We start from the raw sequence: 56,032 nt of genomic DNA on the forward strand, positions 1-56,032 counted from the left end.
TCGCGGGCGAGGAAGGATTTCCAGATCGCTGGCAACTCCGTTTCCAGAACCGAGGCGGGCCCTGCGACAGGCAGCCCGGCGAGCTTCATTTCAGGTAGTGTAACGGTTGAGATGTGCATGATAGTGGCTTGCTGATGGACGAAAAGATTATAGCCTTATCTCTTCGACAAGATTAGCATCCACGCAATCGTGCGGATCGATTTCTCGTGTCAAAAGGAGAACAATGTTGCCTACCTCACTCAAAGCCCTGCTGAAAGAGCTCGAAACCCTCGGCGTCAATCATGACGCGGCCCCCGCCAACCGTGCGCGCCGCCTGCTCAACATCACCCACGACACCGGCGAATTCCTGGCCGTGCTGGTGCGCGCCATGGGCGCCCGCCGCGTCCTCGAGATCGGCACCTCGAACGGTTATTCCACCTTGTGGCTGGCCGACGCCGCGCAAGGCATCAACGGCAGCGTCACGACGGTCGAGCTGTCGGCCGACAAGGTCGCGATGGCGCGCGAGAATTTTGCGCGCGCGTGTTTACAGGATCGCATCGTGCAGGTCGAAGGCCAGGCCGCCGACTTCCTGGCCAGCAGCGCCGACGAGTCGTTCGACTTGATTTTCCTGGATTCCGAACGCAGCGCCTACCTCGGCTGGCTGCCGCAGATCGAACGCATCCTGCGTCCGGGCGGGCTGATAGTGGTCGACAACGCCACGTCGCACGCCCAGGAATTGGCGCCCTTCATGCAGGCGCTGCGCTGCGCGTCCGGCTGGAGCACCAGCTTGGTCCCGGTCGGCAAGGGCGAGTTCCTGGCGACGAAGCATTGATTCCGCTTAGTTCCGACCCTCGTGCAGTTCAGGCACGGTTTTGTGCAGTCCATCGCACGGGGCGCGCCAGGTAAAGACGCGCTCCCTAGAATGGCCTCATCAACTTACCGGAGACCACCATGAAACGCGCAGCCATCGCCGCCCTTCTCGCCCTTGCTTCCCTGTCGACCCAGGCCGCCGAGCAGGTGCGCAACGTCACGCCGTTCAAGACCATCGATGCGCGTGGCCCGGTCAGCCTGGTGGTCGAGGTGGGCAAGGCCCATTCGGTACGGGTCGAAGGCAACCAGAAATTCATCGAGCGCGTCACGACCGAAGTCGTGAACGGCGAGCTGCGCCTGGGCTTCGAGGACAAGAACAGGAACAACGTCAATATCAAGGACGGCGAGCGGGTCGTCGTCACCATGCCCGAGCTCGCTAGCTTCCGCGGCGAAGGCGCCGGCCTGATGGTCTTGAATAACGTTCGCGGCGAACACTTCGACGTCAACTACCGCGGCGCCGGCAGCCTGCAGATGAACGGCCGCGTAGGCCACCTGCGCCTGAATGCCGAGGGCGTGGGCGAAGTGGTGGCCAAGGACCTGGTGGCCCAGGATGCCGACGTGACGTTCCGCGGCATCGGCGAAGTGTCGGTGCACGCCAAGAACCGGCTCAACGCCAGCGTGCAGGGCCTGGGCAACCTCACTTACTACGGCAAACCGCAATCGGTCAGCCGTTCGGTGTCGGGCATCGGCAACGTGACCGCCGCGAAATAACGCCGCACAATCAGTCCAGTAGGGTTGGCAGCTACGCTGCCGACGCGGCTAGTCGTTGACCAATTCAAGTAACACCTGCGCATGGCATGGCCCGTCGAGCCGGCACCAGCAAGCCAGGTTGTGTCCGCGCAGGATGCTCTGCGCCTCTTGCGCCAGCTGGCGGCCGTCAGGATCGTCGCTCAGCCAGCGGCGGTAGGCCGCCACCGCCTCTTCCACCGTGGGCATCGCCACGTAGCGCCCGACCGGCGTGCCCGGCGCCACATCGGGCAGCACCGAAAATGGATTGCCCCAGCGGCCCGGACGCGCCACCGAAATCGTGTTCGGCGGCATGCGCCAGCCTTTCTTGCGACTGAGTTGCACGCGGTGTGGCGTCATTGGCTTTCCTCATGATTGGCTCGAAGCCATCATACCGGGGCCAGGCGCTCCTGCATCGACTGCGCGCCAGCGCTGCCGCAAGTGGACGCGAGGAACTCCATCAAGCGCTGCAGGGTCTCCAGGCGCGCCGCATAGATGATGTAGCGGCCCTGCTGGCGCGGCGACACCAGGCCGGCATGGGTCAGCTCCTTCAAATGGAAAGACAATGACGAGGCCGGCATTTCGAGGGCGGCGGCGATATTGCTGGCGGACTGGCCCTGGGGACCGGCCTGCACCAGCAGGCGGAAGGCGGCGAAGCGCGATTCCTGGGCGAGCGCGGCAAGCGCCGCGATGGCGAGATTGGTTTGCATGCGAACAGTATTCTTTCGATTCAAGGGCCAGCGCATCGATGCTGGAGCCACGGTTCGAATACTGTCGAAAGACTTTGACAAGGTGATGACAATCGGTGGCGAAAAGCGCGCGCCTGGGCCTTCACAGGCCCCGGCGCGCGCCGTCCGTCAGGCGCGCTTGCGCAATGCCTCCTGCACCGGCTCGGCTACCGGCAGCACCGACGGATTCTTCTGCCTGGCGGCATCGTCCATCAGTTCATACCACATCGCATTCAGCACGCCGAACGCCGCTGCCAGCGGCAGTCCCAACAACCAGGCGAAATACCACATGATGGTTTCCTTTCTTTCTTCGATTAGTAGGCGTGGCCCTTGCCATCGCGGATCTCGGTCGGGTTCACCTTGCCCCACAGGACCTTGTAGACCCAGCTGGTGTAGGCGATGATCAGCGGCAGGAAGATGCAGGTAGAGACCAGCATGATGAACAGGGTCAGGTGGCTCGACGACGAATCCCACACCGTCAGGCTGGCCTGCGGCTGGATCGACGACGGCAGGATGAAGGGGAACATCGAGGCGCCCACGCTCAGCACGATGCCGGCGATCGACAGGCTCGAGGTCAGCATCGCCACGCCTTCCTTGCGCTTGAGCAGCGCCAGGTAGGTCAGCAGCGCGCCGACGATGCCGGCGCCTGGGGCCAGCTGGGTCCACGGATGGTCCGCATAGTTGGCGAACCAGGCGCCGGCGACATTCGCCTGCACGGTCTTGAACAGCGGGTTCGATGGACCGGTCGTCACCAGCTCGCCCGTGACGCGGTAGCCGTCGACCACGTTCCACAGCAGCACGCCGGCCACGGCGTACAGCACCACGGTGGCGAGCGCCGCGCGGATGCCCCAGGCGCGCGAACGGCTGGCCACCAGGCCATCGGTCTTGAGCACCAGCCAGGCCGCGCCATGCATCACCAGCATCGCCACCGACACCAGGCCGCACAGCAGCGCGAACGGGTTGAGCAGGCCGAAGAAGCCGCCTTCATAGAAAATCTGCATGTCGGGTTCGATACGGAACGGCACGCCCTGCAGCACATTGCCCATGGCGACGCCGAAGATCAGCGCCGGCACGAAGCCGCCGACGAACAGGGCCCAGTCCCAGGCCGCGCGCCATTGGGTGCTGTCACGCTTGCTGCGGTACTTGAAGCCGACCGGACGCAGGATCAGCGCCAGCAGCACGGCCGCCATGGCGAGATAGAAGCCCGAGAACGAGACCGCGTACAGCTGCGGCCAGGCAGCGAAGATGGCGCCCCCGCCCAGCACCAGCCAGACCTGGTTGCCTTCCCACACGGGGCCGACGGTGTTGATGACGACGCGCCGTTCGAGGTCGGTCTTGGCCACGAAAGGCAGCAGGGCGCCGGTGCCGAGGTCGAAGCCGTCGGTCACGGCGAAGGCGAGCAGCAGGACGCCCAGCAGCACCCACCAGATGACACGCAGGGTGTCGTAGTCCAGAAGCATGTGAAGAATCATGTTTTTACTCCGCAGTGATCATTGGCGCAGTGCGCATCGCCGGCGTGGCGCCGACCAGGGGGCTGTGGCTGCCCGGGGCGTGTTCGGTCTCGAGCTCGGGGCCTTTCCTGATCGCCTTGAGCATCAGCTTCATCTCGACCACGATCAGGATCGAATACAGCACCACGAAGCCGAGCAAGGTGGCCAGCACGGTCTGGATGCCGATGTTCGACACCGCGACCGCGGTCGGCAGCACGCCTTCGACGGCCCACGGCTGGCGGCCCAGTTCGGCAACGATCCAGCCGGCTTCGGCGGCGATCCACGGCAGCGGGATCGACCACACGGCCACCTTCAGCAGCCATGGATACGCGTCCAGGCGGCGCCGCGCCGACAGCCAGAAGAACACGGCAGTGAGCACGATGAAATAGATGCCGAGGCCGACCATCACGCGGAACGACCAGAACAGCGGCGCCACTTGCGGCACGGTGTCGTTGGCGGCCTGCCTGATCTGCGCCTCGGTGGCCTGGCGCGGATCGTCGACGTAGCGCTTGAGCAGCAGCGCATAGCCCAGCACCTTGCTGTTCTCTTCGAACTTCGCCTGCAGCTCGGCCGGCACCGGGCCCTTGCCGCCGAGCGCGCGGATCTGCTCCAGCGCGTCATAGGCCAGGATGCCCTGGCGCACGCGCACCTCGGCCAGCTTGACCAGGTCGTTGATGCCCGGGATCTCGCTGGAGATCGAACGGGTGCCGATCAGGCCCATGACCCAGGGGATGTGGATCGCGTAATGGGTTTCGCGCGCCGCCTGATCCGGGAAGCCCACCGCGGTGAAGGCGGCCGGCGCCGGCTGGGTGTCCCACATGGCTTCGATCGCGGCCAGCTTCATGTGCTGGTGCTCGGTGGCCAGGTAGCCGCTTTCGTCGCCCAGCACCACCACCGACAGCGAGGCGGCCAGGCCGAACGAGGCGGCCACCGTCATCGAGCGCTTGGCCAGCTCGGCATGACGGCCCTTGAGCAGGTACCAGCTCGATACGCCGAGCACGAACAGCGCGGCGACCACGTAGCCGGCCGACACCGTGTGCACGAACTTGGCCTGCGCCACCGGATTGGCCAGCACCGCGCCGAAATCCGTCACCTCCATGCGCATGGTCTGCGGATTGAGCGACGCGCCGACCGGGTTCTGCATCCAGCCGTTGGCGATCAGGATCCACAGCGCCGAGAAGTTGGTGCCGATGGCGGTCAGCCAGGTCACGACCAGGTGCTGCACCTTCGACAGGCGGTCCCACCCGAAGAAGAACAGGCCGACGAAGGTCGCTTCGAGGAAGAACGCCATCAGGCCTTCGATGGCCAGCGGCGCGCCGAACACGTCGCCGACGTAGTGGCTGTAGTAGCTCCAGTTCATCCCGAACTGGAACTCCATCACCAGGCCGGTGGACACGCCGATGGCGAAGTTAATCCCGAACAGCACGCCCCAGAACTTGGTCATCTGGCGCCAGATCGGGCGGCCGGTCATCACGTATACGGTTTCCATGATGGCGATGACCATCGACAGCCCCAGTGTCAGGGGTACGAACAAAAAGTGGTACAGCGCCGTGAGGGCGAACTGTAGTCGGGAGAGCCCGACGACGTCGAGATCCATGGTGAATCCTTTCTTATTAGTGAATCAATGGTGTTTAGTCGTGGCGCAGCGCCAGCAGCGCTGCGTCGAATCCTCGTGTCCCGCGCCGGTGGTCGGCGACCAGGCGCCCTTCCCGCATCACCAGCAGCCGATCGGCAAGCGCGGCCTCGCGCCGCAGATGGGTGGCCAGCAGCACGGTGCGGCCGTGCGCATGACGCGCCAGGCGCGCCAGCACGTCGGCGGCGGTGGCGGCGTCGAGCGCCTCGGTCGGCTCGTCCAGCAGCCAGAAATCGGCCCGGCGCAGCAGCAGCCGCGCCAGCGCCAGGCGCCGCGACTGCCCGCCCGACAGGCCCAGGCCGCCCTCGCCCAGCGGCGTGTCCAGGCCGCGCGCCAGCATGCGCACGTCGACCTCGAGCCCGGCGGCGCGCAGCGCGTCCCACAATTGCTCGTCGCCCGCCTGCGGATCGGCCAGGCGCAGGTTGTCGCGCAGGCTGTCCTGGAACAGTTCGGTGCGCTGGGTCAGCCAGGTGGCGGGGAGCGCCCTCACCTGCCCGGCGCACGGCGCCAGTTCGCCGGCGACGAGGCCCAGCAAGGTCGACTTGCCGGCGCCGCTGGCGCCGACCACGGCAACCCGCTCGCCGCGTGCGATGCGCAGGCTGACCTCGTGCAGCGCTGCGCCCTCGCGGCCCGGATGCACGACGCTGGCGTCGCACAGCAGCAGCGCTTCGTCGTCGCCCGGCGCGCCGACGGCGCTGGCGTCATCCGCTTCCTGTTGCAGCCGGGGACCGACGCGGCGCGCCGCCAGCCAGCTGCGGCCGGCCTCGATCGCGCCGCGGCGCATCGCGGCGAACGGTTCCAGCGCGGCCAGCGCGATCAGCAAGGCCAGCGCCGCCGCCGGCGCGCTCGCTCCCAACGCAGCCACTGCCAGCAAGGTCGCCGCCACGGCTAGGTGGCCGCCGACCGCATAGGTCCAGCCGGCGCCGGTCTCGAGCCGGTGCAGCGCAGCGTCGGCGCGCGCCAGCTTGTCGTCGACCTGCGCCAGGCGCGCGCACTGGGCCGGCAGGCGGCCGGCCATGGCCAGATCGGTCTGGCCGGCGACCAGGTCGATGGCCTGGGCCCGCAGCCGTTCCAGCGCGCGCGCCCGGCGCAGCGCCAGCGGACGGGCAAGACGCGCGACAAGGACAGCCACTCCCCAGCCGAAGGCCAGCAGCCAGGCGAACATCGCCAGGCCGAGGCGCCAGTCGAGGTTGGCCAGCACCACGCCGGCCAGCAGCGCCGCGCCGAGGGCGGCGAGGGCCGGCACGACCAGGCGCAGATAGATCGATTCGAGCGCGTCGATGTCGCCGGTCAGCCGGAACAGCAGGCGCGCAGGACGGCGCAGCAAGGCGCGCGCCGCCTGCGGGCCGGCCCAGCCGCGAAACAGCCGTTCGCGCAGCGCGGCCAGCACGCCGAGCGTCGCGTCGTGGGTCACCATGCGCTCGGCGTAGCGGCCGAAGGTGCGGCCCAGCGCCAGCAGGCGGATCGCGGCGCTCGGCACGAAGACATTGAACATGACCATGCCGCCCGCCAGGCCGGCCAGCGCGGTGGCGGTGATGAACCAGCCCGAGGTGCCCAGCAGCGCCATCCCGGCCAGCACCACCAGGGTGGACAGGAAGGCGCCCAGCGCCAGGCGGCGCCCGCCCGTTTCCAGGAACAGGGCGAGGACCGGTTGCAGGTCGTGACGAGGTTTCATGCCGCGCTCCGTTTGGTGAAGGGTTCGCCGATGCGCACCACGCGCTTCATGCGCGCGGCCAGGGCCAGGTCGTGGGTGGCGACGATCAGGGTGCGGCCCTGGGCCAGCGTTACCAGCGCGTCGATCACGCCGGCGGCGGTGTCGCGGTCGAGGTGGGCGGTGGGTTCGTCGGCCAGCAGCAGGCCGGCATGCGGCGCGCACACCGCGCGCGCCAGCGCCAGGCGCACCAGCTCGCCGCCCGACAGGCCGAGACCGCCCTCGCCCAGGCTGGCGCCCGGTGTGGCATGGCCCACATGGCCCAGGCCGGCGCGGCGCACGGCGGCGCCGACGGCCCCGCTGTCGATGCCGTCGCGCTCGAGCGAGACATTGGCGCGCACCGAGCCCGAAAACACGTGCGGCTTCTGGCCGATCCAGGCCATGCGGGCGCGCAGGTCGGCCGCCGACTGCGCATCGAGTTGCACGCCGCCGATGCGCACCGCGCCGCCATTGACGGGCGCGAGGCCGGCGATGACCGACAGCAGCGTGGTCTTGCCGCTGCCGCTGGGGCCGACCAGGGCCACGTGCTCGCCGGCGCGGACGTACAAGTCCTCGCCATCGAACAGCGGCGCTTCGCCGGGATGCTGGAACACCAAAGCTTCAATATCGACCGACGGCACCACCGAAGGCGCGACCGATGCGCGGCCGGCGCGCAGCTTGCACTGCGGCGCCAGCGCACCCGGCAGCGCCAGGCCGGCGTGCTGCAGCTGCTCGAGTTCCTTCAGCGCCGCCTCGCCCGAGGCCTTGTCGTGCCACACGGCGGCCAGTTCGCGCAGCGGCTCGAAGAAGGCGGGCGCCAGCAGCAGGATGAACAGGCCTTCCGCCAGCGTCAGGCGCACGCCCCAGCTGCCGGGACCGATCTCGCCCAGCAAGTGGAAGCCGACATAGACGGCGACCAGCGCCACGCCCAGCGCCGAAAACAGTTCCAGCGCGGTGGAAGACAGGAAGGCGATGCGCAGCACGCGCATGGTGCTGGCGCGCACGCTTTCGGCGCTATCACGCACGCGCTGCGCGGTGGCGTCCACTGCTCGAAGCGCGCGCAGCGTCGACAGGCCGCGCAGGCGGTCGAGCAGGAAGCCGCTCATGCCGCCGATGACTTGCAGCTGCGCTTCGCTGGCGGCCTTGGCGCGCCAGCCGATGACGGCCATGAAGATCGGGATCAAGGGCGCGGCCACTACCAGGATCAGGGCCGCGGTCCACGAGAAATAGAGGACGACGAGCGCGATCGCGGGCGGCGCCAGCATCGTGCGCATGCGCGCCGGCTGGTAGCGCACCAGCCAGGGCAGCACGGCCTCGGCCTGCTCGGCCAATGCGCTGGCGGCGCGGCCGCTGGCCAGGCGTTCGCGGTCGAGCGGCGAGCGCGACGCCAGGGCCTGCGCCGCCTTGCTGCGCAATGTGGCCAGGTGCAGGCGCGAAGCCGCGAACAGGCGGCGCGCGCCCCAGGCTTCGCTGCTGGCGCGCAGCACGCCCAGCGCCAGGAAGCCGCAGGCCGGCGCCAGCATGTCCGCCAGGCCGGCGCCGCGGGCCAGCTGCTGCACGGCATGGGCCAGCAGGGCCGCCTGTGGAATCCACAGCAGCGCCGCCGCGCTCATCACGAAGGTGGCGCTGCGGATGGATGGGACGAGCGTGGCCGGGCTACGGCCTTGACGGCGAAGCATGGTGGTTCTCCAGACGATTGAGGGGTGCGGCGCTGGCCGCGCGGTGAAACCGGGTCAGGCGGCCAGTGGCGGCGCCCTGCTGCGGTGGTCGCTGAGGAAGGTCGAAGCAGGCCGCAGCGCCGGCCCGTGGGGACGCAGGATGCGTCCGAGCGGGGCGTCCCGCAGCACCGGGCTGCCCGGAGGATGGGCAATGATGGCCGGGTCGTCCTGCGACAGGCAGGCCGGGCAATGCATGCCGGGGTGGACGGCCTCGTCGCCGGCGGCACCGGCGGTATCGAGGTCGAGCGCCACCAGCCTGGCGCCGACCGACAGGCAGACATCGATCCAGGTCTTGCCCTGACGGGCCGGCAGGTTCGATGCAAGGGACGGTGCAAGCATGCCCCACAGCATCGCCAGGGCAGCGAGCCAGAGGATGATGGAGCGGTTGCGTTGCGCGTTCATGGTGTTCAGTCCTGCGGTGAAGCAGATGCCTTGATCTACATTATTTCTGACTTACGCCAAACTTTCTAAACATTCTGAATTTTCAGAAGTTAGTGAAATTATGCACTGAAACTTCAAGTTTGTCTGGAAAGGAGAGTGACTTTGTCGGGAATTACTCATGGATTAACAACCTCCTGCACCACGATGGTGAGGCAGTCCGTGTGCGTGTCGTGGGACCGTGGGATAATCCACCTTTCAAAAGCATCGAAAAGTTCTCAACCATGACGCCACTCGTCCAAACATTCGTGAGTCACTTCGGTGAGATGGGCAGCCGCTGGGGCATCAACCGCACGGTGGGGCAGATCTATGCCCTGCTCTTCGTCACCGAAGAACAATTGCACGCCGACGACATCGGCGAGAAGCTCGGCATCTCGCGCTCCAACGTCAGTATCGGCTTGAAGGAATTGCAGTCCTGGGGCCTGGTGCGCCTGTCGCGCATCCCCGGCGACCGGCGCGAGTATTTCACCTCGCTCGGCGACGTCTGGGAAATCTTCCGCGTGGTCGCGGCCGAACGGCGCCGGCGCGAAGTGGCCCCGACCCTGTCGGTGCTGCGCGAATCGCTGATGGCCAACGCCAATACACCCGAAGACCAGTTCGCCCAGGAGCGCATGCGCGAGATGCACGAACTGGTCGACCTGGCCAATAACTGGTTCGACGACCTGCAGCGCCTGTCGCCCGAGTCGATGTCGCAGCTCATGAAAATGGGCTCCAAGGTGCAGAAGCTGCTGTCGGCCAAGGACCGCCTGTTCGGCGCGGCGGCGGCCAAGGAAGCAAGGGAAGAGTGAGCCTGTCCTTACGGCCTGTATAGCCGTGCTCGCCGCTTTCGCATGAGGGGCTAGACTGGGGTTTTGATTGCCAGGCTATCCCGTCATGAACATCGTCTGTATCGCCTGGGGCTCGCTGCTGTGGAAGCCCCAGGGTCTCAAGCTGGCATCAAGCTGGCATCCCGGCGGCCCGCCGCTTCCCCTCGAATTCGTGCGCCAGAGCGACGACAGCCCCGAGCTGGCGCTGGTGCTGTGCGAGAGCGCGCGCCTGGCGCCGACCTACTGGGCCTATCTGGCCACCGGCGATCTCGACGAAGCCCGCGCCATGGTGCGCGCGCGCGAGAAGATCACGCCTGAACGGCCCGAATGGATCGGCAGCATCCCGGCGGTCGACGGCGCGCAGGAGGATCCCCGTGTCGCGGCCTGGCTGCGCGCCAGGCGCATCGACGCGGCGGTGTGGACCGCCGTGCCGCCGAAATTCGATGGCCAGAATGGGCGGGTGCCGACGGCCGACGAGGTCGTTCAATGGCTGGGCAGCCGGACCGGCAAAGAGCGCGCGGCCGCCGAAGACTATGTCCGCCGCACGCCGGCCCATATCGACACCCGCTACCGGCGCGCGATTGAGGCGCGGCTCGGATGGCGGCCGCTGCGCGAGGCGCACGTCACGCAGGCGCGCTGACTGGATTCGACAGCAAGGAACGAGGCGCAAAGCTGGCGGGATTGCGCGAAGATCGCGGCATCTTCACTTTCATAGCGACACCGCCATGACCACGCCCTCGCCTTCCCATCTCCCGATCCGTATCGTTCCGCTCTCCGATACCTTTCTGGCCCGCGTCCGCGCCGGCACCGACGACCAGGGCCAGCCGGTCGAGCGCCACGCCGCGCAAGGCGGGGAGCCGCTGAGCGATTGCCTTCGCCGCGCCGTTCCCGGTGAAGCGATCCTGCTGGCCAGTTACTGCCCGTTCACCGTCGCGGGGCCGTACAAGGAAAATGGGCCGGTCTTCGTGTCGGCCGCCCCCCAGGCCACGCCGCGGCTCGACGCCCTGCCGGTCGGCGGCGAGCAGCCGTACCTGGGCGCCAGCTTCGTGCTGAGGGCCTACTCGGCCGATGAACGGATCGTGGACGCCGCACTGAGCACCCCATCCTCCGCGGTCCGCGACCTGGACGCTTTCCTCGGACGGAACGACGTGGCGTTCGTGCTGGCGCGCTTTGCCGCCTACGGCTGCTATGCACTGCGCATCAAGCGCCATCGATCGTGATGAGACAGTGTCGACAGCCAGCTTCCATATGCCTGTAGTCAGAAGCAGGCGGCTGCCGACAGCCAGGCGCCCCAGCAAAAGAAGCCGGATTGGTCGGGAAAGAAGAACTGGGGTTATGATCATGCAGTCATGCCGATAACGCCACTCATCTACGAACGCCCCCATGCAAGCACCGCTCCAAGCAGGAAACGACTCTGATGCAGCGCAAACGGACACCACCAGGGCAGTTGCACAGAAGCGGGGGCTTGCGGACAACCGATCCGACGCGGTAGCGCAAGCTGAACTGGCCGAGATGATGAATGACAGCCCGCGTGTGTTGCAGCAGCGGGTGCTAAGCAACGCCATTCACCACAGTCCCCGGATGGTGGCGCAGCGTCACGAAATAAATGCGCTCTTCGATGGGACGGTTAAACCGCAAGGAGACTGCGCAATGCCAGCCGATGCATCGCCGGCGCAGCGCGAAGAAAAAACAAACGATACCGGCCTGCCCGATCGATTGAAATCAGGGATAGAGTCGCTCTCTGGCATGAGCATGGATCATGTAAAGGTGCACTATAACTCGGATAAGCCGGCGCAGTTGCAGGCGCACGCTTATGCCCAAGGGAATGAGATTCATCTGGGGGCGGGCCAGGAAAGGCATCTGCCGCATGAGGCTTGGCATGTAGTACAGCAGGCTCAGGGGCGGGTTCGACCGACTTTGCAGATGAAGGGAGGCGCGGTCAACGACGATCCTTCACTGGAAAAAGAGGCCGACATGATGGGCGAGAAAGCCGCGCAGTTCGAGGGCGATCATGTTTCAGGGAACCTGGTGGCAGAGAAACGCGTAGCAGGCGCGGTAACACAGCGTGTCACGGGTTTCGCACAGCGTGAACTGGCAGGCACCAGCAACGAAAGTCCGAAAAGAAAGGCGCAGCAGTCCCTGATCCGCGTCGTTTCGAGCAGCCCGCAGGCGATTGCCCAGGCCAGGCGAAAGGACAGCATGATCGAAGCAGGGAAACTGCGTCCAGGCTCCGCCAACAATTTTTATGAACTCTTTACTGGTCCGAATCGGGGCGCCATTCCTGGAGGCGGGCCTGCGCCGATCCAGGGTAAGTTCGTGTATACAAACGAAGAACGCTTCATCGACGACTTGGACAATACGGAGTACGGGATCGTTGCCTACCATGACGATGAAGACGTTACAGTGCGCCCGGTCGGGCAGCGGAGCGACCAGCACAACGTTCGACTGAGGCGCGACGTGGCTAGCGGCGCTTGGGAAAAGGTCTCGATGGAAATTGAAGAAAGCGAGAGCAACATCTCAGACGATGAATCGGACAAGCATCCCTTCAATCTGGGGCTCCAAATTTCCACGCAGAAGTCCGAGCATGACGGCCCGAAATTGAGTTCGAGGCTTACCTCCCAGGTGACCGTAGTCCCCGTGGCCACTGGCAAATTAAAGTCCGTCGGCGAGGTGCAGGACATGGTCTACAATGCCGCCCAGCTCTGGATTGAGGGCGTCCAGCTCGGCAACCAGGACCGCCCCGAGACTCGCTACGGCGACCGTCAGGAGCGCCACACAGTCGCCTGGGTTCTCCAGCGTGCCGCTCAAATGGCGATGCACAACCGCCCCGTCGCTGAGGTGCTTGCCCACTATATCGCCTCGATGAAGGCCCTGGCTGCCGAGGAGCAGTCCCGGAATTGCAAGCTCCTCATCGACAGCGTCCTCGTCTCGGCCGACAGCCTGACCGGCGCCACCTTGCCGATCGACACCTGGCAGCAGCTGATAAGCCGGATCATGGTGCTCTACATTCAGGCCTATCAGCAAGCCGGCTCGTCGACCTTCAAGCATGGCAAGGCAACTGGCCACGGTGAGGGCAGTCACATGGCCGTCCTGCGGAACGCCGAGGAAGCCATCATCGCCAAAACTGACGTGGATGCAAACAAGGTCATCGCGGCGGCGGCGGGCCTCCTGGATGGAGGATTCTATAAGGCACTCGGCCCAGAGGGTTACGCTAGCGCCGTTTCTCATTGGAAGGAAGCGCTGCATTTAGCCTTCCCTGAGCTGATGGCTGCGCATGGAGCCGCCATTCAGAACAATGTTTATAGCAGCGCCCTGTCGCCGGGGGTGCGCAAGCAGTTCAAACTCGCGTCCGACGCAAACCTGGGCGGCCTGGTGGCGCTCCTTGAGAGGGCCCCGAACATCTCCCCCCTGAAACAGCGGAGTCCACTGGTTCAGGGCGGCAACGGGGCGGTACTCGTCCCGGTACAACAGTCCCTGGAGTCCGACTTTACCGCCAATGTACGTGTCGTACCCGCAGCCGACGGACAACTCGTCACGGTGACGACCCAGGTGCAGGGCCAGGCGGCCGTCGATGTCGAACAGCTGGCCTACGGGAGCGGGGAGGTCACCCTGAACTCCATCCAGGTCTCGGACCAGGACCGACCCAACACCCGCTTCGCGACTCAGATGTCCCACACCGTTGCCTGGACGCTCGTGCGTGCCGAGATGGCATCGTTCACCGGCCATCCGGCGGCGGAGGCGCTTATCGTAATGGCCTCCCGATTCGCGCGGTTCGTCACGGACCTGGAACGCGAAGACGCACGTGAACTGGCTCGAGCGAGCGAGGTCCAGGCGATGAGCCTCCTGGATCAGCGCCTGCCAGTTCATCGTTGGCAGGCGGCCATGAGCGACGTGTTCCGCCGGTTTGCTATCGTCTACCAGCTCACCAAGTCGGCCACCTTCGCCGACGATACGACCCACGGCCGAGCGCTGGGGCACGCTGAAGGGCATGCCATGAATCGCCTGGCCACCAACGAGAAGGCCATCTTAGACGCCGGCAAGACCGCCGACGGACCCGAGGTCGTGGTGGGCGCCGCGTTCACTCTCTTCGACGGCCACGTCAACAGCACGCTGCCGCCGCTGGCCCTGGTCGCGGCGGTGCTGCATTGGCATGAGTCCCTGCAGCGGGTATTCCCCAACGTGATGAGGCTCATCGCCGACAACGTCAAGGCTCGCCTCCAGTCGACGTCCTTGTCCAAACCAATCAACGACATCCGCAACCTTGCGGATTTGGTGGCCAAGTTCAAGCCCTTGGTCGACGCCGGCAAGAAGGACACCGACCACGCGCGGGATACCACTGGCCTCGCCCAGGTCATCGCCGATCCCCTGGTCGGACCAGACGGGGGTATCCTCCCTGCGGCGCAGGCGCGGTTCATCGCGGCATACCGCAACGATGTCAGGCTCTCGACCGCTTACCTCGCCGAGGGAGAGGCTCACCACGTCGCCACGAGTCTGGGACTGAGGATCGACATCCACCGGGGCCAGGTCCCGCTCGGCTGGCATGAGACCACCAATCCTGGCGACGGGAACTGCCTCATCCACGCCCTCATCGCTGCCCGGGAGGCTGCAGCCGGAAGGGCGCCCGCCAACGCCACAGGCGCGGAAATTGCCGCGGCACGGGCCACTATCGCCGCCGCCATGACCGATGACGACGTGCTCGCCCAGTGCGCCGCTGCGGTTTTCGGCGTGTTCCTTGGGGCTCCGGAGGCGGGCCTCGGTCCTCAGATGAGAGCGCTACTGTCCGCCCCCTCCGTCGTGCAGGCTCGGATCAGCTTTGCCCCCGCCCCGACCACCAGCCCCATGAGTGGAGGGCTGTCGTCGTCGATCAGAAGCGGCGGCGGGGGTGTCGAGGCCCAGGGTGGTATAACGATCGGCGCTGGCGTCAGCGTCAACAACATTCGCCTGCGTCACGACGGGGGCGCACACTACACCATGATCTGGACGAACGACTACCTGCCATCATTCACAAACGTCTCCGGCAGTTAGCCGGCGCGGGAACATGGTGCCGCTGGACGCTTACTGCGTTGAGCGAACGAACTGGCTTGCTCCTCTGAGCTTGTCGAAGTGCCCATGTGCGATGTGGAACCGCGGACCTCTACTCTGCCGAGATCGAGGTTGCGTCGACGGGAGCTTAAATGGAAAGAGCTGGTACACAACTGCACGTTGAAGCAGTACTGCGCGGCCCCGCTGACCGGCGCGGAGAAGATGGCTGGGCCTTCGTCATCCTGCCCAAGGCAATGAGTGACACCTTTCCCCGGCGTGGCAGGACGAGTATGCAAGGCAAACTCAACGGCCACTCCTTTCAGGCCACGCTGGAGCCAGACGGCCAATTGAGCCACTGGTTCAAGGTGCCGGCGGCGCTGATGAAGAAGGCGGGAGTAGCGATCGGGGACACGGTTACGCTCGAGGCGTCCCCTACGCCAACTGAATTGGAACCGCCGGTACCGCCCGAATTCAATGAAGTGCTCGACGCGTCGCCGCCAGCCAGGGAAACTTGGGACGCCACCACTACCATCGCCCGCATCGACTGGGTACACTGGATCGAATCTGCCAAGCAAGCCAAGACCCGTATGAGCCGCGTCGCCGACGCCGGCGACATGCTGGCGGCAGGCAAGAAACGGGTCTGTTGTTTCGACCCGTCGGGTTTTTACAGCAAAAGCCTCAAGCCGCCGCGCGAAGCCACATAACCCTGCAGAACCTGGCGGCGCGACGGACGGTCGAGTCAATCCGCCGGGATGCCGTCCTTCTGCCATTGATCGAAGCCGGCCTGCACCGCAGCCAGGGTTTTCTGGCTGATCTCGGGCAAGCTTCCTCCCAGCATGTCCTGCGCTTCCTGGAAGCCTTTTTCGACCGCAGCGCGAATGGCGTCCATTTTGGATGGGTCGGCGCCGATCATTGCCCTAGCAAAGCCCAGGATACGCTCGGAAGTCTTTTCCACGCTGAATTCGCCACCATCCGCGATGGCCGCCTTGGCCACTTCGATGGTGTCGGGATCCGCCTGCAGTTGCTGCTCGCCGTTCGCCACCTTGGCGAAGTTGAGACCCTGCTGCTCGACCAGCGGGCGGATCAGGTCGATGACTTCCTGGGCCTTGCGATCGGATTCCTCGATCATGCTTGCAAGCTCGGACTGGGTCACCTTGCCGCCGCCTTTGCTGCCATAGGTCAGTGGCTCGGCCTGTCGTCCGCCCAAGGTCACTTTGTCCTGGGCCGGGGTTTCCGTTTCCTGTCGTGCTTCGGCAACCGAGGGTTTTACCCTGCCGGCAGGGAGGGTCGCTCCCTGCGGGCCGAGGCTGGAGATGCTCAGGCTCATGTTCGCCGCCCTATTCATTGATCATATCGACAATATCGGAAGGCCTGAGCAAAACTTAAGGAAACACTGCTTGAGGCATCGCACGCGGCGAGATACTCAATCGAATTCGCTGAAGTCGGGCTTACGCTTCTCGAAGAAGGCGGTGAACGCCTCTTTCGCCTCGGCGCCGGTCAGCATGGCGCTGAAGCGCTCGTTCTCGGCGGCGATGGTTTCCTTCACCAATGCGCCCCGCGCGCGCTTCATCAGCGCCTTGGTGGTGCGGATCGACGCGGGCGGCAGCTTGGCCAGCTTGGCGGCCTGACCCTGGGCGAAGAACAGCAGCTCGGCAGCCGGCAGCACGCGCGCCACGATGCCCATCTCCAGCGCTTCCTGGGCCACGAACGGCTCGCCCAGCAGCAGCTTCTCGGCGGCGCGCGTGTAGCCGGCCGATTGCGCCACCAGCAGCGACGAGGCGAATTCCGGGCACAGGCCGAGCTGGGTGAACGGCATCGAGAACTTGGCGTTGTCGGCGGCGTAGACCAGGTCGCAGTGCATCAGCAAGGTGGTGCCGATGCCGACCGCGGCGCCGGCGACGGCCGCCACTACCGGTTTCGTTGCGCCTTCCAGCGCGCTCATGAACTGGAACACGGGGCGTTCCGGCGTCATCGCGCCTTCGCCGACGTTGTTCAGGAAATCGTCCAGGTCGTTCCCGGCGGTGAAGATCTCGGGCTGGCCGGTGATCAGGATGGCGCGGACAAGCGCATCCTGCTCGGCGTCGCGCAGCGCGTCGGCCATGGCCTGGTACATCGCGCCGGTGATCGCGTTCTTGCGTTCGACGCGGTTGAATTCGATGGTGAGGATGCCGTCGGCTTTGGTGAGGCGGATGCTCATGGTGTTGTCTCCAGAATTGTTCATGGGCCGATTGGACGCGTGGGCGGGAGACCCGCCCACCCCACGTCACGCTCGCGGCATTGACGTACGGTGCTTGGATTTCCCGCCCACGCTTGAAATGCGGCGGCTGCGATGCGCCGCCATGTTTTTTAGACGCGCTCGATGATGCCTGCCGCGCCCATGCCGGCGCCGACGCACATCGTCACCATGCCGTACTTGAGGTTGTTACGGCGCAGCGCGTGCACGACGGTCGCGGCGCGGATCGCGCCGGTGGCGCCCAGCGGGTGGCCCAGGGCGATCGCGCCGCCCATCGGGTTCACTTTGCTGGTGTCCAGGCCCAGGTCGCGGATCACGGCCAGCGCCTGCGCGGCGAAGGCTTCGTTCAGCTCGATCCAGTCCAGCTGGTCTTGCGTGATGCCGGCGGCGGCCAGCGCGGCGGGGATCGCCACCTTCGGGCCGATGCCCATGATCTCCGGCGGCACGCCGCGCACGGCGAACGAGGAGAACTTGGCCAGCGGGGTCAGGTTGTGCTCCTTCAGGATCTTTTCGCTGACGACGATCAGCGCGCCGGCGCCGTCCGACATCTGCGACGAGGTCGCGGCGGTGACCGAACCCTTGGCCGCGAACACCGGCTTCAGCTTGGCCATCGATTCGGCGCTGGCGTCGGCGCGCGGGCCTTCGTCGCTGTCCACGGTGCGCTTCTTGACGCTGATCTCGCCGGTGGCCAGGTTCGGCGTGCGGGTGATGATCTCGACCGGGGTGATCTCGTCCTTGAAGTAGCCGGCCTGCTGGGCGGCGATGGCGCGGCGGTGCGATTCCAGGCCGAAGGCGTCCTGGTCTTCGCGCGAGATCTTCCACTGGTTGGCGACCTTCTCGGCGGTCAGGCCCATGCCGTAGGCCAGGCCCACGTTCTCGTCCTTGAACACGTCCATATTGATCGACGGGTGGTGGCCCATCATCGGCACCATCGACATCGATTCGACGCCGCCGGCGATCATCACGTCGGCTTCGCCCACGCGGATGCGGTCGGCCGCCATCGCCAGCGCGGTGATGCCCGAGGCGCAGTAGCGGTTGACGGTGACGCCGCCCACGGTGTTCGGCAGGCCGGCCAGCACGACGGCGTTACGCGCCACGTTGAAGCCCTGCTCGGCTTCAGGGAACGAGCAGCCGACGATGGCGTCGACGATCAGCGCCGGGTCCAGGTTCGGCACGGCGGCCATGGCGCCGCGGATCGCGTGCACCAGCAGGTCGTCCGGGCGGGTCTTGTTGAACATGCCGCGCGGCGCCTTGCCGATCGGGGTACGGGTCGCTGCGACGATGTATGCGTCTTGAAGTTGTTTGCTCATGTCAGTAGTCCTGTTCAGTCGTCAGCGTTAGTTGCGCACCGGCTTACCGGTCTGCATCATGCCCATGATCCGTTCCTGGGTCTTCGGATTGTTCAGCAGGGCCACGAAGGCCTTGCGTTCCAGGTCGAGGATCCACTGTTCGCTCACCACGCTGCCCTGGTCAATGTCGCCGCCGGTCACGATCTCGGCGATGGTGTCGCCCAGGTGGTAGTCATAGGCCGAGATGAAGCCGCCGTCGCGCATATTGACCATCTGGCCGCGGATGGTGGCCCAGCCGTAACGGCCGGTGACCGGGAAGGTACGGCGTGCCGGGGCGCGATAACCGGCGTCGAACATGGCGCGCGCGGTGGTCTTCGCGACGTGCAGCAGTTCGTACGCGTTGAACACGATGACGTCGTCTTCCTTCAGGTAACCCATCGCCTTCGCTTCCAGCGCCGACTTCGACACTTGCGCGGTGGCCGCGTTCATGAAGCCGTTCTTCAGGAATTGCAGGATGTCGTTGCCCTTGGCTTCATTCGCCGCGCGCAGCGCCGCTTCCTTGAGGCCGCCGCCGGCCGGCACCAGGCCGACGCCCACTTCGACCAGGCCGATATACGACTCGATCGAGGCCACGCGTTTGCTTGCATGCAGCGCCAGCTCGCAGCCGCCGCCCAGCGCCAGGCCGGCCACTGCGGCGACGACCGGGATGTTCGAATACTTCATCGCCATGAAGGTGTCCTGCAGCTCGCGCACGATCGGCTCCATCGCTTTCGCGCCGCCGGCCATGAAGGCGGGTAGGGCCGATTGCAGGTCGGCGCCGGCCGAGAACGCGCCGCCTTCGGCCGCGTCGGTATTCCAGATCACGATGCCCTTGTAGCCTTGCTCGGCTTCTTTCAAGGCGCGCTGGATGCCCTTGATGACGCCATCGCCGATGACGTGCATCTTGGTCTTGAGCGAGATGACCAGGACCTCGTCGTCCGAGTGCCACAGGCGCACGGAGTCGTCTTCGAACACGGTGGTGCCGAAGGTCTTCGCATCCGGACCGCCCAGGCCGACCACCGGCGCGCGGAACTGCTGGCGCTGGTAGACCGGCAGGTCGGACAGCGGCACATAGGCGTTCTTCGTGACCGAGTACGAGCCTTCAGGGGTGTGCACGCCCTTCTCGGCGACCGAACCTTCGAACACCCATGCCGGCAGCGGCGCGTCGCTCAGCGCCTTGCCGGCTTCGATGTCTTCCTTCACCCACTGGGCGATCTGGCTCCAGCCGGCGGCTTGCCAGGTCTCGAACGGACCGACGCTCCAGCCGAAGCCCCAGCGCATCGCGAAGTCGACGTCGCGCGCATTGTCGGCGATGGTGTCGAGGTGGAACGCGATGTAGTGGAAGGCGTCGCGGAAGATCGCCCACAGGAACTGCGCCTGCGGGTTGGTCGAATCGCGCATGGCCTTGAATTTCTTGACCGGGTCTTTCTCTTTCAGGATGCGGCCGACGATGTCGGCGGCTTTCGCGCCGCTCGGCACGTACTCGCCGGTCGCGAAGTCCAGGCGCTGGATCTCCTTGCCGACCTTCTTGTAGAAGCCGGCGCCGGTCTTCTGGCCCAGCGCGCCCTTCTCGATCAGCTTGGCCAGGATGTCCGGCGTCTTGTAGACGCTGAAGAACGGATCATCCTTCAGGTTGTCCTGCATGGTCTTGATCACGTGGCCCATGGTATCCAGGCCGACCACGTCCGCGGTGCGGAAGGTGCCCGACTTGGCGCGACCGAGCTTGGCGCCGGTCAGGTCGTCGACCACGTCCACCGACAGGCCGAACTTCTCGGCTTCGACGATGGTGGCCAGCATGCCGAAGATGCCGACGCGGTTGGCGATGAAGTTCGGCGTGTCTTTCGCGCGCACCACGCCCTTGCCCAGGGTCGAGGTCAGGAAGGTCTCGAGCTGGTCCAGGATTTCCGGGCGGGTCGCGTCAGTCGGGATCAGTTCCACCAGGTGCATATAGCGCGGTGGATTGAAGAAGTGCACGCCGCAGAAGCGCGCCTTCAGTTCGCTGTCAAAACCTTCGGCCAGCTTGTTGATCGACAGACCCGAGGTGTTCGAGGCGAAGATCGCATGCGGCGCGATGTGCGGCGCGACCTTGGCGTACAGGTCGTGTTTCCAGTCCATGCGCTCGGCGATGGCTTCGATGATCAGGTCACACCCGAGCAGCACGTCGAGGTTGTCCTCGTAGTTGGCCACTTCGATCAGGGCCGCGTCATCCTTGTTGCCCAGCGGGGCCGGCGACAGTTTTTTCAGGTTCTCGATGGCGCGCAGCACGATGCCGTTTTTAGGACCTTCCTTTGCAGGAAGATCAAACAAGACGACCGGCACCTTGGCGTTCACGCAGTGCGCGGCGATCTGCGCACCCATCACGCCGGCGCCCAGCACGGCGACTTTCTTGACGATGAAATTGGACATGTAAGTATTCCTTGGTTAGCGTCGTGACGGGTGATTAAAACAGGTCGGCGTCCAGCGCCGTCAGGTTCGCGGCGCCCGAACGTGCCTGGCGGATCAGCATCGCGGTTTCCGGGTACAGGCGGGCGAAATAGAAGCGGATCGTCGCCAGCTTGGACTCGTAGAACTTGTCGCCCGAATCGAGCTTGGCCAGGGCGATCTTGGCCTGTTGCGCGAACAGGTAGCTGTACACCAGGTGGCCGGCCACGCGCAGGTAAGGCACGGCGGCGGCGCCCACTTCGTCCGGGTTCTGGAAGGCCTTCATGCCGATTTCCATGGTCAGCTTGGTGACCTTCTCGCCCAGTTCGCCCAGCGGGGTCACGAACTCGGACAGCTGCTCGTCCAGGCCGTTGTCTTCGACGAAGGCCTTGATCTTCTCGCCGAACTTGCGCAGTTTGGCGCCGTTGTCCATCAGGATCTTGCGGCCCAACAGATCCAGCGACTGGATGGTGTTGGTGCCTTCATAGATCATGTTGATGCGGGCGTCGCGCACGTACTGCTCCATGCCCCACTCGGCGATGTAGCCGTGGCCGCCGTACACCTGCATCGCTTCCGAGGTGGCGATCCAGCCGTTGTCGGTGATGAAGGCCTTGATGATCGGGGTCAGCAGGGCCACTTCGTCGGCCGCTTCCTTGCGCACGTCTTCGTCGGTGTGGTTCAGTTCGCGGTCGATCTGCAGCGCGACATACGACGAGAACGCGCGCGCGCCTTCGGCATACGCTTTCGCGGTCAGCAGCATCCGGCGCACGTCCGGGTGCACGATGATCGGGTCGGCAGGTTTATCCGGCGCCTTCGGGCCCGACAGGCTGCGCATCTGGATGCGGTCCTTGGCATAGGCCAGCGCGTTCTGGTACGCGACTTCGGTCAGGCCCAGCGACTGCATGCCCACGCCCAGGCGGGCCGCGTTCATGAACACGAACATCGCCTGCAGGCCCTTGTGCGGCTGGCCGATCAGGGTGCCGCGGGCGTTATCGAGGTTCATCTGGCAGGTCGAGTTGCCGTGGATGCCCATCTTTTCTTCGATGGCGCCGCAGGCGATGCCGTTGCGCTCGCCCAGCGAGCCGTCGTCGTTCGGCAGGAACTTCGGCACCAGGAACAGCGAGATGCCCTTCGAGCCTTCCGGCGCGTCCGGCAGGCGCGCCAGCACCAGGTGGACGATGTTCTCGGACATGTCATGCTCGCCGGCCGAGATGAAGATCTTGGAGCCGGTGATGAGATACGTGCCGTCGGCCTGCGGTTCGGCCTTCGAGCGCAGCAGGCCCAGGTCGGTGCCGCAGTGCGCTTCGGTCAGGCACATGGTGCCGGTCCACTCGCCCGAGACCAGTTTTGGCAGGTACAGGCGTTTCTGGTCGTCGGTGCCGTGCTCCAGCAGGCACTCGTAGGCGCCGTGCGACAGGCCGGGGTACATCGACCAGGCCTGGTTCGACGAGTTCAGCATCTCGTAGAACGAGTTGTTCAGGGTGATCGGCAGGCCCTGGCCGCCGTATTCAGGATCGCAGGCCAGCGCCGCCCAGCCGCCTTCCACGTACTGCTGGTAGGCTTCCTTGAAGCCCTTCGGGGTGGTCACGGTCTTGTCGGCGGCATTGAAGTGGCAGCCTTCGCGGTCGCCCGAGTGGTTCAGCGGGAACAGCACCTCTTGCGTGAACTTCGCGCCTTCTTCGAGCACCTGGTTGATGATGTCGGCATCGATCTCCGAGTACTTCGGCAGATTCTTGAATTCTTCGGTGACGTTGAGGAATTCGTGCAGAACGAACTGCATATCCCGGATTGGCGCGACGTACTGACCCATGGTTATCTCCTGAACGAGGGTAAAGATGTTGGACGTGGCAGGCGGCTCATGCCGCCTGATGGTCTTGCGGTAGTTGGGGATTGCGGTAATTCTCGACCAGGCGCTCGAAGGCGGCCCGTGCGCGCTCGACCGCGCCTGGATTGCGCAGGAAACGGGCGTCGTGGTGCAGGGCCAGGATCAGGCCGTGCATCTCGAACACGAGCTGCTCGGGCTCCAGGTCGCGGCGCAGGTGGCCTATCTCGACCGCCTGCTGCACGCTGCGCAGCAGGGCGCCCTGCCAGGCGCGCACCATCGACACGAGTTCCTCGCGGATCGGGCCTTCGCGGTCATCGTATTCCACCGCGCCGCTGATATAAATGCAGCCGGACGCGATCTCGACCGAGACGCGCTTGACCCAGCGCGTATACATCGCCACCAGGCGCGGCAGGCCGCGCGCTTCCTTGATGCTCGGATAAAACACTTCCTGCTCGAAGCGGTGGTGATACAGCTTGACGACCTCGAGCTGCAGGTCTTCGCGCGAACCGAAGTGGGCGAACACGCCCGACTTGCTCATGCTCATCCGGTCGGCCAGCAAGCCGATGGTCAGGCCTTCGAGGCCATTGCGGCTGGCGAGCTCGAGCGCGACGTCGAGGATTGCGGCCCGCGTCTGTTCGCCCTTGCGCATGAATTTTGCTGAAGTACTGATAGCTGCCCCTGAATCGAAAAAAATCCGAACGCTCGTACTATTATCTATCAGCCGAGGAATGTCAAACGGGAACTTAGAGGTGGCGTTCTATTGATGCAAGACAACGATCGGCGCCGGGAGATGGCGCCGTGGAGCGCTTCCGTCCGTCGCCGTGGGCGGGGAACGGAAGTTTGTTGTTTCAGTCATAAAGGTACAGCATTTTGACGGAACGGGATATCCCGTTGACGAGGGGCATTGCGCCCATCGTCATTCCTCGCCGACGCGCTCCATCGCACGGCGGTCGCGCTTGGTCGGCCGGCCCTTGATGTCCATGCTCGGCTCGGGGTACAGGCGGCGCGCCGTCTTGTCGTTCTCGCGCCGCGCGATGCTCTCGTCGGTCTCGAAATACAGGGTGCGCGCCACCGGCGCCGGGCCGCGCGAGCCCGAGATCGCGGCCACGATCACTTCCCAGCGATCGGAACCGTTGTCGATCATGATGCGGTCGTTCATCTTGACGGCGCGCGCAGGCTTGACCGGTTCTCCCCCGATGCGCACCCGGCCGCGTTCCACCGCGTCCTGGGCCAGCGAGCGGGTCTTGAAGAAGCGCGCCGCCCACAGCCATTTGTCGATTCGTACGTTCTCTTTTTCCATTATCTATTTCCAATATCCCTAGGTGTATCCGAACGTGACCACCCGCATCACCAGCTTGTACGCCATATACGCCATGCCATAGGTGGCGCGGCGCAGCCAGCCGGTGTGGGCGAACTCCTGCGGACAGACCTCCTTGCCGTCCAGGATGCCGCGCTCGATATGCTCGCGCATGGTGGCGGCGAACACCGGATCGCTCACCACCACATTGGCCTCCTGGTTCAGGAACAGCGACAGGCCGTCGCAATTGCTGGAACCGACCGTGGCCCAGTCGTCGTCGACCACCGCCACCTTCGCATGCAGCTGGGTCTTGCGGTATTCGACCACCCGCACTCCGTCGGCCAGCAGCTTGGGATAGAAGGAATGCGCGACCGCATCCTGGATCTTGAACTCCCCCACCCCGATCAGGAGCGTCACCTGCACGCCGCGCCGCGCGGCATGCGCCAGCGCCTTGCGGAACTTGCGGCCCGGCGCGAAGTACGGCGTCGCCAGCAGCACGCTGTGGCGCGCACGTCCCAAGGCTTGCAGATAGGCTTTCTGGATCGTGCTGCGGTTACGCAGGTTGTCACGCACCACAAATGCGGCCCGTGCCGGACTTTCGCAAGAGGGAATGGCTTGCTTGCGCATCTCGCGGAACAATTGGAAGCGCTTGCGCAGCCGCAGGCGGCCGCTGCGGGTCCACTGGGCTTGCGCCTCGTGGTGGATCTGGGCCACCAGCGGCCCGCGCACGCGCACCGAGAAGTCCCAGCGCGGCGCCGGCAGGCGGTGGCCGTCGGCGTGGTCGCACAGCCAGTCGTCGTTGACGTTGATGCCGCCCACGAAGGCGACTTCGCGGTCGATCACGGCGATCTTGCGGTGCGAACGGGCAATGCCGCGCCGGCACCAGGGGTTGAAGACGCGGTACTGGGCGCCGGCCTCGAGCAGGATGGGCCCGAGCCGGCCGCAGCAGCGGTGGCCGGTGCCGAACCAGTCGACCAGCACCCTCACCTTCACGCCGCGGCGGGCGGCGCGCGCCAGGGCGTCGCGCACGGCGGCGCCGGTCTCGTCCTCGGCAAAGATATAGGTCTCGAACAAGACCTCGTGCTGGGCGGCGTCGAGCGCCTCGATCAGCGCCGGGAAGAAGGCGATGCCGCTCTGCAGCAGCGTGATGTCATTGTTGTCGACAAAGGTCAGACTGCGCATGGCCCTTGTGTGAGTTCGAGCTCGGCCACGATCGGCGCATGATCGGACAGCTTGGCCCACAACGGACCGTGCATCACCTTGGCGTTGTTGACCTTGAAGCCGCGCACGTAGATGCGGTCGAGCCTGAACCACGGCAGCATGGCCGGGAAGGTGCGGGCCGGCGCCAGGCGCGGCTGGCGGCCGGCCCAGCTGCGCACCATGTCGCCCATCGGCGAACGCGGCCCCAGTTCGTCGAACACTTCCTTGACGCCCAGGGCGTTGCGCAGCTTGTCGCTGAGCGTGTTGCGCCAGTCGTTGAAGTCGCCGGCGATGATCACCGGCTCGCCGTTCGGCGCCGATGCGTTGACGGCCTCGATCAGCGAGGCGGTCTGGCGGCCACGGCTGCCTTCGAACAGGCCGAGGTGGACCACGTAGCAGTGCACGCGGCACTCGGGCGCGCCCAGGATGCAGTGCAGGATGCCGCGCTGCTCGTAGGCGTGGTCGGAAACGTCGTGGTTGTGCGAGTTCTCGATCGGCCAGCAGCTCAGCAGCGCATTGCCGTGGTGGCCGTGGTCATAGACCGCGTTCATCCCGTAGGCCGTATGGTGGACGTCGGCGGCGAAGTAATCGTACTGGGCCGTTTCGGGCCAGTGGCGGTGGCCGCGGTCTTCCTTGCCGTAGCGCGCCTGGTAGCGGTCGTGCCGGCCCTGCACTTCTTGCAGGAACACCACGTTGGCGTCGAATTCTGCGATGGCCTTCTTGAGCGCGATCACGCGTGGCGTGCTGCGCAGGGACGAAACGCCCTTATGAATGTTGTAGGTGGCTACACGGATTTTCATGGGAACATTCTACCCGGATCGGACCGGCGTTCTCGTGAAACGGGCCCAATCGTGCGCTTCACAGCCTGGTGCTGGAGCGCGGAGCGCGGCGGTTGGCTTGGTGCCGTCGCGCTCTTACATACTGAACTGAGCTGAATCTGACATTCAGGCAAGCGCCAGCGCCGTGTCGTAGATGGCTTCATGCCCCGACACGATCATGCGGCGCGGACGGCGCTCTTGCGCGCCCTGCTTTTCCTCGCGCGGCGCCAGCGGCCCGCTCAGGCGCAGGCCGTCGAAGAGGTCGATATAAATGCAGTCGTCCCCTAGGGTGATTGCCTTAACTTTCTTGTCGCTATTCAGTTCGAGGTTATCCATTTTATCTCCCAGAATCATCCACTTAAAAGTTGCACATCAAAAATTCACCATGGGTGAGCCGTTGACCTTAGTCGACGAATTTACACCTGTCAAACATGGAATATCTCGTGCATATGGGCTCTCGCAAAATTTCCTATGGTTATAAAAAAGACAGGTGAAGTGTATTCAAATGTATTTTCATAGGAGAGAGTACGTTTGAGCGAACGCATATGCGCGGCCACGCACAGACCATTTTCTAAAAAAAGTACCTACGTACTTTTGTTAAAAAACGTCATTTTATTGCGCACACATGCCATATTTCAATGCTGATTTTCGGCAAATAAGCTGCTTTAAGGCAATTTTATTTGCTGTTCGCAATTTTTAAGCGATTTTGCGGGGCAGTTGCAGGATGGCTTCGGCGTTGGAAGAAGAGAAGCAGCGGTCCGCCGCCTCCAGATGCGGTAACCAGGCATGGCGCAGGTGTTCGCGCGGGCTGAGGAGGATGGGGATGTCGCGCGGCACGCAGACCGAGAACACGTGCTCGGTATTGTGGGTCACGCCGGGGGCGTAGCGGTGACGCCAGACGGGATAGATTTCGTAGACGTTCGAGAGCTGCCAGTCGCGCAGGCGAATGCGTTCGCCGTCGGCCACGATGCCGGTCTCTTCGAACAGTTCGCGCGCGGCGGTCGTCATCAACGGCTCGTCCGGCGCGTCGAGCGAGCCGGTGACCGATTGCCAGAAGCCCGGACGGTCGGCGCGTTCGAGCACCAGCACTTCCATGTCGGAAGTGTGGATCACGACCAGCACCGATTCCGGGATCTTGTAGGGTTTCATGGGCAGATACGGTAGACGGGCCATCCACGCGTGCTTGAACGCGTGGATGGCCCGTCCATCCTACCTCATGCGCCGTTACGCCACCTTCGGCTCGTTACGCAGACGGATATGCAGCTCCTTGAGCTGCTTCTCGTCGACTTCCGACGGCGCGTTGGTCAACAGGTCTTGCGCGCGCTGGGTTTTCGGGAAGGCGATCACGTCGCGGATCGACTCGGAGCCGGTCATCAGGGTGATCAGGCGATCCAGGCCGAAGGCCAGGCCACCGTGCGGCGGCGCGCCGTACTGCAGCGCGTCCAGCAGGAAGCCGAACTTGAGCTGCGCTTCCTCGGCGTCGATCTTCAGCGCGCGGAACACCTTGCTCTGCACTTCCTCGCGGTGGATACGGATCGAGCCGCCGCCCAGTTCCCAGCCGTTCAGGACCATGTCGTAGGCCTTGGCGATGCAGGCGCCCGGATTCGACTCGAGCATGTCCTCGTGGCCGTCCTTCGGCGCGGTGAACGGGTGGTGGGTCGCGGTCCAGCGGTCGCTGTCTTCGTCGTATTCGAACATCGGGAAGTCGATCACCCACAGCGGGGCCCAGACGTCGTCGAACAAACCGGCCTTCTTGCCGAACTCCGAGTGGCCGATCTTCACGCGCAGCGCGCCCAGGGCGTCGTTGACGACTTTCGCCTTGTCGGCGCCGAAGAAGATCAGGTCGCCGTCCTGCGCGCCCGTCAGTTCCAGGATCTGCGCCAGCACTTCGTCCGAGATGTTCTTGACGATCGGCGACTGCAGGCCGTCACGGCCTTTCGCCTTTTCGTTGACCTTGATGTAGGCCAGGCCCTTGGCGCCGTAGATCGCCACGAACTGGGTGTAGGCGTCGATTTCCGAACGCGGCATCGAACCGCCCTGCGGCACGCGCATGCCGACCACGCGGCCGTTCGGCATGTTGGCCGCGCTGTTGAACACCTTGAACTCGACCGACTTCATCAGCTCGGTCAGTTCGGTGAACTCGAGCTTGACGCGCATGTCCGGCTTGTCCGAACCGTATTTGCCCATGGCGGTGGCGAAGTCCATCACCGGGAACGGGTTCGGCAGGTCGACGCCGGTGGTGTTCTTGAACACGACGCGCATCATCTCTTCGAACAGGTCGCGGATTTCCTGTTCGGTGAGGAACGAGGTCTCGCAGTCGATCTGGGTGAATTCAGGCTGGCGGTCGGCGCGCAGGTCTTCGTCGCGGAAGCACTTGGTGATCTGGTAGTAGCGGTCGAAGTTGGCGACCATCAGCAGCTGCTTGAACAGCTGCGGCGACTGCGGCAGCGCGAAGAAGTTGCCGGCGTTGACGCGCGACGGCACCAGGTAGTCGCGCGCGCCTTCCGGGGTCGACTTGGTCAGCATCGGGGTCTCGATGTCGATGAAGCCCAGGTTGTCCAGGTACTTGCGCACTTCCATCGACACCTTGTAGCGCAGGCGCAGGTTGTGCTGCATCTGCTGGCGGCGCAGGTCGAGCACGCGGTGCGTCAGGCGGGTGGTTTCCGACAGGTTGTCGTCGTCCAGCTGGAACGGCACCGGCACCGAGGCGTTCAGCACTTCGACTTCGGTCGCGTTGATCTCGATCTTGCCCGACTTCAGGTTGGCGTTGGCCGTGCCTTCCAGGCGGTTGGTCACGGTGCCGACGATGCGCAGGCAGTACTCGTTGCGCACATGCTCTGCGGCCTTGAAGACGGCGGCGTTGTCCGGATGGCAGACCACCTGCACCAGGCCTTCGCGGTCGCGCAGGTCGATGAAGATCACACCGCCGTGGTCGCGGCGGCGGTGCACCCAGCCGCACAGGCTGACGGTTTGGCCCAGCAGTTCCTCGGTCACGAGGCCGCAGTAGTTGGTACGCATGGTGGACATAGTTTTCGTTCCAGGTTGGTTGATTGCTCGCGCCGCCATCGAAGGCGGCCACTATTCTTTGATTCGGTGTTACTTGATCGTTGCGGCCGGCGCGCTGGCAGGTGCGCTGGCAACTGCGGCCACCGGCGCGACCACGCCCATCGAGACGATGTACTTCAATGCCGCATCGACCGACATGTCCAGCTCTTTCACGCGGCTGCGCTCCATCATCAGGAAGAAGCCGGAGGTCGGGTTCGGCGTGGTCGGCACGTAGACGCTGACGTAGTCGCCGCCCAGGTGCGCCGCCACTTCGCCGCCCGGCACGCCGGTGAGGAAGGCGATGGTGTACGAATCGGCATGCGGATACGGGACCAGCACCGCCTGGCGGAAGGCATTGCCCGACGGCGAAAACAGCGTGTCCGACACCTGCTTGACGCTGCCGTACAGCGAGCTGACCACCGGCACGCGCTTGAGCAGGCGTTCGCCCAGGCGCACGATGTAGTTGCCGACCAGGTTATTGGTGAGCAGGCCGGTGAGGAACACGATGGCCAGGGTCAGCACCGCGCCGAAGCCCGGCACGTCCATGCCGAACATGCTGCGTGGCTGCCAGGCGTCGGGCACGAACAGCAGCGACTGGTCGAGCGTGCTGATGATCAGGTTCAGCACCCAGGCCGTGATGACCAGGGGGACCAGGACCAGCAAGCCGGTGATGAAATATTTGCGCATCGGATTCCCGTTGTTCTTGTTGGCGCGCGGCGCTCGCCGCGCCGGATCAGGCGCCGCTCTTGTCGCCGCCGGACGTGCCCGGCGCGGCCGGCGCCGGCGCCGCGGCTGCCGGTGCGCTGGACTCGGTCGACGCGGCCGGCGCCGGCGCGCCATTGCCGTTGCTGGCCGTACCGGTAGCCGGCGGCGTGCCACCACGGAAATCGGTCACGTACCAGCCGGTGCCCTTGAGCTGGAAGCCGGCAGCGGTCACTTGCTTCTTGAAGGACGGCTTGGCGCAGGACGGGCACACGGTCAGGACCGGATCCGAAATTTTTTGCAGTACATCTTTGGTAAAACCGCATTCTTCGCAGCGGTAGGCGTAAATCGGCATGCTAGGTGCTCCGCAAAAATCTTCAAAACCCTGAATTATAAAGCTTTTACACGGGCATTTGCCGTTTGCGGCCTACCGCGGCTGGCACAGACCCGGCGCATGGGCAAGTGCGGGCCATCCGATGTTGTTTTTCACCATCGTCAACAGGTGTTTCGTTTGCTCAAGCATCGGGTTGGATGCTCTAATACGGCTTCTTCACCCAATGTTGGCAGTAGGGAAATCCCTGCTGCTCACCGCAAAGAAGAAACAGAAGACTGCGCGATGCCTCCATCAGCGCGGTCCGTAGAAGAACACTAGCTTGCCAAGCCCGCGTCTGCGGGCTTTTTCTTTATGTGCCCTTACAACAGATACAGGGCGACGAGCCCCATCCCGAACCCCGCCGCCAGGCAGGTCAGGAAGGCCAGCATGCGATTGGTGCGGCGCTGCTCGATCAGCACCATCGCCAGCATGTCGGCGTTCGGCACATTCGGATGCGCCAGCTGCCCTTTCGATTCGCGCTCCAGCACCTGGTACACCAGGCGCGGCAGCTGCGGGAAGATCTGGGCGTAGCGCGGCGCTTCGGCGCGCAGGCGTTCGGTCAGGCCCTTCCAGCCGACCTGCTCCGTCATCCAGCGCTCGAGATACGGCTTGGCGGTCTTCCACAAGTCCAGGTCGGGGTCGAGCTGGCGTCCCAGTCCCTCGATATTGAGCAGGGTCTTTTGCAGCAGCACGAGCTGCGGCTGCACCTCGACGTTGAAGCGGCGCGAGGTCTGGAACAGGCGCAGCAGCACCTGGCCGAACGAGATGTCCTTCAGCGGGCGGTCGAAGATCGGTTCGCAGCAGGCCCGCACCGCGGCCTCCAGCTCGTCCACGCGCGTGTTTTGCGGCGCCCAGCCCGATTCGATGTGGGCCTCGGCCACGCGCTTGTAGTCGCGTCGGAAGAAGGCCAGGAAGTTCTGCGACAGGTAATCCTTGTCGAAATCGTTCAGGGTGCCGACGATGCCGAAGTCCAGCGCGATATAGCGGCCCAGGGTCTCCGGCGCGGTCGAGACCAGGATGTTCCCCGGGTGCATGTCGGCGTGGAAGAAACCGTCACGGAACACCTGGGTGAAGAAGATTTCCACGCCATCGCTCGACAGCTTCTTGAGGTCGACGCCGGCGGCGGCCAGGCGGTCGATCTGCGAGATCGGGATGCCATACATGCGCTCCATCACGATCACGCTGCTCGAGCAATAGTCCCAGTACATCTCGGGCACCATCAGCAGGCTTGATCCGGCGAAGTTGCGGCGCAGCTGGCTGGCGTTGGCCGCCTCGCGCATCAGGTCCAGCTCGTCGTGCAGGTATTTGTCGAATTCGGCGACGACTTCGCGCGGCTTCAGGCGCCGCGCCTCTCCCCACACGCGCTCGATCAGGCTGGCCGCCAGGCGCATCAGGGCCATGTCTTCGTCGATCAGCTTCTTCATGCCGGGACGCAGCACCTTGACCGCGACCTCCTTGCCATCCCTGAGCTGGGCAAAGTGGACCTGGGCGATCGAGGCCGAAGCCACCGGCTCCCGGTCGAAGCGGGCGAACAGCTCGTCGGGATGGGCGCCCAGCGAGCGCGTGATCTGGGCCACCGCGAGGTCGGACCCGAACGGCGGCACGCGGTCCTGCAGCAGCGCCAGCTCGTCGGCGATGTCGGGCGGCACCAGGTCGCGCCGGGTGGACAGCACCTGGCCGAACTTCACGAAGATCGGGCCCAGTTCTTCCAGCGCCTGGCGCAGGCGGATCGCGCGCGGCGAGGTGATGCGGCGCCAGAAGAAGAAGGTGTTCATCAGGCGCGCGGTGCGCGGGGCGTTGATGCTGGTGACGGCGATCTCGTCCAGGCCGTACCTGGTGAAGACGGTGAGGATGCGCAGCAGGCGCAGGAATTTCAATATCATCGACGATCCGGGTGGTGGTCTGCGCTGGTGAGAATGATGGAGGGTGCGGCGTCCAGCTGGGCCAGCTTTTGCTCGAGCCGCGCGATGCGCTTGGCGGTGCGCTCGACGTCGTCGCGCAGGCGCACCACGTCGGCGGCGAACGCGTCGCGCTGCGCCGGCCGCACCAGCACCGGCCTTTCCTCGGCCAGGAACTCGGCCAGGTTCTCGGCCAGGCGCCGCGTCGCCTCGGTCGCGCCGCCGGCGGTGCGGCGCGCGGTCTTGACCAGGCGATGGGCGCCCAGCGGCCCCACCACCCGCTCGAGGTCGTGCTCGGCATCCCAGCGCAGGCCGTTGGCCAGCTGCGAGATCACGTTGGCGAACTCGGCGTCGCCTTCGATCTTCACGTACGACAGCGCGCGCGTGCGGTCCTGGGCGATCAGCGGCAGGTCGGCCGGCTTCACGCGGATCGTGACGCTGGCCGGCGCATCGCCCTGGCCGGCTTCGAGCAGGCCGTCGCGCCCGACGTGCATGCGCAGCCGGGCCAGGCCGGCATCGATGCAGGCGTCCTTGCCGGCATGGCGCATGAGCAAGGCCCTGGCCCAGGCTTCCTGGGCCAGCAAGTGATTGATCGCGGCGACCGCGGGCAGCGTCAGAGCGTGCTGTGGCGACAGTGAGGAAAGACTAGGAAACATGAAAAGGACGACCCTCAAAAAACAAAACCGCCCGGGTTGATGCGGGCGGTTTTGATCTTACCAGTTTGCCGGGCGCAAACCCGGTGACACGGAATGTTTATCGAAAAATAATTCCGCCAAGACTAGCGCTTCAGCAAATACGCTTAGTTCGTCTGCTGGATACCGGCCAGCACCCAGCCGCCCGAGCCCGACAGCGGCTTCGACATGTTCCAGACTTCGACGAACGGTTCTGGAAGCGCGTCCTTGGCGCTGCGGATCATGGCGTTGAACTGCACGCTCGCCAGGTAGTCGGTCGCGGTCTTCTCGATGCCCAGCAGCTGGGCGTCGATATTGACGACGTCGGTGTAGTCGGTCACGGCGCCGCGTTCCTGGATCTGCATCTTCAGCTCGGCGAACACTTCGGGCGAGGTGAATTCGCGCAGGTCGTCGGTGTCGCCGCGGTCCCAGGCCGCCTGCATGCGGATGAAGGACGATTTCGCGTGACGCAGGAAGCTTTCGCTGTCGAAGTCGCCCGGCACGCCCCATTGCTGGTAGGCCGGTGCGGCGGCCGCGCCGCCGAAACCGGCTGCCGCGCCTTTATCCAGGCCGACATTACCCTGGAAAGCGGCTGGCTGATTGCGCAGGCCGGAGCCGATCTCTGGCGTGGCAGTCGAACCGGCGGCCGGCGGCTGGAAGCCACCGAAGCCGCCCGCGGTCGCCGCCGCCGGATTGGCCGGCGTATCTTTACGACGCACCATGCGCACGATAAACATGATCACCAGGCCGATCAGCGCGACCATCAGGATGGTCGAGATGATGCTGGCCAGGGCGCCGCCGATGCCCAGGTGCGACAGCAGCGCGCCCAGGCCCAGGCCCAGCAGTGCTCCACCCAGGATGTTGCGCATCATGCTCGGTTTCTTGGCGGCGGCCGCTGCACCCGCGGCGCCGGCGGTCGCGCCGGCTGCGGCAGGGGCGGCCGAATTCGGGGTCTGGCGCTGCATGCTCTGGGCCGGCGCCGGCGCCGGACCCTGCTGCTGTACGGACTGCGACTGCCGTCCGATCGAACGCTTGCCGCCCATTGGTCGGGCGAAGGCGTCCGCCACCATCGCGAACGCGGTGACTGCCAACATCGTCGTGACCAAAAACTTTTTCATTGTCTCTATCCTTAGAATTAGAGTTTGATACCAGTGTGCAAAGCGGCCACACCCGCCGTCAGGTTGAAATACTGGACCCGCTCCAGTCCTGCATCTTGCATCATCCCCTTCAGCGTGTCCTGGTCGGGATGCATGCGGATCGATTCGGCCAGGTAGCGATAGCTTTCGGCATCGCCGGCGATCTTCTGGCCCAGCCACGGCAGCACCGAGAACGAATACACATCGTACGGTTTCTGCAGCGGCGCGATCACTTTCGAGAACTCCAGCACCAGCAACTTGCCGCCCGGCTTGAGCACCCGGCGCATCTCGGCCAGGGCCTGGTCCTTGTGGGTCATGTTGCGCAGCCCGAAGGCGACGCTGACCCGGTCAAAGTAATTGTCCGGGAACGGCAATTTTTCGGCGTCACACAACATGGTTGGGGTGACAAGCCCTTTATTCAAGAGGCGATCACGCCCGACGCGCAGCATCGACTCGTTGATGTCGGTGAGCCAGACCTCGCCGGTCTTGCCCGCCTGCCTGGCGAAGGCCTTGGCCAGGTCGCCGGTGCCGCCGGCGATGTCGAGCACCTTGAAGCCGGGACGCACGCCGGCCTGGGCGATCGTGAACATCTTCCAGGCGCGGTGCAGGCCGGCCGACATCAGGTCGTTCATGACGTCGTACTTCGAGGCGACCGAATGGAAAACCTTGGCGACTTCCTGGACCTTCTGGTCCTCGGCGACGGTCTTGTAGCCGAAGTGAGTGGTATTGGTCATATGTGCGGGACGGTTGGGTGTTGCCGCATTATACAAGCAGGCCGGCAGTGGACTGCGCCATTGGCGACCAGGGGCCGGAACGGCCGGCATGTGCTGCCCCATGGAATCCTTCCTGTCCCCTTGTTGGACGGGCACAACGCATGAAGCGCTCACAATCCGCTCAGCAGCGGCGTATCGACGCGGACGCCCTTCCCCGTCACGGTTGGCCCCGGTAAGATCGATAGCAGGTCGCCAACAAAGTTGCGGATATTTCCATGAGAAACAGCAAAGATTTCATTCGCCATTGCACATGTCATTAAACTTCTATTAATGTTTGTGCGACATGCCCAAGGCATTTCAGGTTTAATGGAACAATACTTTTCGCGTCAGCAATCCATTCCAAGGGATTAGTTGCCGCACGGATGCGTTAGGTATGACGCGCCAGAACTCACAACAACGAAAACTGGCAAAGCGCCAGTGATAACGAGGGCAACGGTGTCTGTAAAACGTCTCTTATGCATTTCGGGTGAAGGCAATGCGCACGCGCGCGCCTGCCACGGCGAGCTGCCCGGCTGGGATGTGTGTGTGGTGGAGAACATCGCCGCGGCGCGCAAGGTCCTGTCGCAGCAGCATTACGGAGTCGGCCTGCTGCTCGACCGCAGCGACGGTTCGGGCGACGCCGAGCTCGAGCGCTTCCTGCGCCAGCACCATCACACACGCTGGATCGGCGTGTTCGACGCGCCGCGCATCGACCAGCCCGCATTGCGCGAGCTGATCGCGGCTCACCTGTTCGACTTCCATACGCGCCCGGTCGACATGCTGCGCCTGCAGCACTCGCTCGGCCACGCGCACGGCATGGCGACCCTGGCCAAGGCCACGCCGCCGCACCGGCGCCAGGCGTCGGAGCGGGCCAGCCACATCGACGGCGCCTCGCGCGCCATCGTGCGCCTGCGCGCCCACATCGACAAGATCGCCGCGGTCGACGCGCCGGTGCTGATCTCGGGCGAAAGCGGCAGCGGCAAGGAACTCGCGGCCCAGGAAATCCACCTGCGCTCGCAGCGCGCGAACGGTCCCTTCATCGCCATCAATTGCGCGGCGGTGGCGCCGGCCCTGATCCATTCCGAACTGTTCGGCCACGAGCGCGGCGCCTTCACCGGCGCCACCCGCGACAAGCAGGGCCTGCTCGAGGCGGCGTCCGGCGGCAGCATCTTCCTGGACGAGATCGGCGACCTGCCGCTCGACCTGCAGGCCAGCCTGCTGCGCTTCCTGCAGGAGCGCGTGATCTACCGCGTCGGCGGCACCCGCACCATCGCGGTCGATGCGCGCGTGATCGCCGCCACCCACGTCAACCTGCCGCAGGCCGTGGCCGAGGGACGCTTTCGCGAAGACTTGTACTACCGCCTCAGCGTGTTCCCGATCCGGGTGCCGCCGCTGCGCGAGCGCAAGGAAGACTTGCCGCTGCTGACCGACCTCATCTTCAACAAGTACGCGGCCGAACGCAGTCCGCAGCTGAAGGGCGTGAGCCGCGAAGCGCTGCAGGCGATGGCGCGCTACGACTGGCCGGGCAATGTGCGCGAACTCATCAACCGGGTGCGGCGCGCCATGGTGCTGGCCGAACAACGACTGATCATGCCGGAAGACCTCGACCTGCCCAGCGCCGGGCCGATCTGCCCGGTCAGGGAAGGCCTCGGCAATTCGCGCCTCTCGGCCGAACGCATCGCCATCGGCGAGAGCCTGGCGCGCAGCGGCAACAACATCAGCCAGGCCGCGCGCGACCTCGGTGTCTCGCGCATGACACTGTATCGCCTGATGGCCAAGCACGCGATTTCCTCGTAAGTCCTTGCCCCTCCCCGCCGTCGGCCTCTTCCTACGGCGCCTTCCATTGATTTGACAGGCTTTCCCCGCCAGCGCGCTTGCCACACGGCAGCGCGCTGCGGGACGGTTTTCTCTCTGTGGCGACTACCTGGCGGTGACATTTTGATACAGTTCCATGGACTTTTTGTTCACATTGTCACGGGTCTGAGACACTTTGTTCTTTAGCTATTGTTCAACTTCATTTCCCTTTGTAGCACTACTGAAACTCATCAAAATAGTCCTACATAATCAAGCACTTAAAAAACTTAAATTCACCTGGCATGAGAACTGCTATTGAACGAGTGGACCGGGTGTCATGGGACCCCGGGAATTCAACTCAGTGACAATTAGGGGAGCAACAATGAAGCGCACTATCCTGGCAACCGCGATCGCCCTGGCATTCAGCATGGCTCACGCACAAGAAAATTCCGTCAACGATGTCCGCGGCGGCAACACCCAGACCTCGTCGGTTACCACGAACACCGACAGCAGCACTGTCACTGACACCCGCAACAGCGGCAACACCTCGACCAACTCGTCGACCAACACCGACAACACCCAGTCGAACAGCAACAACCAGGCGACCAATACCAACACGAACACCACGACCAATACCAACAACAGCCAGGCCAACAGCAACAACCAGGCGACCAACACGAACACGAACACGAATACGAACACCAGCACCAGCACCGACAACAGCCAGGCGAACAACAGCAGCACCAACACCGCCGACAGCAACAACCAGTCGACCAACACCAACACCACGACCAACACCAACAACAGCCAGGCCAACAACAACAGCCAGCAGAACAACAACAGCACCAACACGACCAACAACAACAACCAGGTCGACAACTCGGACAACCGCGTCGCCAACAACACGAACACGAACACCCAATCGGACACGCGCACCAACACCAACACCGAAACGATCGACAGCAACGACACGATCACGACCAACACCACGACCAACAACGACAGCAGCCAGGACAGCTCGGGCCAGAACAACAGCTCGGGTGACTCCCGCGCCGCCGCCGCCGGCGCCGCAGCCGCCAACAACGGCGGCAGCGCCAACTCGTCGGTCGCCAACTCGTTCAACACCTCGTCGGCCAACGCGACCAGCTCGCTGACCGGCACCGTGTCGGGCAATAACATCAGCAACATCGGCAACACCGCGCAGAACACCGGCGGCGCCAACGGCGCAGCCGGCACCGGCTCGGCCGGCGGCGTGGGCAACGGCGGCTCGACCTCGGCCAGCGGCGCGGCCGGCGGTTCGGCTTCGGGCGCGGCTGGCGCGGCTGGCGGCGCAGGCGGCTACGCTGCTGCCGGCACCGCATCGACCGGCGCGTCGACCGTCGGTAACGCAGCCGGCGGCGCAGGCGGCGCGAGCGGCGCGGCCGACTCGATGGGCGGCGCAGGCGCCGCAGGCGCGGCTGGCGGCTACGCTGCCGGCGGCAACGGCGCGGCAGGCGGTGCAGGCACCGGTGGCGCCGGCGCCTCGGGCGGCGCGGCCAACGGCGGCAACGGCGCGGCAGGCGGCATGGCAACCGGCGGCGCCGGCGGCTCGACCGGCTCGCTGGCCGGCGGCAACGGCGGCGCGAACGGCGCCATCGGCACCGGCGCCGGCGGCGCGGGCGGCGCGGGCGAATCCAACGGCGGCGCAGGCGCGGCCGGCGGCGCGGGCGGCGCAGGCGGCATGGGCGGCAATTCGTCCGGCTCGACCCTGACCGCATCGAACGGCGCCAGCGGCGGCGGCGCAGCGATCGGCGACGCCACCTCGACCTCGGGTTCGGGCGGCATGCCAGGCTCGGGCACCGAAACCGCGGGCACCGGCGGCGCCAGCGGCGCGGCCACCAACACCGGCGGCACCTCGACCGCAGGCAGCCCGACCAGCGGCGCCAGCTCGGGCACCGCGGGTGACTCGATGGCCGGCACCGGCGGCGCCGGCGCGGCAGGCGGCGCCGGCGGTTCGGGCGCGGCCGGCACCAACACCTCGGGCTCCGGCGCGGCAGGCGGCGCGGCCACCGGCGGCACCGCCGGTTCGGGCGCGGCACTGGCAGGCACCGGCGGCGCAGGCGCCACCGGCACCGCTGGCGCGGGCGGTTCGGGCGCGGCCGGCACGGCCGGCATGGGCGGCAACGGCGCCGAAGGCACCGGCGGCGCAGGCGGCGCTGGCCAGGGCGGCACGGCAGGCGCGGGCGGCATGGGCGGTTCGGGCGCTGAAGCGACCGCATCGACCGGCACCGGCGGCGCCGGCGGCTCGTCGACCGGCGGCTCGGCCACCGGCGGCTCGGCCACCTCGGGCGACGCGACCTCGGGCGCCGGCGGCGCAGGCGGCGCGGGCGGCTCGAGCACCGGCGGCGCTGGCGGCTCGACCGGCGAAATGGTTGCCGGCGCAGGCACCGGCGGCTTCGGCGGCGCCGGCACCGGCGGCGACGGCGGCACCAACAACGTGACCGCGGGTTCCTTCGACATGTCGAACTCGATGAGCAACATCGCCCAGTCGGCGGCCGGCATCTCGATCATCAGCCAGAACAACGGCTTCTCGTCGCTGATCCAGCAAAGCGTCAACGTTCAGTCGAACATGAACGTCGGCGGCACGACCCCAAGCGGCCAGTAATCAAGAGGTCTGAGCAGCAACCGCGCAAGCGTCCGAAGTCCGGACGCTTGCGACCCGCCACGCGGCGCTCCCCGCGTGGCGGCTTTTCGAGCGAGGCATCATGAAACGGATTACCCAGATTAGCGCTCTCCTGCTGGCGGCCTGGATGGCGCTGCCGGTGGCGGCCCAGGCCGCGGAACCGGCGCAGCTGCCGGTGGTGGTGGGCTTCCTGTCGAAGGTGGAAGTCGCGCCGAGCCGGGAAGACGACATCGCCAAAGGCTGGGGCAAGGCGACCGACGCCGAGGAACTGGGCGGCCTGCGTGGCGGCGCCGACATCGTGACCACCGAGGCGACGCTCGGCGGCACCGTCGGCAACAACACGGCCACCAACGTGACCACCGGCTTCAACGTCATCGACAACGGCTCGTTCGCGAATTCCTCGGGCCTGCCTGTCGTGATCCAGAACTCCGGCGCGAACGTCCTGATCCAGAACGCGACCGTCATCAACCTGCAACTGCAATAGGCATGGGAAGAGAATGAAGCACGGGATCTTCCTCGCCGCCCTGTGCGGCGTCCTGCTGGCGCCGGCTCCGGCGCCAGCGCTCGAACTGGCGGTGGTCGGACGCGTCAACGTGCCGGTCACCAGCCTCAAGGACATCAAGTTCCAGCGCACCACGCGCCAGCAGTACGACTACAGTTGCGGCGCCGCCGCCGTGTCGACCCTGCTGTCGCACCACTACGCCACCCCGACGCCGGAACAGGACGTGTTCCAGGAAATGTACGAAAAGGGTGACAAGACCAAGATTCACAAGGAAGGCTTTTCGCTGCTCGACATGCAGCGCTTCCTGGCCGCGCGCGGCTTTCGCGCCGACGGCTTCAAGCTGCCGATCGAAAAACTGATCGCCGAAAAACTGCCGGCCATCGTCCTGATCACCGACCGCGGCTTCAACCACTTCGTGGTCGTCAAGGGCTTCGAGGACGGCCGCATCCTGATCGGCGACCCGTCCACCGGCAACCGCGTCGTGAGCATGGAACGGTTCCAGGAAATCTGGCGCAACAAGATCCTGTTCGTGATCCACAGCCACAAGGACGGCATCGCCTTCAACAATCCGGCCGACTGGCGCGGCGCCCCGCGTGCGCCGCTGGGCACCGGCATGCACCAGGACCAACTGAGCGCTTCGCTGCCGAAGTTCGGCCCGGGCGATTTTTGACAAGGATTTGATATGCGCTGGCCCACCTTTACCTTTCACCGCATCGCCTTGCTGGTCGCCCTGTGCGCCGCAGGCGCTGCGATGCCGATCGTGCAGGCCGCCGGCCCGAGCGGCTTCGGCGCGCCCGTCGATGCCGCGGAACTCGACACCATGCGCGGCGGCTTCGAGATCGCGGGCGGCCTGTCGCTGTCGCTCGGCATCGAACGCGTGGTGTCGGTCAACGGCGAAGTCCTGGCGCGTACCAATATCGCCATTCCCGACCTCGCCGCGATGACCGGCGACCAGGCGCGCCTGGCCCAGAATGCCCTGGGCGCGGCCCAGCTGATCCAGATCGGCGGCAACAACTATGCTGCTGCCGACCTCAACCTGCCCAATGGCGCGACCTTGCTGCAAAACACACTCAATGGGCAAGACATCCGTACTGCCACGACCATTACGTCGACCGTGAACAGCATGTCCCTGCTAAAAGACATGAATTTCCAGAGCACGATTCGTGACGCAGTAGTACGTTCCCCGGGAACACTGTAGCATTGCAATATTGTCAATAACTGGAGATCTGGATGTATTCACATGTCGCGCGGCTCGGCGCCGCCGGCCTGGCGGCCGCCCTCCTGGCGCCGCCCGTGCTCGCTCAACAACCTGCGGCCGAGCCTGGCACGCGGGACCGACAGACCGAACTGTCCCAACTCAAGGACGAACTGGCCGAACAGCGGGCAATGGTGAACCGTCTGATGCTCGAACTCCAGGCGCAGCGCGAGCAACTGCAGCGCATGCAGCTCCGGGATGTTCCCGCGGCCCCGGCGCTGGCGGCGCGCGAGCGCATCGTGGAAGAAACCACCCCGCTGTCGGGCGCGCCCTTCGCGGTGCCGACGGCGCTGGCCGACGGCGTCCTGCTGTCGCAGCAGCGCGGCACGGGCATGTCGATGCAGGCGCCGGTGGCCCAGCCGCCGGTGCTGCCGCCGGCCGAAAGCGGCGTGGCGGCCCCGCTGCCGCCGCAACCGCGCCCCAACCAGCCGACCGTCCCGGCGCCCGGTCCAGCCCAGGCGCAGACCCAGCGCCCGGCCCAGCAACAGCAACCGCAGACGGCGCAGAACAACAATCGCCAGGAACCGAACCGCCCGCCCGAAGTCGCGCCGCTCGGCGACCAGCCGGGCGTGCTGACCCAGCGCGGCACCTATGTGCTCGAGCCGTCGGTGCAGTACGGCTACTCGTCGAGCAACCGCGTGGCCCTGGTCGGCTACACCGTGATTCCCGCGATCCTGATCGGCCTGGTCGACGTGCGCGAGATCAAGCGCAACACCTTCACCACCGCGATCACCGGCCGCACCGGCCTCAGCAACCGGATGGAAGTCGAGGTCAAGGTGCCCTATGTGTACCGCTCGGACGCCACCGTCAGCCGCGAGCTGTTCACCGGCACCGCGGTCGAGCGCGTGTTCGACACCAGCGGCAAGGGCCTGGGCGACGTCGAGGTCGCCGGCCGCTACCAGCTCAACAACGGCGGCCCGGACCAGGGCTATTACATCGCCGGCCTGCGCTACAAGAGCCGCACCGGGCGCGACCCGTTCGAAGTCGTCACCGACTGCGACCAGCGCTGCATCGGCGAGAACGTGACCGGCACCGGCCTGCCGCTGGACCTGCCGACCGGTTCCGGCTTCCATTCGCTGCAAGGCACGCTGACCTGGCTGTATCCATCGGACCCGGCCGTCTTCTTCGGCAACCTGAGCTATGTGCACAACTTCAAGCGCGAGAACGTGACGCGCCTGGTGCGCAACGGCGTGCGCGAGCCGCTGGGCGAGCTGGAACCGGGTTACGTGCTCGGCTTTAACTTCGGCATGGGCCTGGCGCTCAACGACAAGGCTTCGCTCAGCCTCGGCTACGACCACAGCACCATCGCGCGCATGAAACAGAACGGCCAGCCGGTGGCCGGCTCGGTGCGCACCCAGCTCGGGACCCTGCTGCTGGGCTACTCCTATCGCCTGAGCCCGAAGCGCACGCTGAACATCGCCGTGGGCGCCGGCGTGACCCGCGACACCCCCGACGTCACCCTGACTTTGCGGGTGCCGATGACGTTCTGATCGATATCAAGACCGCGTACGAACATGCGGTCGAGATAACTTGTGGTAAATACGAACACGATTGAAAAATCTTGCTTCCGTTTTAAGAATTTGTCCTTATAATCAGATTTGCAATGTAGAGCGTGGCCCTGGTTTCGGTCGGAGGTAACGCCAACAGGGCGATCAACGCACAATAACTTTTTGAGGGAATTAACATGGCAACTGGCACTGTAAAATGGTTCAACGATGCTAAAGGTTTCGGCTTCATCACCCCGGACGGCGGCGGCGAAGACGTCTTTGCGCATTTCTCGGCCATCAATGCCAACGGTTTCAAATCGCTGCAGGAAAACCAGCGCGTGAGCTTCGACATCACCGCCGGCCCGAAGGGCAAGCAGGCTGCGAACATCCAGCCGCAGGCTTGATACCGCGCTAGCCCGCCAAGGCGGGCCTGCAAAGAACAAGAGCACATCCGAGGATGTGCTCTTTTATTTTGGGCCTTGCGGGTACGGCTTATTTGCAACCGCAGCTGCCCGAGCCGCAACCGCCGCCGCCCGACTTGGCCGGCGCCGAACCCGGCAGGATGGTGCCCGGCGCGCGGCCGGTTTCTTCGTCGAAGCCCGCGGCCTGCAGGCGCGCCACGTACTGCTTCCACAGCGACTCCTGGCTGCGACCCAGCTCGTACAGGTAGTCCCAGCTGAAAATGCCGGTGTCGTGGCCGTCCGAGAAGGTCGGCTTGATCGCGTAGTTGCCGACCTGCTCGACGTCGGCGATGCCGACTTCGCGCTTGCCGACCTGCAGCACTTCCTGGCCCGGGCCATGGCCCTTCACTTCGGCCGACGGCGAGTACACGCGCATCAGCTCGAATGGAATCGAATAGGCGCTGCCGTCGTCGTAGGCGACGTCGAGCACGCGCGATTTCTGGTGGACGGTGAGTTCGGTTGGATTAGGCATGGATCTTTTCTCTGTCAGTTGAAACGGCGCGCGATGGCGGCGCCCAGTTGTCCGGCCAGCGCGCGGCGCGCGGCCAGGGTGTCGGCTTCGGTCTCGCGCACGGCCTGGGCCCATACGGGCGCCGGGAAATGCGCGTCGTCCGCATAGCGCGGAATGATATGCCAGTGCAGGTGCGGCACCACATTGCCCAGGCTGGCCACATTGACCTTCAGCGGCTGCATGACTTCGCGCACCGCCTCCTCGACCAGGAACACCGCCTCGTTCACCAGCAGCCGGTCCGCGCGCGACAGGTCGCTCATCTCGCGCACGTGGTCGTGCCAGATCACGCGGCAAAAGCCGGGGTAGTTGGCGTCGTCGACGACGATGACGCTGAATTTGTCGCCGCGCCATACGGTCGGCACGGACAGCTCGCACAGCTCGCAGCCGGCTTCCTTCGTCATACCAGCACCCTTTCGATGCCGCCGTTGTTGGCGCGCGCCACGTACTCGGGCAGCCAGTTCTCGCCCAGCAGGTGCTTCGCGATCTCGACCACGATGTAGTCGGCGGTGGTGCCCGAGTCGTCGTTGTAACGGCTCAAGCCCTGCAGGCAGGACGGGCAGCTGGTCAGGATCTTGACGTCGCCCTTGAAGCCATCCGCGCGCAGTTTATCCGCGCCCTTGACCATCTCGACTTCCTTGCGCGAGCGCACCTGGGTCGAGATGTCGGGACGGGTCACGGCAAACGTGCCCGACTCGCCGCAGCAGCGGTCGTTCTTCTCGATCTTGACATTGTCGACCGTGGAAACCAGCGCGTTGACCGTCTTCATCGAATCCTGCAGCTTCATCGGCGTGTGGCAGGGGTCGTGGTACATGTAGCGGGTGCCGTTCACGCCCTCGAGCTTGACGCCCTTCTCGAGCAGGTATTCATGGATGTCCATGATGCGGCAGCCGGGGAAGATCTTCTCGAATTCATAGGTCGCGAGCTGGTCGTAGCAGGTGCCGCACGAGACCAGCACGGTCTTGATGTCGAGGTAGTTCAGCGTGTTGGCCATGCGGTGGAACAGCACGCGGTTATCCGTCATCATCTTGTCGGCCTTGTCGTACTGGCCGGCGCCGCGCTGCGGATAGCCGCAGCACAGGTAGCCCGGCGGCAGCACGGTCTGCACGCCGACTTCCCACAGCATCGCTTGCGTGGCCAGACCGACCTGCGAGAACAGGCGCTCGGAGCCGCAGCCCGGGAAGTAGAACACGGCTTCGGTGTCGGCCGTGGTCTTCCTGGGGTTGCGGATGATCGGGACGATCTTGTCGTCCTCGATGTCGAGCAGCGCGCGCGCCGTCTTCTTCGGCAGGTTGCCCGGCATCTTCTTGTTGACGAAGTGGATCACCTGCTCGCGCACCGGCGGCTTACCCGTGGTCGGCGGCGGCGATGCCGTCTGCGGCTTGGCCAGGCCTTTCAGCAGGCGGTTGCCCATGCGCTGGGCCTTGAAGCCCAGGTCGACCATCGCCTTGCGCGTGGCGTTGATGGTGGTCGGGTCGGTCGCGTTCAGGAAGAACATGGCAGCGCGGTTGGCCGGCTTGAAGCTGCGCTTGTCCATCTTGCGCAGCAGGTTACGCATATTCATCGACACGTCGCCGAAGTCGATGTTGACCGGACAGGGCGTGACGCACTTGTGGCACACGGTGCAGTGGTCGGACACGTCCTCGAACTCTTCCCAGTGGCGCAGCGAGACGCCGCGGCGGGTCTGTTCCTCGTACAGGAAGGCTTCGATCAGCGCCGACGTGGCGAGGATCTTGTCGCGCGGCGAATACAGCAGGTTCGCCTGCGGCACGTGGGTCGTGCACACGGGTTTGCACTTGCCACAGCGCAGGCAGTCCTTGATGCTGTTGGCGATCTCGCCGATATCGCTCTGCTGCATGATCAGCGATTCGTGGCCCATCAGGCCGAACGACGGCGTGTAGGCGTTGCGCAGGTCGGCGTGGGCCCCTTCGAGGTTGAGCAGCTTGCCCTTGTTGAAACGGCCTTCCGGATCGACGCGCACCTTGTAGTCGCGGAAGTCCTGGATCTCATCGTCGGTCAAAAATTCCAGCTTGGTGATGCCGATGCCGTGCTCGCCCGAGATCACGCCGTCCAGCGAACGCGCCAGCTTCATGATGCGCTCGACCGCTTTGTGCGCGTCCTGCAGCATGGCGTAGTCGTCCGAGTTCACCGGCAGGTTGGTGTGGACGTTGCCGTCGCCCGCGTGCATGTGCAGGGCGACGAACACGCGCGAGCGCAGCACGCGCTTGTGGATCGCGACCGCTTCGTCGAGGATGCACTGGTAGGCGGCGCCGTTGAAGATCTGGCGCAGCGGCGCGCGCAGCTCGTTCTTCCACGAGACGCGCACGGTATGGTCTTGCACCGCGTCGAACAGGCGCGCATCGGGCTGGATCGCCAGGCGCTGCGTGATCGCCTGATCCAGGTGGTCGAGGCCCAGCGACTGCAGCTGCTCGCGCACTTCAGCCAGCGACGCATCGAGATTGGCCAGGATGAAGGTCCAGCGCTTGTCGACCAGGTCGACCAGGGCGCGCGCCTGCAGCGGGCGGTCGCCCATGATCTCGTCGCGGTCGACACCGTCGCCGCTGGCGTCGTCGCTCTTGGCCAGCGGCAGGTGGTCGCTCGCCAGGTAGGCGCGCAGCTGGTCCACCAGCTGCAGCTTGTTCTTGATCGACAGCTCGACGTTGATGCGCTCGATGCCGTCGGTGTACTCGCCCATCCGGTTCAGGGGAATGACCACGTCTTCATTGATCTTGAAGGCGTTGGTATGGCGCGCGATGGCCGCGGTGCGGGCGCGATCGAGCCAGAACTTCTTGCGCGCCTCGGGGCTGACCGCGACGAAGCCCTCGCCCACGCGGGTGTTCGCCAGGCGCACCACTTCGGAGGCGGCCAGCGCCACCGCGTTCTCGTCGTCGCCGACGATGTCGCCGAACAGCGCCATCTTGGGCAGCACGCCGCGCTTGGACTTGGTGGCGTAGCCGACCGCGCGCAGGTAGCGCTCGTCCAGGTGCTCCAGGCCCGCCAGGCGCAGCGTGGCAAACGCCGGGTCGCCGTTCTTCGGCAGGCTGTCCAGGTAATCCTTGATCTCGACGATCGACGGGATCGCGTCGCGCGCCTGGCCGAAGAATTCCAGCGCCACCGTGCGGGTGAACTTGGGCATCTTGTGCAGGATCCAGCGGCTCGAGGTGATCAGGCCGTCGGTGCCCTCTTTCTGGATGCCCGGCAGGCCGGCCAGGAATTTGTCGGTGACGTCCTTGCCCAGGCCTTCCTTGCGGAAGCGCTTGCCCTCGATGGTGAGCGTTTCGGTGCGGAACGGCTGGCCTTTCGGGGCGCCCTTGAGCGACGGATGGGTCCATTCGAGCAGGAACTCGGCCGTCGGCGCGTCGTGGATCTTGCCCAGGTTGTGGTTGATGCGGGTGACGTCGAGCCAGTCGCCGTTCGGGTCGACCATGCGCCAGGAGGCCAAGTTGTCGAGTGCCGTGCCCCACAACACGGCCTTCTTGCCGCCCGCGTTCATCGCGATATTGCCGCCCACGCAGGACGCGTGGGCCGAGGTCGGGTCGACCGCGAACACGAAGCCGGCCTTCTCGGCCGCCTGCGACACGCGCTGCGTGACGACGCCGGCATAGGTGTGGATGGTCGCGTATTCGCGGTTCAGGCCCGGCATGGTCGTCATCTCGACCTCGCCGATGCCAATCAGCTTTTCGGTGTTGATCACGGCCGACATCGGCGTGAGCGGGATCGCGCCGCCGGTGTAGCCGGTGCCGCCGCCGCGCGGGATGATGGTCAATCCGAGCTCGATGCAGCCCTTGACCAGGCCGGCCATCTCGTCCTCGCTGTCGGGCAGCAGGACCAGGAAGGGATACTCGACGCGCCAGTCGGTGGCGTCGGTCACGTGCGAGGTGCGGTGCATGCCGTCGAAGCGGATGTTGCGCTTGTCGGTGTAGGCGCCCAGCACCTTGGTGGCGCGCTTGCGCAGGTCGTAGGTCTCGGCGAATTCGCGGCCGAAGTCGTCCACGGCGCGGCGCGCGGCGGCCAGCAGCTGTTCGACGGCGGCGCTGCGGGTGGCGACCATCTCCGGATCTCCGCCGTCCAGCGCATCGACCGTGGTGCGGCGCTTGTCGATCTCGGCCAGGCGGTGGTGCAGCGCTTCGATCAGCTTGGCCCGGCGCTTCGGGTTGTCCAGCATGTCGTCCTGCAGGTAGGGATTGCGGCGCACCACCCAGATATCGCCCAGCACCTCGTACAGCATGCGCGCCGAACGGCCGGTCTGGCGCGCGCCGCGCAGGCTGTCGAGCAGCTCCCACGATGACTCACCGAGCAGGCGGATCACGATTTCGCGGTCCGAGAACGAAGTGTAGTTGTAAGGGATCTCGCGCAGGCGCGCGGGTGCGTTGTCGGCAAGCAGGGTATGGATGTGTGCGGGGGCGTTCATGAATTCTGGTCGACGATCGGACAGGCCCGAAGGACGTTCATTCTAGCTTATTGCGATGCACCACGCTCGGCTAATGCCCGGGCCGCCATTCTGCGGCGCGAAACAAAATGTCTATACTATTTTGAAAGTGCAAACTTTATTTGCCTGCAAGGCTTCTGATGCAACGTTTATGAGCCAGCGCGACCCGAACGGCATATGTCATCCGGCGTTGTTTGACGTCTGCGGCAATTCCGCGCTCGCCTCGAACGCCTCGCCGAGTTCGAAGAAATGCCCGCCCGCGACGTAGTGGATGCTCTTCGGCCCGCCTTCGGTCGTGACCCAGTGGCCGTCGTGGAACACGGCCGGATCGGCCCAGGCGGCGACCACCTGGCCGAGGAACAGGTCATAGGTTTCCTGGATGTGCGGTTCGGGCAGCAGGCGGCATTCGAGCCAGGCCAGGCAACCGTCCAGCAGCGGCGCGCCGACCTGCTCGCCGGTCCAATGGCCGGCGCCGAAGGCGGCGAACTTGTCGACTTCGCGGCCCGTGGTCGAGCCGACCTGCAGGGTCAGCTGCGCCAGTTCGCGCGACGGCACCATCAGGGCGAATTCGCCGGACGCCTCGATCATCCGGCGCGTGAGCGTGCTCTTGTCGAGCACCACCGCCACCTTGGGCGGATCGAAGTCGAGCGGCATCGACCAGGCGGCGGCCATCACGTTGATCGCTTCGCCATGCCGGCTCGATACCAGCACGGTCGGGCCGTGGTTCATCAGGCGATACGCTTTGTCGAGGGGAACGGGAAGGCGGTCGGTCATGCGCGAATCCTGGGGCGGCGTCGAAACATCCATTATGAACCGCCCCCTGCGAACGTGCAGGACGCTAGCGCTCCGACGGCGCGATGTCCTGGATGGCGGTGGCGAAGCGCGCGTGCGCGGCCGGATCCACCGGTCGCAGCGTCGGCTCGGAGCGCGCCGGGTCGTTGCCGAGATAGTTTCCGTTCTTCCAGTCGCGCGCGGGCCGGACCGGCCGCGGCGCGAAGCCGCCGCCGCAGTTCGGGCAGACGTTCAGCAATACGCCGTCGACGCAGGCGGCGCAGAACGTGCACTCGTAGGAGCAGATGCGCGCCTCGGTGGAGGCCGGCGGCAGGGCCACATTGCAGTGTTCGCAGTTCGGTCGCAGTTCGAGCATCGGCGTCTTCCTGATGACCCGGCCGCTGTTGGAAAGGAATACTCAGCCGGTGATACGGGTCAGCATATCACCGAGATTGGTCCAGAAACTGTCCGGGATGTACAGCAGCGCCAGGGTCATGGTCAGGTAGCGCGCGAACTTGCCGATCGCCATATACATCACACTGGGCCAGAACGGCAGGTGCAGCCAGCCGGCCAGGGTGCACAGCGGGTCGCCGATGCCCGGCAGCCACGACAGCAGCATGGTCTTGGCGCCATAGCGCTTGAGCCAGCCAAACCAGCGGCTCTGGCGTTCTTTCGCGAACGCGACCTTGGCGCGGTAGCCAAGAAAATAGTCGAAGGCGCCGCCCAGGGTATTGCCGAGCGTCCCCACCAGGATCGCCGGCCAGAACATGTCGGGATTGGCCTTGATCACCGCGAACACGGCCGGCTCGGAGCCGAGCGGCAGCAAGGTGGCAGAAACGAAACTGACGATGAAGATCGAGGTCAGCCCGACGGTCGGTGCAGCCAGGAAGTCAAGCAGCCATTGGACAGCGGATTCGATCATGCGGGCTTATGGGGCGCCTTGCGGTAGCCTAGTGGTGGCAATAAGCCTCCATTATAATGATCCGGTACTTTCGTCACGACACGATACGACGAGCCTGTCACCCAGCCAGTCGTATCGACCTTTGCGCCACGGTCACCCACCTTAGCGGAACAGTTCACGTCGTCCGTCCGCCGGCCCTGCCGGCCTGACTATTGCAATCCGACCATGACTACCGACTACCTTCGAAAAATCCTGACCGCCCGCGTCTACGACGTCGCCGAACAGACGCCGCTCGACCTCGCCCCGACCCTGTCCCAGCGCATGGGCAACCGCATTTATTTCAAGCGTGAGGACATGCAGAGCGTGTTCAGCTTCAAGCTGCGCGGCGCCTACAACAAGATGGCGAACCTGACGCCCGAGCAACTCAAGCGCGGCGTGATCTGCGCCTCGGCCGGCAACCACGCCCAGGGCGTGGCGCTGTCGGCCTGCCGTCTGGGCTGCCGCGCGCTGATCGTGATGCCGACCACGACCCCGCAGGTGAAGATCGACGCGGTCAAGGCGCGCGGCGGCGCCAGCGTCGAAGTCGTGCTGCATGGCGACTCGTATACCGACGCCTATAACCATGCGCTGCTGCTCGAGAAGGAGCAGCGCCTGACCTTCGTCCACCCCTTCGACGATCCGGACGTGATCGCCGGCCAGGGCACGATCGGCATGGAAATCCTGCGTCAACTGTCGAGCCCGATCCACGCGATCTTCGTGGCCATCGGCGGCGGCGGGCTGATCGCCGGCATCGGCGCCTACGTCAAGCAGATCCGTCCCGACATCAAGATCATCGGCGTGCAGACCCTGGATTCGGATGCGATGGCGCGCAGCCTGAAGGCCGGCCAGCGCGTCACCCTGACCGACGTCGGCCTGTTCTCGGACGGCACCGCGGTGCGCCTGGTGGGCGAGGAAACCTTCCGCGTCGCCCAGCAAGTGGTCGACGAGATCATCCTGGTCGACACCGACGCCATCTGCGCCGCGATCCAGGACGTGTTCCAGGATACGCGCAGCATCCTCGAGCCGGCCGGCGCGCTGGCGGTGGCCGGCGCCAAGGCCTATGTCGAGCGCTCGCAGATGAACCGCGAGCCGATAAAAAACGAGACGCTGGTGGCGGTGGCTTGCGGCGCCAACATGAACTTCGACCGCCTGCGCTTCGTGGCCGAGCGCGCCGAGCTGGGCGAATCGCGCGAGGCGGTCTTCGCCGTGACCGTGCCCGAGCAGCGCGGCAGCTTCCGCCGTTTCTGCGCGCTGGTCGGCCCGCGCAACGTCACCGAATTCAATTACCGCATCAGCCATGAAAACGAAGCCCATGTGTTCGTCGGCGTGCAGGTGGGCAGCCGCAGCGAGTCGGGCCTCTTGGCGCGCACCTTCGAGGAACACGGCTACAAGACGCTCGACCTGACCTACGACGAGCTGGCCAAGCTGCACATCCGCCACCTGGTGGGCGGGAAAAGTTCACTTGCGCATGACGAATTGCTGTATCGTTTCGAGTTCCCCGAACGGCCGGGTGCGCTGATGCGCTTCCTGGACAGCATGGCGCCGAACTGGAATATCTCGCTGTTCCACTACCGCAACCAGGGCGGCGACGTGGGGCGCATCCTGGTCGGGCTGCAGGTGCCGCAGGCCGAGATGGACGAGTTCCGGCAATTCCTCGCCTCGCTCGGTTATCGTTACTGGGACGAGAGCGGCAATCCCGTCTATAAATTGTTTTTGGGGGCATAGCCCCCAGATGCCGGTGATCTTGCGGTGTGACCGGCATCGTTTCATTGAACGCGTGGAAGGCAAGCCTTCCACCTACCGCCATCATTATGAATACACCTGACCAATCGCCACTCGGCAAATCCTCCGCCTACCAGAGCCAATACGCCCCGGAACTGCTGTTCCCGATCCCGCGCCAGCAAAAGCGCGAGGAACTGGGCCTCTCCGGCACGCTTCCCTTCTTCGGCGTCGACATCTGGAACGCCTATGAACTGTCGTGGCTGAACATGCGCGGCAAGCCGCAGGTCGCGATCGCGACCGTGACGGCGCCCGCCGATTCGCCGAACATCGTCGAATCGAAGTCGTTCAAGCTCTACCTGAACTCGTTCAACCAGACCCGCCTCGCCGGCCCCGAGGCTCTGCTGGCCCTGCTGCGCGACGACCTGTCGAACGGCTTCGGCGCGCCGGTCCACGTCACCCTGACCCACCCGGACCAATTCGGCAAGATCGGAATGGGCGAGCTCGAAGGCACGCTGCTCGACCGCCTCGACATCGAGGTCGACGATTACTCGCCGGCCCCGCAGCTGCTCAAGGCCAATCACGAGGAAGCGCCGGTCGAGGAAACCCTGGTGTCGCACCTGCTCAAGTCCAATTGCCTGGTCACCGGCCAGCCGGACTGGGGCACGGTGCAGATCCGCTACGTCGGCTCGCAGATCGACCAGGAAGGCTTGCTGAAATACCTGATCGGCTTCCGCGAGCACAATGAATTCCACGAGCAATGTGTAGAGCGCATTTTCATGGACGTGCTGCGCCAGTGCCAGCCGAGCAAGCTGGCCGTGTATGCACGCTACACACGGCGTGGCGGCCTGGACATCAATCCATGGCGGGCCAACTTCAGCTCCGGCAAGCCGGGTAATCTGCGTGGCGCGCGCCAGTAAACACCGCATTTCTGTCAGGATATTACTCGCACGCTTGTGCGTTTTAGGCGACAGCCATGCAAGGTGCATGGCGCCTCCTTTTGCTATACGATACTGAACGACCTGCCTTGTTTTTAAGCAGAGCTTCGAGTAATCGACGGTATTCAGGAGGACCGGCATACGATTGCTGGCTTCAACAGCTGATTCGTTGAGGAAATTGCGTAACGATGTTGATGCAGATCAACTAGCTGCTTATCCCGTTTCGACGGGTATCGTGCGGCCGTTCGGCGAGAAGGCCAAACTGTCGCGAATTCGAGTGTCTCGGGCCCTAAACAGGCCTATAATCCCGTGCTCGCAAGCACTCCACGCGTGCATCGCACCCACGTTATGACGAACCTAAGCAAAATCCTCTCGCTCGAGAACGTGCAACTCGACATCGAAGTGTCGAGCAAAAAACGGGCTTTCGAGCAGGCCGGCCTGATCTTCGAGAACAATTGCGGCATCGCCCGCTCGATCGTCTCGGACAACCTGTTCGCGCGCGAACGCCTGGGCTCGACCGGCCTGGGACATGGCGTCGCCGTCCCGCACGGCCGCATCAAGGGCAGCAAGAGCCTCAAGTCTCCGCTGGCCGCCTTCGTGCGCCTGAAGGAGCCGATTCCCTTCGAGTCGCCCGACGGCCAGCCGGTGAACCTGCTGTTCTTCCTCCTGATCCCCGACCACGTCACCCAGCAGCACCTCGAGATCCTGTCAGAGATCGCCGAGCTGTTCTCCGACGAGTCGGTGCGCACCGCCCTGGCGACCGACCCCGATCCGAAATCGGTGCATGACCGCATTATCAACTGGCAACCCAGCCTCCAGGCTCTGGGTTAAACTGCACGTCCAGTGAAACGCGCGGCAATCACGCCGCGCGCCTTATTTTGCGACGACGACAATGCCCATGCTGCAGTCTCCGCTGACCATCCAACGGCTGTACGACGACAACCGCGACAGCCTGCAACTCGGCTGGTTCGCGGGCTTTCCCGGCGGTGAACGCCAGATCGCCGGCGACGCCGCCTCGGCCGCCGACCAGGTCGGCCACCTGAACCTGATCCACCCGGGCCGGATCCAGGTGTTCGGCCACCAGGAACTCGACTACTACCACCGCCTCAAGGCCAATTCGCGCAGCCATGTGGTTGGCGAACTGATCGGCGGCGGCCCGCCCGCGCTGATCATCGCCCAGGGCCTGGAAACCCCGCCCGACATTCTGGCCATCTGCGACGAGCAGAACATCCCGCTGTTCTCGACCCCGCTGCCGGCGGCGCAGGTGATCGACTTCCTGCGCGTGTATTTATCGAAAAAGCTGGCCCAGCGCGTGATCATGCACGGCGTGTTCATGGATGTGCTGGGCGTGGGCGTGCTGATCACGGGCGACTCGGGCCTCGGCAAGAGCGAACTGGGCCTGGAACTGATCTCGCGCTCGCACGGCCTGGTCGCCGACGACGCCGTGGAATTCTCGCGCATCGCGCCGAACATGATCGAGGGCCGCTGCCCGCCACTGCTGCAGAACCTGCTCGAAGTGCGCGGCCTCGGCCTGCTGGACATCAAGGCGATCTTCGGCGAGACGGCGGTGCGGCGCAAGATGCGCCTGAAGCTGATCGTGCACCTGGTCAAGCGCGGCGCGCTGGACGAAGAGGTCGAGCGCCTGCCCTTCCACTTCCCGACCGAAGACGTGCTGGGCCTGCCGATCCGCAAGGTCGTCATTCCAGTGGCGGCCGGCCGCAACATCGCGGTGCTGCTGGAGGCCGCGGTGCGCAACACGATCCTGCAACTGCGCGGCATCGACACGCTACAGGAATTCATGGAGCGCCAGCGCCAGGCCATGAGCGCGGATTGAACAACTGAGGAACCGGTATCGACGGCGCGGCGGCGTGCCATCGGGTGAAGGTTGCGGTATCATCGCCGCATGCACATCGTCCTCATCACCGGCATCTCGGGCTCGGGCAAGTCCGTGGCCCTGAACGTCCTGGAAGACGCGGGTTACTACTGCGTCGACAACCTGCCGCCGGCGCTGCTGCCGGCCCTCGTCAATACGGTCAACGAAACCGGCACCGCCAAGATGGCGGTCGCGGTCGACGCGCGCAGCGCCGAGTCGCTGGTCGAACTGCCGGTGAGCGTGCGCCGCATGCGCGAGGACGGCCATGCGGTCAAGGTCATGTTCCTGACCTCGAGCACGCATTCGCTGGTCGCGCGTTTTTCCGAAACGCGGCGCAGCCATCCGCTGTCGCACGAGCTGCGGCCGGGCGAGAACCCGGCCTCGCGCCGCACCCTGATCGAATGCATCGCCGAAGAGCGCGAACGCCTGTCGTCGATCGAGAACCTGGGCCACGTGATCGACACCTCGGAACTCTCGGCCAATAAACTGCGCGCCTGGATCAAGGAGCTGGCCGAGGTCGCCCATGCGCCGCTGACCCTGTTCTTCGAGTCGTTCGCCTTCAAGGTCGGCGTGCCGCTCGACGCCGACTTCGTGTTCGACGTGCGCGCGATCCCGAACCCGTACTACGACCTGGCCCTGCGCCCCCTCACCGGCAAGGACCAGCCGGTGATCGACTTCCTCGACGCCCAGCCGAGCGCGATCGAGATGCTGGCCGACATCCGCAACTTCGTGGCCAAGTGGCTGCCTTCGTTCAAGACCGACAACCGCAGCTACCTGACGGTGGCGGTGGGCTGCACCGGCGGCCAGCACCGCTCGGTGTACATGGCCGAACACCTCGGCGCCTATTTTGGCGACACCGAGCGGGTGATCGTGCGGCATCGGGAGCAGCCGAAGAATCCGGCTGCGTGATCTCGTCGTCGCTGGTCAGCTATTGAAGAAGTAGTAGGCAGCGGCGCCCACGCTCTCACCCACGCGATATGGGACCAGGAATGCGAGGGATACGGCGCCGATGGCCAGGGAGGCTTTCACGAACGGCGCAAGCGCGCGGTATTCGGAAATCACGGTTTGCCAGAAAATCATGTGGAGCTGTCATCGTTGATGGAAGTCTGAAAGTATCACAAGAAGATGCCGCCCAAGCTCACGCATTCTCACCGCGGCTTGCAGGGATGCCCGACTCACGCGGGATGACTTCATCTTTCATGTGCAGCATTTACCGCAGCAGCGGCGCCGTATCGACGACCCGCACATCGTGCATCTGGTGCAGATAAGCTTCCAGGTAACCCTTGTGCGAAGCCCCGACGATGACCAGCAGCCGCGTGCCCGGCATGACGCCCACCACGTCGCGGATGTTCGCCGCCATGCGCAGGTTGCGCGTTTCCCAGTAGCCGACGTAGGCGCGGCCGAAGCGCTGCGGTGACGGCTCGTTCAGCGCCGCGCCGAAATCGATCTCGAAGCTCGCCGCGACGTGGGCCGGCGAATTGTAGGCGCGAACCATCGCCAGCAGGCCTTCCGGAGTATCCACGCCCCGGTCGAGGATCTCGTCCTCCTTCTTGCGCTTGGCATTGGCCGGATTGTCCCAGGCCTTCATGATCGCCTCGCCGGCCGCCTTGCGATCGGCGTAGGGGCGGCCTGCCGTCTGGTCGTCCATCGCATACACGCGCTCATGCCCCAGCCGGGCCGCCAGCTGCGCCGCGATCGCCACGCTTTCGTTGGGATGAACCGCGAGCTTTTGCAGCCGTGCGACCAGGACCTCATCCAGGCCGTCGCCGGCGCGGCGCTCGGCGTTCGGCAGGCGGAGCCACTGGACCACGGCCGACGCCTCCTCGCCGCCGGCCAGGAACACGGCCGCCAGGCGCCGTCGCTGGGCCGCCGACGGCGCCGCGGGCCAGGCGGC

At 65.2% G+C, this 56,032-nt stretch carries 55 protein-coding genes (2 of these 55 running past the window's edge); 19 read left to right on the plus strand and 36 right to left on the minus strand.

The annotated features are described in order from the left end of the window. A protein-coding gene (locus LO55_RS04760) for a GyrI-like domain-containing protein (protein ID WP_071360647.1) crosses the window boundary here: on the minus strand, window positions 1-119 show its 5' end (the start). The gene continues 352 nt to the left of window position 1, outside the view; 119 of the gene's 471 nt are visible here — the first part of the coding sequence; its start codon is at window positions 117-119; its stop codon lies off the left edge, out of view. A 104-nt stretch (window positions 120-223) separates the two neighbouring features. Here LO55_RS04760 and LO55_RS04765 point away from each other — a divergent pair, with 104 nt between their 5' ends. Continuing rightward, on the plus strand, window positions 224-811 hold the full coding sequence (locus tag LO55_RS04765; protein ID WP_005663197.1) for an O-methyltransferase: 588 nt from the start codon (window positions 224-226) through the stop codon (window positions 809-811). A gap of 119 nt (window positions 812-930) precedes the next feature. Continuing rightward, entirely contained in the window at window positions 931-1,560 is a 630-nt protein-coding gene (locus tag LO55_RS04770; RefSeq protein WP_071360648.1) for a head GIN domain-containing protein, read from the plus strand. Window positions 1,561-1,608: 48 nt separating this feature from the next. Here the strand turns inward: LO55_RS04770 and LO55_RS04775 are convergent, their stop codons facing one another. The 8 genes from LO55_RS04775 to LO55_RS04810 form a co-directional block, all read right to left on the minus strand. After that, on the minus strand, window positions 1,609-1,935 hold the full coding sequence (locus tag LO55_RS04775; protein WP_071360649.1) for a DUF4326 domain-containing protein: 327 nt from the start codon (window positions 1,933-1,935) through the stop codon (window positions 1,609-1,611). Between the two features lie 29 nt (window positions 1,936-1,964). Beyond that, a complete protein-coding gene (locus LO55_RS04780; protein ID WP_071360650.1) occupies window positions 1,965-2,285 on the minus strand; it encodes an ArsR/SmtB family transcription factor in 321 nt (106 codons plus the stop codon). A gap of 147 nt (window positions 2,286-2,432) precedes the next feature. Further along, on the minus strand, window positions 2,433-2,594 hold the full coding sequence (gene cydX / locus LO55_RS04785; RefSeq protein WP_005663204.1) for a cytochrome bd-I oxidase subunit CydX: 162 nt from the start codon (window positions 2,592-2,594) through the stop codon (window positions 2,433-2,435). Between the two features lie 23 nt (window positions 2,595-2,617). Next, window positions 2,618-3,775: a cytochrome d ubiquinol oxidase subunit II gene (gene cydB, locus LO55_RS04790; RefSeq protein WP_071360651.1), complete on the minus strand. Its 1,158-nt coding sequence runs from the start codon at window positions 3,773-3,775 to the stop codon at window positions 2,618-2,620. Between the two features lie 4 nt (window positions 3,776-3,779). Continuing rightward, on the minus strand, window positions 3,780-5,390 hold the full coding sequence (locus tag LO55_RS04795) for a cytochrome ubiquinol oxidase subunit I (protein ID WP_005663208.1): 1,611 nt from the start codon (window positions 5,388-5,390) through the stop codon (window positions 3,780-3,782). Window positions 5,391-5,424: 34 nt separating this feature from the next. Beyond that, window positions 5,425-7,101 carry an amino acid ABC transporter ATP-binding/permease protein gene (locus tag LO55_RS04800; RefSeq protein WP_071360652.1) on the minus strand — a complete coding sequence of 559 codons (1,677 nt, stop codon included), beginning with the start codon at window positions 7,099-7,101 and terminating at the stop codon, window positions 5,425-5,427. Next, window positions 7,098-8,795 (minus strand): thiol reductant ABC exporter subunit CydD, encoded by a 1,698-nt coding sequence (gene cydD / locus LO55_RS04805; RefSeq protein WP_071360653.1) that lies wholly within the window; start codon window positions 8,793-8,795, stop codon window positions 7,098-7,100. The genes LO55_RS04800 and cydD overlap by 4 nt, the downstream gene beginning before the upstream one ends. A gap of 54 nt (window positions 8,796-8,849) precedes the next feature. Then, on the minus strand, window positions 8,850-9,236 hold the full coding sequence (locus LO55_RS04810) for a DUF2946 domain-containing protein (RefSeq protein ID WP_071360654.1): 387 nt from the start codon (window positions 9,234-9,236) through the stop codon (window positions 8,850-8,852). 260 nt (window positions 9,237-9,496) lie between these two features. Here LO55_RS04810 and LO55_RS04815 point away from each other — a divergent pair, with 260 nt between their 5' ends. From LO55_RS04815 to LO55_RS04835, 5 genes are all read left to right on the plus strand, one after another. After that, window positions 9,497-10,060: a GbsR/MarR family transcriptional regulator gene (locus LO55_RS04815; RefSeq protein ID WP_071360655.1), complete on the plus strand. Its 564-nt coding sequence runs from the start codon at window positions 9,497-9,499 to the stop codon at window positions 10,058-10,060. A gap of 85 nt (window positions 10,061-10,145) precedes the next feature. Further along, complete coding sequence (locus LO55_RS04820; protein ID WP_071360656.1) at window positions 10,146-10,718, plus strand: hypothetical protein; 573 nt, start codon at window positions 10,146-10,148, stop codon at window positions 10,716-10,718. A gap of 85 nt (window positions 10,719-10,803) precedes the next feature. Continuing rightward, window positions 10,804-11,298, plus strand: coding sequence for a DUF1203 domain-containing protein (locus LO55_RS04825; protein WP_071360657.1), 495 nt, complete (start codon window positions 10,804-10,806; stop codon window positions 11,296-11,298). Window positions 11,299-11,461: 163 nt separating this feature from the next. Then, window positions 11,462-15,103 carry an eCIS core domain-containing protein gene (locus tag LO55_RS25675; protein ID WP_143054453.1) on the plus strand — a complete coding sequence of 1,214 codons (3,642 nt, stop codon included), beginning with the start codon at window positions 11,462-11,464 and terminating at the stop codon, window positions 15,101-15,103. Window positions 15,104-15,252: 149 nt separating this feature from the next. Then, window positions 15,253-15,804, plus strand: coding sequence for a YdeI/OmpD-associated family protein (locus LO55_RS04835; RefSeq protein ID WP_071360658.1), 552 nt, complete (start codon window positions 15,253-15,255; stop codon window positions 15,802-15,804). A gap of 35 nt (window positions 15,805-15,839) precedes the next feature. Here the strand turns inward: LO55_RS04835 and LO55_RS04840 are convergent, their stop codons facing one another. From LO55_RS04840 to LO55_RS27160, 19 genes are all read right to left on the minus strand, one after another. Beyond that, a complete protein-coding gene (locus tag LO55_RS04840) occupies window positions 15,840-16,427 on the minus strand; it encodes a DUF5610 domain-containing protein (RefSeq protein WP_071360659.1) in 588 nt (195 codons plus the stop codon). A gap of 96 nt (window positions 16,428-16,523) precedes the next feature. Continuing rightward, complete coding sequence (locus tag LO55_RS04845; protein ID WP_071360660.1) at window positions 16,524-17,297, minus strand: enoyl-CoA hydratase; 774 nt, start codon at window positions 17,295-17,297, stop codon at window positions 16,524-16,526. A 149-nt stretch (window positions 17,298-17,446) separates the two neighbouring features. Continuing rightward, the gene (locus tag LO55_RS04850) at window positions 17,447-18,643 is read right to left on the minus strand and encodes an acetyl-CoA C-acyltransferase (protein ID WP_005663231.1); all 1,197 of its coding nucleotides are present in this window, start codon (window positions 18,641-18,643) and stop codon (window positions 17,447-17,449) included. 27 nt (window positions 18,644-18,670) lie between these two features. Next, window positions 18,671-21,067 (minus strand): 3-hydroxyacyl-CoA dehydrogenase/enoyl-CoA hydratase family protein, encoded by a 2,397-nt coding sequence (locus tag LO55_RS04855; RefSeq protein ID WP_071360661.1) that lies wholly within the window; start codon window positions 21,065-21,067, stop codon window positions 18,671-18,673. Window positions 21,068-21,101: 34 nt separating this feature from the next. Further along, window positions 21,102-22,892: an acyl-CoA dehydrogenase C-terminal domain-containing protein gene (locus tag LO55_RS04860; protein ID WP_071360662.1), complete on the minus strand. Its 1,791-nt coding sequence runs from the start codon at window positions 22,890-22,892 to the stop codon at window positions 21,102-21,104. Window positions 22,893-22,938: 46 nt separating this feature from the next. Further along, the gene (locus LO55_RS04865; protein WP_005663243.1) at window positions 22,939-23,556 is read right to left on the minus strand and encodes a TetR/AcrR family transcriptional regulator; all 618 of its coding nucleotides are present in this window, start codon (window positions 23,554-23,556) and stop codon (window positions 22,939-22,941) included. Between the two features lie 267 nt (window positions 23,557-23,823). Then, a complete protein-coding gene (locus LO55_RS04870) occupies window positions 23,824-24,207 on the minus strand; it encodes an RNA-binding S4 domain-containing protein (protein ID WP_071360663.1) in 384 nt (127 codons plus the stop codon). 18 nt (window positions 24,208-24,225) lie between these two features. Next, window positions 24,226-25,386 carry a cardiolipin synthase ClsB gene (clsB, locus tag LO55_RS04875; RefSeq protein ID WP_071360664.1) on the minus strand — a complete coding sequence of 387 codons (1,161 nt, stop codon included), beginning with the start codon at window positions 25,384-25,386 and terminating at the stop codon, window positions 24,226-24,228. Then, complete coding sequence (locus tag LO55_RS04880) at window positions 25,374-26,204, minus strand: endonuclease/exonuclease/phosphatase family protein (protein ID WP_071360665.1); 831 nt, start codon at window positions 26,202-26,204, stop codon at window positions 25,374-25,376. Before LO55_RS04880 ends, clsB begins: the two co-directional genes overlap by 13 nt. Window positions 26,205-26,348: 144 nt before the next feature. Then, on the minus strand, window positions 26,349-26,558 hold the full coding sequence (locus tag LO55_RS04885; RefSeq protein ID WP_071360666.1) for a hypothetical protein: 210 nt from the start codon (window positions 26,556-26,558) through the stop codon (window positions 26,349-26,351). A 360-nt stretch (window positions 26,559-26,918) separates the two neighbouring features. Continuing rightward, the gene (nudB, locus tag LO55_RS04890; RefSeq protein ID WP_071360667.1) at window positions 26,919-27,371 is read right to left on the minus strand and encodes a dihydroneopterin triphosphate diphosphatase; all 453 of its coding nucleotides are present in this window, start codon (window positions 27,369-27,371) and stop codon (window positions 26,919-26,921) included. A 75-nt stretch (window positions 27,372-27,446) separates the two neighbouring features. After that, entirely contained in the window at window positions 27,447-29,249 is a 1,803-nt protein-coding gene (gene aspS, locus LO55_RS04895) for an aspartate--tRNA ligase (protein ID WP_005663255.1), read from the minus strand. A gap of 69 nt (window positions 29,250-29,318) precedes the next feature. Then, entirely contained in the window at window positions 29,319-29,954 is a 636-nt protein-coding gene (locus tag LO55_RS04900; RefSeq protein WP_071360668.1) for a DUF502 domain-containing protein, read from the minus strand. A 46-nt stretch (window positions 29,955-30,000) separates the two neighbouring features. Further along, on the minus strand, window positions 30,001-30,324 hold the full coding sequence (locus tag LO55_RS04905) for an FmdB family zinc ribbon protein (protein ID WP_071360669.1): 324 nt from the start codon (window positions 30,322-30,324) through the stop codon (window positions 30,001-30,003). Between the two features lie 338 nt (window positions 30,325-30,662). After that, entirely contained in the window at window positions 30,663-32,225 is a 1,563-nt protein-coding gene (ubiB, locus tag LO55_RS04910; RefSeq protein ID WP_005663269.1) for a ubiquinone biosynthesis regulatory protein kinase UbiB, read from the minus strand. Then, complete coding sequence (locus LO55_RS04915; RefSeq protein ID WP_071360670.1) at window positions 32,222-32,896, minus strand: ubiquinone biosynthesis accessory factor UbiJ; 675 nt, start codon at window positions 32,894-32,896, stop codon at window positions 32,222-32,224. Before LO55_RS04915 ends, ubiB begins: the two co-directional genes overlap by 4 nt. A 143-nt stretch (window positions 32,897-33,039) precedes the next feature. Next, entirely contained in the window at window positions 33,040-34,029 is a 990-nt protein-coding gene (locus tag LO55_RS04920; protein WP_005663271.1) for a Tim44 domain-containing protein, read from the minus strand. A 17-nt stretch (window positions 34,030-34,046) separates the two neighbouring features. Next, on the minus strand, window positions 34,047-34,781 hold the full coding sequence (gene ubiE / locus LO55_RS04925; protein ID WP_040774884.1) for a bifunctional demethylmenaquinone methyltransferase/2-methoxy-6-polyprenyl-1,4-benzoquinol methylase UbiE: 735 nt from the start codon (window positions 34,779-34,781) through the stop codon (window positions 34,047-34,049). Between the two features lie 149 nt (window positions 34,782-34,930). Then, on the minus strand, window positions 34,931-35,065 hold the full coding sequence (locus tag LO55_RS27160) for a hypothetical protein (RefSeq protein WP_267871908.1): 135 nt from the start codon (window positions 35,063-35,065) through the stop codon (window positions 34,931-34,933). Window positions 35,066-35,255: 190 nt separating this feature from the next. Here LO55_RS27160 and LO55_RS04930 point away from each other — a divergent pair, with 190 nt between their 5' ends. The 7 genes from LO55_RS04930 to LO55_RS04960 all read left to right on the plus strand — a co-directional run bounded on the left by LO55_RS04930 (window position 35,256) and on the right by LO55_RS04960 (window position 42,903). Continuing rightward, window positions 35,256-36,596 carry a sigma-54 dependent transcriptional regulator gene (locus LO55_RS04930; RefSeq protein WP_005663273.1) on the plus strand — a complete coding sequence of 447 codons (1,341 nt, stop codon included), beginning with the start codon at window positions 35,256-35,258 and terminating at the stop codon, window positions 36,594-36,596. Window positions 36,597-36,975: 379 nt separating this feature from the next. Continuing rightward, window positions 36,976-39,237 (plus strand): hypothetical protein, encoded by a 2,262-nt coding sequence (locus tag LO55_RS27165; protein WP_071360671.1) that lies wholly within the window; start codon window positions 36,976-36,978, stop codon window positions 39,235-39,237. A gap of 100 nt (window positions 39,238-39,337) precedes the next feature. Next, window positions 39,338-39,739, plus strand: coding sequence for a hypothetical protein (locus tag LO55_RS04940; protein WP_005663278.1), 402 nt, complete (start codon window positions 39,338-39,340; stop codon window positions 39,737-39,739). 13 nt (window positions 39,740-39,752) lie between these two features. Beyond that, on the plus strand, window positions 39,753-40,427 hold the full coding sequence (locus LO55_RS04945; RefSeq protein ID WP_005663279.1) for a C39 family peptidase: 675 nt from the start codon (window positions 39,753-39,755) through the stop codon (window positions 40,425-40,427). A gap of 12 nt (window positions 40,428-40,439) precedes the next feature. Next, complete coding sequence (locus LO55_RS04950; RefSeq protein WP_071360672.1) at window positions 40,440-40,955, plus strand: hypothetical protein; 516 nt, start codon at window positions 40,440-40,442, stop codon at window positions 40,953-40,955. Between the two features lie 32 nt (window positions 40,956-40,987). After that, complete coding sequence (locus LO55_RS04955; protein ID WP_071360673.1) at window positions 40,988-42,502, plus strand: autotransporter outer membrane beta-barrel domain-containing protein; 1,515 nt, start codon at window positions 40,988-40,990, stop codon at window positions 42,500-42,502. A gap of 194 nt (window positions 42,503-42,696) precedes the next feature. Beyond that, window positions 42,697-42,903 carry a cold-shock protein gene (locus LO55_RS04960; RefSeq protein ID WP_071360674.1) on the plus strand — a complete coding sequence of 69 codons (207 nt, stop codon included), beginning with the start codon at window positions 42,697-42,699 and terminating at the stop codon, window positions 42,901-42,903. Between the two features lie 88 nt (window positions 42,904-42,991). On the opposite strand, the gene LO55_RS04965 is transcribed toward LO55_RS04960, so the two are convergent. The 6 genes from LO55_RS04965 to LO55_RS04990 form a co-directional block, all read right to left on the minus strand. After that, on the minus strand, window positions 42,992-43,432 hold the full coding sequence (locus LO55_RS04965) for a gamma-butyrobetaine hydroxylase family protein (protein WP_005663292.1): 441 nt from the start codon (window positions 43,430-43,432) through the stop codon (window positions 42,992-42,994). Between the two features lie 14 nt (window positions 43,433-43,446). Further along, window positions 43,447-43,872: an HIT family protein gene (locus tag LO55_RS04970; RefSeq protein ID WP_071360675.1), complete on the minus strand. Its 426-nt coding sequence runs from the start codon at window positions 43,870-43,872 to the stop codon at window positions 43,447-43,449. Then, a complete protein-coding gene (locus tag LO55_RS04975; protein ID WP_071360676.1) occupies window positions 43,869-47,879 on the minus strand; it encodes a DUF3683 domain-containing protein in 4,011 nt (1,336 codons plus the stop codon). Before LO55_RS04975 ends, LO55_RS04970 begins: the two co-directional genes overlap by 4 nt. Before the next feature lie 198 nt (window positions 47,880-48,077). Beyond that, a complete protein-coding gene (locus tag LO55_RS04980; protein WP_071360677.1) occupies window positions 48,078-48,671 on the minus strand; it encodes a flavin reductase family protein in 594 nt (197 codons plus the stop codon). A 64-nt stretch (window positions 48,672-48,735) separates the two neighbouring features. Next, window positions 48,736-49,044 (minus strand): DUF1272 domain-containing protein, encoded by a 309-nt coding sequence (locus LO55_RS04985; protein WP_071360678.1) that lies wholly within the window; start codon window positions 49,042-49,044, stop codon window positions 48,736-48,738. Between the two features lie 42 nt (window positions 49,045-49,086). Next, a complete protein-coding gene (locus LO55_RS04990) occupies window positions 49,087-49,590 on the minus strand; it encodes a YqaA family protein (protein ID WP_005663301.1) in 504 nt (167 codons plus the stop codon). A 204-nt stretch (window positions 49,591-49,794) separates the two neighbouring features. On the opposite strand from LO55_RS04990, the gene ilvA reads away from it, so the two are divergent. From ilvA to rapZ, 5 genes are all read left to right on the plus strand, one after another. Beyond that, window positions 49,795-51,333: a threonine ammonia-lyase, biosynthetic gene (gene ilvA / locus LO55_RS04995; RefSeq protein WP_005663302.1), complete on the plus strand. Its 1,539-nt coding sequence runs from the start codon at window positions 49,795-49,797 to the stop codon at window positions 51,331-51,333. 86 nt (window positions 51,334-51,419) lie between these two features. Further along, window positions 51,420-52,247 (plus strand): NADPH-dependent 7-cyano-7-deazaguanine reductase QueF, encoded by an 828-nt coding sequence (gene queF / locus LO55_RS05000; protein ID WP_071360679.1) that lies wholly within the window; start codon window positions 51,420-51,422, stop codon window positions 52,245-52,247. Window positions 52,248-52,613: 366 nt separating this feature from the next. Next, on the plus strand, window positions 52,614-53,096 hold the full coding sequence (locus LO55_RS05005) for a PTS sugar transporter subunit IIA (protein WP_005663304.1): 483 nt from the start codon (window positions 52,614-52,616) through the stop codon (window positions 53,094-53,096). A gap of 67 nt (window positions 53,097-53,163) precedes the next feature. Further along, window positions 53,164-54,099 (plus strand): HPr(Ser) kinase/phosphatase, encoded by a 936-nt coding sequence (gene hprK / locus LO55_RS05010; RefSeq protein WP_005663306.1) that lies wholly within the window; start codon window positions 53,164-53,166, stop codon window positions 54,097-54,099. Window positions 54,100-54,168: 69 nt separating this feature from the next. Beyond that, on the plus strand, window positions 54,169-55,047 hold the full coding sequence (rapZ, locus tag LO55_RS05015) for an RNase adapter RapZ (protein WP_071360680.1): 879 nt from the start codon (window positions 54,169-54,171) through the stop codon (window positions 55,045-55,047). 15 nt (window positions 55,048-55,062) lie between these two features. Here rapZ and LO55_RS26625 read toward each other — a convergent pair whose 3' ends face one another. Both LO55_RS26625 and LO55_RS05020 read right to left on the minus strand, forming a co-directional pair. Next, on the minus strand, window positions 55,063-55,218 hold the full coding sequence (locus tag LO55_RS26625; protein ID WP_177185502.1) for a hypothetical protein: 156 nt from the start codon (window positions 55,216-55,218) through the stop codon (window positions 55,063-55,065). Window positions 55,219-55,348: 130 nt separating this feature from the next. Then, window positions 55,349-56,032: the 3' portion of a DUF5694 domain-containing protein gene (locus tag LO55_RS05020; protein ID WP_071360681.1), read on the minus strand. 387 nt of this gene lie beyond the right edge of the window; 684 of the gene's 1,071 nt are visible here — the last part of the coding sequence; the start codon falls outside the window, past its right edge — the gene reads right to left on this strand; the stop codon is at window positions 55,349-55,351.

It is taken from the genome of Massilia timonae (assembly GCF_001866515.1).
Lineage (GTDB): Bacteria > Pseudomonadota > Gammaproteobacteria > Burkholderiales > Burkholderiaceae_D > Telluria > Telluria timonae.

What these genes read in the sequence shown, in the direction of transcription:
- LO55_RS04765 (WP_005663197.1), top strand. Translation starts at nt 224, where the DNA reads ATGTTGCCTACCTCACTCAAAGCCCTGCTGAAAGAGCTCGAAACCCTC.
- LO55_RS04770 (WP_071360648.1), top strand. Translation starts at nt 931, where the DNA reads ATGAAACGCGCAGCCATCGCCGCCCTTCTCGCCCTTGCTTCCCTGTCG.
- LO55_RS04775 (WP_071360649.1), bottom strand. Translation starts at nt 1,935, where the DNA reads ATGACGCCACACCGCGTGCAACTCAGTCGCAAGAAAGGCTGGCGCATG.
- LO55_RS04780 (WP_071360650.1), bottom strand. Translation starts at nt 2,285, where the DNA reads ATGCAAACCAATCTCGCCATCGCGGCGCTTGCCGCGCTCGCCCAGGAA.
- cydX (WP_005663204.1), bottom strand. Translation starts at nt 2,594, where the DNA reads ATGTGGTATTTCGCCTGGTTGTTGGGACTGCCGCTGGCAGCGGCGTTC.
- cydB (WP_071360651.1), bottom strand. Translation starts at nt 3,775, where the DNA reads ATGATTCTTCACATGCTTCTGGACTACGACACCCTGCGTGTCATCTGG.
- LO55_RS04795 (WP_005663208.1), bottom strand. Translation starts at nt 5,390, where the DNA reads ATGGATCTCGACGTCGTCGGGCTCTCCCGACTACAGTTCGCCCTCACG.
- LO55_RS04800 (WP_071360652.1), bottom strand. Translation starts at nt 7,101, where the DNA reads ATGAAACCTCGTCACGACCTGCAACCGGTCCTCGCCCTGTTCCTGGAA.
- cydD (WP_071360653.1), bottom strand. Translation starts at nt 8,795, where the DNA reads ATGCTTCGCCGTCAAGGCCGTAGCCCGGCCACGCTCGTCCCATCCATC.
- LO55_RS04810 (WP_071360654.1), bottom strand. Translation starts at nt 9,236, where the DNA reads ATGAACGCGCAACGCAACCGCTCCATCATCCTCTGGCTCGCTGCCCTG.
- LO55_RS04815 (WP_071360655.1), top strand. Translation starts at nt 9,497, where the DNA reads ATGACGCCACTCGTCCAAACATTCGTGAGTCACTTCGGTGAGATGGGC.
- LO55_RS04820 (WP_071360656.1), top strand. Translation starts at nt 10,146, where the DNA reads ATGAACATCGTCTGTATCGCCTGGGGCTCGCTGCTGTGGAAGCCCCAG.
- LO55_RS04825 (WP_071360657.1), top strand. Translation starts at nt 10,804, where the DNA reads ATGACCACGCCCTCGCCTTCCCATCTCCCGATCCGTATCGTTCCGCTC.
- LO55_RS25675 (WP_143054453.1), top strand. Translation starts at nt 11,462, where the DNA reads ATGCAAGCACCGCTCCAAGCAGGAAACGACTCTGATGCAGCGCAAACG.
- LO55_RS04835 (WP_071360658.1), top strand. Translation starts at nt 15,253, where the DNA reads ATGGAAAGAGCTGGTACACAACTGCACGTTGAAGCAGTACTGCGCGGC.
- LO55_RS04840 (WP_071360659.1), bottom strand. Translation starts at nt 16,427, where the DNA reads ATGAGCCTGAGCATCTCCAGCCTCGGCCCGCAGGGAGCGACCCTCCCT.
- LO55_RS04845 (WP_071360660.1), bottom strand. Translation starts at nt 17,297, where the DNA reads ATGAGCATCCGCCTCACCAAAGCCGACGGCATCCTCACCATCGAATTC.
- LO55_RS04850 (WP_005663231.1), bottom strand. Translation starts at nt 18,643, where the DNA reads ATGAGCAAACAACTTCAAGACGCATACATCGTCGCAGCGACCCGTACC.
- LO55_RS04855 (WP_071360661.1), bottom strand. Translation starts at nt 21,067, where the DNA reads ATGTCCAATTTCATCGTCAAGAAAGTCGCCGTGCTGGGCGCCGGCGTG.
- LO55_RS04860 (WP_071360662.1), bottom strand. Translation starts at nt 22,892, where the DNA reads ATGGGTCAGTACGTCGCGCCAATCCGGGATATGCAGTTCGTTCTGCAC.
- LO55_RS04865 (WP_005663243.1), bottom strand. Translation starts at nt 23,556, where the DNA reads ATGCGCAAGGGCGAACAGACGCGGGCCGCAATCCTCGACGTCGCGCTC.
- LO55_RS04870 (WP_071360663.1), bottom strand. Translation starts at nt 24,207, where the DNA reads ATGGAAAAAGAGAACGTACGAATCGACAAATGGCTGTGGGCGGCGCGC.
- clsB (WP_071360664.1), bottom strand. Translation starts at nt 25,386, where the DNA reads ATGCGCAGTCTGACCTTTGTCGACAACAATGACATCACGCTGCTGCAG.
- LO55_RS04880 (WP_071360665.1), bottom strand. Translation starts at nt 26,204, where the DNA reads ATGAAAATCCGTGTAGCCACCTACAACATTCATAAGGGCGTTTCGTCC.
- LO55_RS04885 (WP_071360666.1), bottom strand. Translation starts at nt 26,558, where the DNA reads ATGGATAACCTCGAACTGAATAGCGACAAGAAAGTTAAGGCAATCACC.
- nudB (WP_071360667.1), bottom strand. Translation starts at nt 27,371, where the DNA reads ATGAAACCCTACAAGATCCCGGAATCGGTGCTGGTCGTGATCCACACT.
- aspS (WP_005663255.1), bottom strand. Translation starts at nt 29,249, where the DNA reads ATGTCCACCATGCGTACCAACTACTGCGGCCTCGTGACCGAGGAACTG.
- LO55_RS04900 (WP_071360668.1), bottom strand. Translation starts at nt 29,954, where the DNA reads ATGCGCAAATATTTCATCACCGGCTTGCTGGTCCTGGTCCCCCTGGTC.
- LO55_RS04905 (WP_071360669.1), bottom strand. Translation starts at nt 30,324, where the DNA reads ATGCCGATTTACGCCTACCGCTGCGAAGAATGCGGTTTTACCAAAGAT.
- ubiB (WP_005663269.1), bottom strand. Translation starts at nt 32,225, where the DNA reads ATGATATTGAAATTCCTGCGCCTGCTGCGCATCCTCACCGTCTTCACC.
- LO55_RS04915 (WP_071360670.1), bottom strand. Translation starts at nt 32,896, where the DNA reads ATGTTTCCTAGTCTTTCCTCACTGTCGCCACAGCACGCTCTGACGCTG.
- LO55_RS04920 (WP_005663271.1), bottom strand. Translation starts at nt 34,029, where the DNA reads ATGAAAAAGTTTTTGGTCACGACGATGTTGGCAGTCACCGCGTTCGCG.
- ubiE (WP_040774884.1), bottom strand. Translation starts at nt 34,781, where the DNA reads ATGACCAATACCACTCACTTCGGCTACAAGACCGTCGCCGAGGACCAG.
- LO55_RS27160 (WP_267871908.1), bottom strand. Translation starts at nt 35,065, where the DNA reads ATGGCGAATGAAATCTTTGCTGTTTCTCATGGAAATATCCGCAACTTT.
- LO55_RS27165 (WP_071360671.1), top strand. Translation starts at nt 36,976, where the DNA reads ATGAAGCGCACTATCCTGGCAACCGCGATCGCCCTGGCATTCAGCATG.
- LO55_RS04940 (WP_005663278.1), top strand. Translation starts at nt 39,338, where the DNA reads ATGAAACGGATTACCCAGATTAGCGCTCTCCTGCTGGCGGCCTGGATG.
- LO55_RS04945 (WP_005663279.1), top strand. Translation starts at nt 39,753, where the DNA reads ATGAAGCACGGGATCTTCCTCGCCGCCCTGTGCGGCGTCCTGCTGGCG.
- LO55_RS04950 (WP_071360672.1), top strand. Translation starts at nt 40,440, where the DNA reads ATGCGCTGGCCCACCTTTACCTTTCACCGCATCGCCTTGCTGGTCGCC.
- LO55_RS04955 (WP_071360673.1), top strand. Translation starts at nt 40,988, where the DNA reads ATGTATTCACATGTCGCGCGGCTCGGCGCCGCCGGCCTGGCGGCCGCC.
- LO55_RS04960 (WP_071360674.1), top strand. Translation starts at nt 42,697, where the DNA reads ATGGCAACTGGCACTGTAAAATGGTTCAACGATGCTAAAGGTTTCGGC.
- LO55_RS04965 (WP_005663292.1), bottom strand. Translation starts at nt 43,432, where the DNA reads ATGCCTAATCCAACCGAACTCACCGTCCACCAGAAATCGCGCGTGCTC.
- LO55_RS04970 (WP_071360675.1), bottom strand. Translation starts at nt 43,872, where the DNA reads ATGACGAAGGAAGCCGGCTGCGAGCTGTGCGAGCTGTCCGTGCCGACC.
- LO55_RS04975 (WP_071360676.1), bottom strand. Translation starts at nt 47,879, where the DNA reads ATGAACGCCCCCGCACACATCCATACCCTGCTTGCCGACAACGCACCC.
- LO55_RS04980 (WP_071360677.1), bottom strand. Translation starts at nt 48,671, where the DNA reads ATGACCGACCGCCTTCCCGTTCCCCTCGACAAAGCGTATCGCCTGATG.
- LO55_RS04985 (WP_071360678.1), bottom strand. Translation starts at nt 49,044, where the DNA reads ATGCTCGAACTGCGACCGAACTGCGAACACTGCAATGTGGCCCTGCCG.
- LO55_RS04990 (WP_005663301.1), bottom strand. Translation starts at nt 49,590, where the DNA reads ATGATCGAATCCGCTGTCCAATGGCTGCTTGACTTCCTGGCTGCACCG.
- ilvA (WP_005663302.1), top strand. Translation starts at nt 49,795, where the DNA reads ATGACTACCGACTACCTTCGAAAAATCCTGACCGCCCGCGTCTACGAC.
- queF (WP_071360679.1), top strand. Translation starts at nt 51,420, where the DNA reads ATGAATACACCTGACCAATCGCCACTCGGCAAATCCTCCGCCTACCAG.
- LO55_RS05005 (WP_005663304.1), top strand. Translation starts at nt 52,614, where the DNA reads ATGACGAACCTAAGCAAAATCCTCTCGCTCGAGAACGTGCAACTCGAC.
- hprK (WP_005663306.1), top strand. Translation starts at nt 53,164, where the DNA reads ATGCTGCAGTCTCCGCTGACCATCCAACGGCTGTACGACGACAACCGC.
- rapZ (WP_071360680.1), top strand. Translation starts at nt 54,169, where the DNA reads ATGCACATCGTCCTCATCACCGGCATCTCGGGCTCGGGCAAGTCCGTG.
- LO55_RS26625 (WP_177185502.1), bottom strand. Translation starts at nt 55,218, where the DNA reads ATGATTTTCTGGCAAACCGTGATTTCCGAATACCGCGCGCTTGCGCCG.